56 protein-coding genes and 1 pseudogene (2 of these 57 only partly in view) are annotated in these 57,671 nt (G+C 30.7%); 12 read left to right on the top strand and 45 right to left on the bottom strand.

Features of this window, described 5'->3' with window-relative positions; translation table 11 throughout:
- A protein-coding gene (locus EDC18_RS04090) for an L-lactate MFS transporter (RefSeq protein ID WP_207669163.1) crosses the window boundary here: on the bottom strand, positions 1-731 show its 5' portion. Its footprint begins 463 nt before the window's first position; the window shows 731 of its 1,194 coding nt (coding positions 1-731); it begins with the start codon at positions 729-731; the stop codon falls past the left edge of the window.
- Positions 732-990: 259 nt separating this feature from the next.
- Positions 991-2,865 carry a DUF4914 family protein gene (locus EDC18_RS04085; RefSeq protein ID WP_132250563.1) on the bottom strand — a complete coding sequence of 625 codons (1,875 nt, stop codon included), beginning with the start codon at positions 2,863-2,865 and terminating at the stop codon, positions 991-993.
- 546 nt (positions 2,866-3,411) lie between these two features.
- Between EDC18_RS04085 and EDC18_RS04080 the strand changes: the two genes are divergently transcribed.
- Both EDC18_RS04080 and EDC18_RS04075 read left to right on the top strand, forming a co-directional pair.
- Positions 3,412-3,849, top strand: a complete 438-nt coding sequence (locus tag EDC18_RS04080; protein ID WP_132250561.1) for a YaiI/YqxD family protein — start codon at positions 3,412-3,414, stop codon at positions 3,847-3,849.
- 77 nt (positions 3,850-3,926) lie between these two features.
- Positions 3,927-5,483, top strand: coding sequence for an ABC-F family ATP-binding cassette domain-containing protein (locus EDC18_RS04075; RefSeq protein ID WP_132250559.1), 1,557 nt, complete (start codon positions 3,927-3,929; stop codon positions 5,481-5,483).
- 51 nt (positions 5,484-5,534) lie between these two features.
- Here the strand turns inward: EDC18_RS04075 and EDC18_RS04070 are convergent, their stop codons facing one another.
- On the bottom strand, positions 5,535-6,242 hold the full coding sequence (locus EDC18_RS04070; protein WP_243115052.1) for a lysophospholipid acyltransferase family protein: 708 nt from the start codon (positions 6,240-6,242) through the stop codon (positions 5,535-5,537).
- 208 nt (positions 6,243-6,450) lie between these two features.
- Here EDC18_RS04070 and EDC18_RS04065 point away from each other — a divergent pair, with 208 nt between their 5' ends.
- Positions 6,451-7,269, top strand: a complete 819-nt coding sequence (locus EDC18_RS04065; RefSeq protein ID WP_207669162.1) for a CAP domain-containing protein — start codon at positions 6,451-6,453, stop codon at positions 7,267-7,269.
- A gap of 391 nt (positions 7,270-7,660) precedes the next feature.
- On the opposite strand, the gene EDC18_RS04060 is transcribed toward EDC18_RS04065, so the two are convergent.
- Both EDC18_RS04060 and EDC18_RS14495 read right to left on the bottom strand, forming a co-directional pair.
- Positions 7,661-8,056 (bottom strand): CoA-binding protein, encoded by a 396-nt coding sequence (locus EDC18_RS04060; RefSeq protein WP_132250557.1) that lies wholly within the window; start codon positions 8,054-8,056, stop codon positions 7,661-7,663.
- Between the two features lie 106 nt (positions 8,057-8,162).
- Complete coding sequence (locus tag EDC18_RS14495; RefSeq protein ID WP_165878472.1) at positions 8,163-8,321, bottom strand: hypothetical protein; 159 nt, start codon at positions 8,319-8,321, stop codon at positions 8,163-8,165.
- 94 nt (positions 8,322-8,415) lie between these two features.
- On the opposite strand from EDC18_RS14495, the gene EDC18_RS04055 reads away from it, so the two are divergent.
- A complete protein-coding gene (locus tag EDC18_RS04055) occupies positions 8,416-9,171 on the top strand; it encodes a L,D-transpeptidase family protein (protein WP_132250555.1) in 756 nt (251 codons plus the stop codon).
- Between the two features lie 85 nt (positions 9,172-9,256).
- On the opposite strand, the gene EDC18_RS04050 is transcribed toward EDC18_RS04055, so the two are convergent.
- Positions 9,257-10,165 (bottom strand): hypothetical protein, encoded by a 909-nt coding sequence (locus tag EDC18_RS04050; RefSeq protein WP_132250553.1) that lies wholly within the window; start codon positions 10,163-10,165, stop codon positions 9,257-9,259.
- Between the two features lie 504 nt (positions 10,166-10,669).
- Between EDC18_RS04050 and mraY the strand changes: the two genes are divergently transcribed.
- From mraY to EDC18_RS04035, 3 genes are read left to right on the top strand one after another with little or no spacing between them, the layout of a single operon-like run.
- Positions 10,670-11,644: a phospho-N-acetylmuramoyl-pentapeptide-transferase gene (gene mraY / locus EDC18_RS04045; RefSeq protein WP_165878471.1), complete on the top strand. Its 975-nt coding sequence runs from the start codon at positions 10,670-10,672 to the stop codon at positions 11,642-11,644.
- Between the two features lie 26 nt (positions 11,645-11,670).
- Complete coding sequence (gene argC, locus EDC18_RS04040) at positions 11,671-12,708, top strand: N-acetyl-gamma-glutamyl-phosphate reductase (RefSeq protein ID WP_132250549.1); 1,038 nt, start codon at positions 11,671-11,673, stop codon at positions 12,706-12,708.
- Between the two features lie 47 nt (positions 12,709-12,755).
- A complete protein-coding gene (locus EDC18_RS04035; protein ID WP_132250547.1) occupies positions 12,756-13,757 on the top strand; it encodes a Mur ligase family protein in 1,002 nt (333 codons plus the stop codon).
- Between the two features lie 33 nt (positions 13,758-13,790).
- Here the strand turns inward: EDC18_RS04035 and EDC18_RS04030 are convergent, their stop codons facing one another.
- The 4 genes from EDC18_RS04030 to EDC18_RS04015 all read right to left on the bottom strand — a co-directional run bounded on the left by EDC18_RS04030 (position 13,791) and on the right by EDC18_RS04015 (position 19,052).
- Positions 13,791-15,278: a serine hydrolase domain-containing protein gene (locus tag EDC18_RS04030; RefSeq protein ID WP_132250545.1), complete on the bottom strand. Its 1,488-nt coding sequence runs from the start codon at positions 15,276-15,278 to the stop codon at positions 13,791-13,793.
- 213 nt (positions 15,279-15,491) lie between these two features.
- Positions 15,492-15,590, bottom strand: a complete 99-nt coding sequence (locus EDC18_RS04025; protein WP_132250543.1) for a MetS family NSS transporter small subunit — start codon at positions 15,588-15,590, stop codon at positions 15,492-15,494.
- The gene (locus EDC18_RS04020; protein WP_132250541.1) at positions 15,591-17,096 is read right to left on the bottom strand and encodes a sodium-dependent transporter; all 1,506 of its coding nucleotides are present in this window, start codon (positions 17,094-17,096) and stop codon (positions 15,591-15,593) included.
- A 798-nt stretch (positions 17,097-17,894) separates the two neighbouring features.
- Positions 17,895-19,052 carry an amidohydrolase family protein gene (locus EDC18_RS04015; RefSeq protein ID WP_132250539.1) on the bottom strand — a complete coding sequence of 386 codons (1,158 nt, stop codon included), beginning with the start codon at positions 19,050-19,052 and terminating at the stop codon, positions 17,895-17,897.
- Positions 19,053-19,204: 152 nt separating this feature from the next.
- Here EDC18_RS04015 and EDC18_RS04010 point away from each other — a divergent pair, with 152 nt between their 5' ends.
- Entirely contained in the window at positions 19,205-20,035 is an 831-nt protein-coding gene (locus EDC18_RS04010) for a helix-turn-helix domain-containing protein (protein ID WP_243115064.1), read from the top strand.
- On the opposite strand, the pseudogene EDC18_RS14745 reads toward EDC18_RS04010, so the two are convergent.
- Together EDC18_RS14745 and EDC18_RS14490 are read right to left on the bottom strand one after the other, a co-directional pair.
- A pseudogene (locus EDC18_RS14745) lies at positions 20,031-20,159 on the bottom strand (transposase); the annotation flags it as partial. The gene EDC18_RS04010 and the pseudogene EDC18_RS14745 overlap by 5 nt on opposite strands.
- A gap of 91 nt (positions 20,160-20,250) precedes the next feature.
- Positions 20,251-20,409 (bottom strand): hypothetical protein, encoded by a 159-nt coding sequence (locus tag EDC18_RS14490; protein WP_165878470.1) that lies wholly within the window; start codon positions 20,407-20,409, stop codon positions 20,251-20,253.
- Between the two features lie 167 nt (positions 20,410-20,576).
- Here EDC18_RS14490 and splB point away from each other — a divergent pair, with 167 nt between their 5' ends.
- A complete protein-coding gene (gene splB, locus EDC18_RS04005; RefSeq protein ID WP_132250535.1) occupies positions 20,577-21,587 on the top strand; it encodes a spore photoproduct lyase in 1,011 nt (336 codons plus the stop codon).
- A gap of 159 nt (positions 21,588-21,746) precedes the next feature.
- On the opposite strand, the gene EDC18_RS04000 is transcribed toward splB, so the two are convergent.
- From EDC18_RS04000 to EDC18_RS03990, 3 genes are all read right to left on the bottom strand, one after another.
- Complete coding sequence (locus EDC18_RS04000; RefSeq protein ID WP_132250533.1) at positions 21,747-23,738, bottom strand: ATP-dependent helicase; 1,992 nt, start codon at positions 23,736-23,738, stop codon at positions 21,747-21,749.
- Between the two features lie 87 nt (positions 23,739-23,825).
- On the bottom strand, positions 23,826-24,188 hold the full coding sequence (locus EDC18_RS03995; protein WP_207669161.1) for a M domain protein: 363 nt from the start codon (positions 24,186-24,188) through the stop codon (positions 23,826-23,828).
- Between the two features lie 164 nt (positions 24,189-24,352).
- Positions 24,353-24,820 carry a hypothetical protein gene (locus EDC18_RS03990; RefSeq protein WP_132250531.1) on the bottom strand — a complete coding sequence of 156 codons (468 nt, stop codon included), beginning with the start codon at positions 24,818-24,820 and terminating at the stop codon, positions 24,353-24,355.
- 146 nt (positions 24,821-24,966) lie between these two features.
- Between EDC18_RS03990 and EDC18_RS03985 the strand changes: the two genes are divergently transcribed.
- On the top strand, positions 24,967-25,587 hold the full coding sequence (locus tag EDC18_RS03985) for a manganese efflux pump (protein WP_132250529.1): 621 nt from the start codon (positions 24,967-24,969) through the stop codon (positions 25,585-25,587).
- A gap of 35 nt (positions 25,588-25,622) precedes the next feature.
- On the opposite strand, the gene thiM is transcribed toward EDC18_RS03985, so the two are convergent.
- From thiM to EDC18_RS03950, 7 genes are all read right to left on the bottom strand, one after another.
- Positions 25,623-26,444: a hydroxyethylthiazole kinase gene (thiM, locus tag EDC18_RS03980; RefSeq protein ID WP_207669160.1), complete on the bottom strand. Its 822-nt coding sequence runs from the start codon at positions 26,442-26,444 to the stop codon at positions 25,623-25,625.
- Positions 26,437-27,252 carry a bifunctional hydroxymethylpyrimidine kinase/phosphomethylpyrimidine kinase gene (gene thiD / locus EDC18_RS03975; protein ID WP_132250527.1) on the bottom strand — a complete coding sequence of 272 codons (816 nt, stop codon included), beginning with the start codon at positions 27,250-27,252 and terminating at the stop codon, positions 26,437-26,439. Before thiD ends, thiM begins: the two co-directional genes overlap by 8 nt.
- Complete coding sequence (thiW, locus tag EDC18_RS03970) at positions 27,249-27,734, bottom strand: energy coupling factor transporter S component ThiW (protein WP_132250525.1); 486 nt, start codon at positions 27,732-27,734, stop codon at positions 27,249-27,251. Before thiW ends, thiD begins: the two co-directional genes overlap by 4 nt.
- A 110-nt stretch (positions 27,735-27,844) precedes the next feature.
- On the bottom strand, positions 27,845-28,507 hold the full coding sequence (locus EDC18_RS03965) for a LiaF transmembrane domain-containing protein (RefSeq protein WP_243115063.1): 663 nt from the start codon (positions 28,505-28,507) through the stop codon (positions 27,845-27,847).
- Positions 28,508-28,950: 443 nt separating this feature from the next.
- Positions 28,951-31,392 (bottom strand): ABC transporter permease, encoded by a 2,442-nt coding sequence (locus EDC18_RS03960; protein WP_132250521.1) that lies wholly within the window; start codon positions 31,390-31,392, stop codon positions 28,951-28,953.
- Between the two features lie 5 nt (positions 31,393-31,397).
- On the bottom strand, positions 31,398-32,102 hold the full coding sequence (locus EDC18_RS03955) for an ABC transporter ATP-binding protein (protein ID WP_132250519.1): 705 nt from the start codon (positions 32,100-32,102) through the stop codon (positions 31,398-31,400).
- Between the two features lie 100 nt (positions 32,103-32,202).
- The gene (locus tag EDC18_RS03950; protein WP_132250517.1) at positions 32,203-33,027 is read right to left on the bottom strand and encodes a sugar phosphate isomerase/epimerase family protein; all 825 of its coding nucleotides are present in this window, start codon (positions 33,025-33,027) and stop codon (positions 32,203-32,205) included.
- A gap of 390 nt (positions 33,028-33,417) precedes the next feature.
- On the opposite strand from EDC18_RS03950, the gene EDC18_RS03945 reads away from it, so the two are divergent.
- Positions 33,418-33,753, top strand: a complete 336-nt coding sequence (locus EDC18_RS03945) for an aldo-keto reductase family protein (RefSeq protein WP_132250515.1) — start codon at positions 33,418-33,420, stop codon at positions 33,751-33,753.
- 83 nt (positions 33,754-33,836) lie between these two features.
- Here the strand turns inward: EDC18_RS03945 and EDC18_RS03940 are convergent, their stop codons facing one another.
- From EDC18_RS03940 to mutY, 16 genes are all read right to left on the bottom strand, one after another.
- Entirely contained in the window at positions 33,837-34,136 is a 300-nt protein-coding gene (locus EDC18_RS03940; protein WP_132250513.1) for an MTH1187 family thiamine-binding protein, read from the bottom strand.
- Positions 34,137-34,191: 55 nt separating this feature from the next.
- Positions 34,192-34,803 (bottom strand): ABC-2 transporter permease, encoded by a 612-nt coding sequence (locus tag EDC18_RS03935; RefSeq protein WP_132250511.1) that lies wholly within the window; start codon positions 34,801-34,803, stop codon positions 34,192-34,194.
- The gene (locus EDC18_RS03930; RefSeq protein WP_132250509.1) at positions 34,800-35,645 is read right to left on the bottom strand and encodes an ABC transporter ATP-binding protein; all 846 of its coding nucleotides are present in this window, start codon (positions 35,643-35,645) and stop codon (positions 34,800-34,802) included. Before EDC18_RS03930 ends, EDC18_RS03935 begins: the two co-directional genes overlap by 4 nt.
- Before the next feature lie 5 nt (positions 35,646-35,650).
- Positions 35,651-36,025, bottom strand: a complete 375-nt coding sequence (locus EDC18_RS03925; RefSeq protein WP_132250507.1) for a GntR family transcriptional regulator — start codon at positions 36,023-36,025, stop codon at positions 35,651-35,653.
- A 125-nt stretch (positions 36,026-36,150) separates the two neighbouring features.
- Complete coding sequence (locus EDC18_RS03920) at positions 36,151-36,642, bottom strand: M48 family metallopeptidase (protein ID WP_132250505.1); 492 nt, start codon at positions 36,640-36,642, stop codon at positions 36,151-36,153.
- Between the two features lie 51 nt (positions 36,643-36,693).
- Positions 36,694-38,175, bottom strand: a complete 1,482-nt coding sequence (locus EDC18_RS03915) for a methyl-accepting chemotaxis protein (RefSeq protein WP_132250503.1) — start codon at positions 38,173-38,175, stop codon at positions 36,694-36,696.
- A gap of 134 nt (positions 38,176-38,309) precedes the next feature.
- On the bottom strand, positions 38,310-38,642 hold the full coding sequence (locus EDC18_RS03910; protein WP_132250501.1) for a zinc-ribbon domain-containing protein: 333 nt from the start codon (positions 38,640-38,642) through the stop codon (positions 38,310-38,312).
- 257 nt (positions 38,643-38,899) lie between these two features.
- Positions 38,900-40,090 carry a response regulator gene (locus tag EDC18_RS03905; protein ID WP_132250499.1) on the bottom strand — a complete coding sequence of 397 codons (1,191 nt, stop codon included), beginning with the start codon at positions 40,088-40,090 and terminating at the stop codon, positions 38,900-38,902.
- Entirely contained in the window at positions 40,083-41,573 is a 1,491-nt protein-coding gene (locus tag EDC18_RS03900) for a sensor histidine kinase (protein ID WP_132250497.1), read from the bottom strand. The genes EDC18_RS03905 and EDC18_RS03900 overlap by 8 nt, the downstream gene beginning before the upstream one ends.
- On the bottom strand, positions 41,574-42,542 hold the full coding sequence (gene dctP / locus EDC18_RS03895; protein WP_165878469.1) for a TRAP transporter substrate-binding protein DctP: 969 nt from the start codon (positions 42,540-42,542) through the stop codon (positions 41,574-41,576).
- 151 nt (positions 42,543-42,693) lie between these two features.
- Positions 42,694-43,977 (bottom strand): TRAP transporter large permease, encoded by a 1,284-nt coding sequence (locus tag EDC18_RS03890; RefSeq protein WP_132250493.1) that lies wholly within the window; start codon positions 43,975-43,977, stop codon positions 42,694-42,696.
- Positions 43,978-44,008: 31 nt separating this feature from the next.
- Positions 44,009-44,443, bottom strand: a complete 435-nt coding sequence (locus EDC18_RS03885; RefSeq protein ID WP_279230901.1) for a TRAP transporter small permease — start codon at positions 44,441-44,443, stop codon at positions 44,009-44,011.
- Between the two features lie 168 nt (positions 44,444-44,611).
- Positions 44,612-45,643, bottom strand: a complete 1,032-nt coding sequence (locus EDC18_RS03880) for a TRAP transporter substrate-binding protein (RefSeq protein ID WP_132250489.1) — start codon at positions 45,641-45,643, stop codon at positions 44,612-44,614.
- Between the two features lie 252 nt (positions 45,644-45,895).
- Complete coding sequence (locus tag EDC18_RS03875; RefSeq protein ID WP_132250487.1) at positions 45,896-47,044, bottom strand: baeRF3 domain-containing protein; 1,149 nt, start codon at positions 47,042-47,044, stop codon at positions 45,896-45,898.
- 299 nt (positions 47,045-47,343) lie between these two features.
- Complete coding sequence (locus EDC18_RS03870) at positions 47,344-50,712, bottom strand: AAA family ATPase (RefSeq protein WP_341472705.1); 3,369 nt, start codon at positions 50,710-50,712, stop codon at positions 47,344-47,346.
- A gap of 164 nt (positions 50,713-50,876) precedes the next feature.
- On the bottom strand, positions 50,877-51,932 hold the full coding sequence (gene mutY / locus EDC18_RS03865) for an A/G-specific adenine glycosylase (protein ID WP_132250484.1): 1,056 nt from the start codon (positions 51,930-51,932) through the stop codon (positions 50,877-50,879).
- 225 nt (positions 51,933-52,157) lie between these two features.
- Between mutY and EDC18_RS03860 the strand changes: the two genes are divergently transcribed.
- Positions 52,158-52,901: a peptidylprolyl isomerase gene (locus EDC18_RS03860; protein WP_132250482.1), complete on the top strand. Its 744-nt coding sequence runs from the start codon at positions 52,158-52,160 to the stop codon at positions 52,899-52,901.
- 171 nt (positions 52,902-53,072) lie between these two features.
- Here the strand turns inward: EDC18_RS03860 and EDC18_RS03855 are convergent, their stop codons facing one another.
- From EDC18_RS03855 to EDC18_RS03825, 7 genes are all read right to left on the bottom strand, one after another.
- Complete coding sequence (locus EDC18_RS03855; protein ID WP_132250480.1) at positions 53,073-53,309, bottom strand: hypothetical protein; 237 nt, start codon at positions 53,307-53,309, stop codon at positions 53,073-53,075.
- A gap of 83 nt (positions 53,310-53,392) precedes the next feature.
- A complete protein-coding gene (locus EDC18_RS03850) occupies positions 53,393-54,049 on the bottom strand; it encodes a hypothetical protein (RefSeq protein WP_132250478.1) in 657 nt (218 codons plus the stop codon).
- 209 nt (positions 54,050-54,258) lie between these two features.
- A complete protein-coding gene (locus EDC18_RS03845; RefSeq protein WP_132250476.1) occupies positions 54,259-54,831 on the bottom strand; it encodes a DUF4334 domain-containing protein in 573 nt (190 codons plus the stop codon).
- 71 nt (positions 54,832-54,902) lie between these two features.
- Entirely contained in the window at positions 54,903-56,174 is a 1,272-nt protein-coding gene (locus EDC18_RS03840; protein ID WP_132250474.1) for a sensor histidine kinase, read from the bottom strand.
- On the bottom strand, positions 56,161-56,841 hold the full coding sequence (locus tag EDC18_RS03835; protein WP_132250472.1) for a response regulator transcription factor: 681 nt from the start codon (positions 56,839-56,841) through the stop codon (positions 56,161-56,163). The genes EDC18_RS03840 and EDC18_RS03835 overlap by 14 nt, the downstream gene beginning before the upstream one ends.
- Before the next feature lies 1 nt (position 56,842).
- Positions 56,843-57,604: an ABC transporter ATP-binding protein gene (locus EDC18_RS03830; RefSeq protein WP_132250470.1), complete on the bottom strand. Its 762-nt coding sequence runs from the start codon at positions 57,602-57,604 to the stop codon at positions 56,843-56,845.
- A 12-nt stretch (positions 57,605-57,616) separates the two neighbouring features.
- A protein-coding gene (locus EDC18_RS03825; protein ID WP_165878467.1) for an ABC transporter permease crosses the window boundary here: on the bottom strand, positions 57,617-57,671 show its 3' end. Its footprint extends 2,318 nt past the window's final position; the window shows 55 of its 2,373 coding nt (coding positions 2,319-2,373); its start codon lies off the right edge, out of view; the stop codon is at positions 57,617-57,619.

Genomic DNA, 57,671 nt, shown 5'->3' with positions numbered 1-57,671 from the left:
TCAGGAGATAAATTTATGATTTCCCTTCCAACTGGACTAGTAATCCCAATCATCATCAGCCCTACCAATGTTCCAAACATAAAACAAATACATAATCCTATAAAGTTTTTACTTTTAATTAATTCTATAAGAATTTCTCCTCTTTTGATAACTGTTGTCTTTGTCATCTCCGCCTTAGGAGGAAATTCTAAAAACAAACCAAGGAGAGGTACAATAATTAAAAATGCTAATCCTAATATTTTAAATGCATTCATAACGCCATAAACTTCTATAAGATGTAATGCTAATGGTGCCGTTATAAACGGAGATAAACCAAAACCGAGTAAAATAATACCTACAAGGAAGCCTTTTTTCTCAGGAAACCATTTGGTAACAACGCTCAAAGGAACCCCATAAACGATTCCTACACCACTACCTCCAAGAATACCATACGCTAAGGTAAATATGTATATATTGGTTGTAAAACCTGCAATTACCCAACCTAAACCTACAAACAAACCACCTACTAGAACGATTATTTTAGGTCCATACTTCTCTATAAACCCTCCTGTTATAGGCATTAATAGAGCATAAAATGCTAAGAAAAACATATAGGGTAACCCACTTTGTGTTGCATCAATATTAAATAATTGTTCTAATGGCGTTCTAAATACGCTCCAAGAGTACACTGTCCCTAAGCATAATAACATTACAACCCCTACTGGAACATATACTAATTTTCTTTTGTTCATACTTACCCTAACCTCTTTCATAAAAACTTTTTCTTATTTTATCTTTTTACTATATTATTGTCAACTAAATTCTACAAACTTATTCTTTTTTTCTTGATTAAAGTGACTTCGTCACATCTATAACCCATTACACCATCTTCAGTGAAGTGGATTTGTTCATAGGCATTAAGCTTTAATCAAATTTTTTTATATACTAGGAAACTGTCAGTTTCCTAGTATATAAAAAGCCGTAGCTCTTAGCTACGACTTTTTATTACTATTATTTCATTGGAATGAATTTTAAATAATCTTCAATTGTTCCATCATTTAAACAACATTCAATAATTTCTTTTCCTAATGGGTTAAGATCTGGTGATAAGTATTTTTTAAGTTCTTTTTTGAAGAAATCAACTAATATTTTTGCTCCTGCATCATAACCTTCTTCTCCAACTTCTAATTGAAGATTTGTTTGTAATAATCCTTTTGGAATATCTACACCGTCAACTTTTAATTTATTTAAAGCATATCCTAAGATAGTTGCTCTTGCAGGTGTTAATTGTTCTGGTTTGAATTTAGCACTTCCTCTTCTTGCTAAAAATTCTCTACCAATCCATTGTGGATTAAATCCAACTTTGTATGCTCCTATATGTTGATTTGGCATAAGAACAAATCTAGTATTAGGTGTATTTACAATTTGATCTAATAAAAGGTTTGCTTGATCAACCATTTTTCCAGTTGCAAAAGGCCAGTAAGATCCAACACCTTCACTAGTCATTCCTTCTGTATCAACAATACTTGGGTTTGCATGCCCTCTTGGAGCTACTAAACGCCATAACCAAGCAAGTGCTGGAGGAAGAACATGCATACTTCCTACAATACCATAAGTAGGATTTTCTTTTGTACAAACTGGTGCTCTAAATCCAAAACTTCTAACATCAACTTCAACTTCTTCTGCTACTACACCAGGAACAAAGCTTCTTGGCATAATAACACGTGGGTTAGGGCAAGGTTTTCCTGGCTCATCCATAATATGTTCCCATATTAAGCAAGTTGACCCTGGAGAAGCTTCCATATTCATAAAGATTAATGGCTCTGGTGGATGAATACATAATTTTTCATGGTGTGGTGAAGTACCATATTTTTTAATGTGGTCAAATCTTAAGAACCAACCAGCTTCCGCATCTTTAACTACTAATTTTTTATTGTCTTTTTGTAATTCTGGATGGCATAATCCCATATCATCTGTAACAGGGTTAAGTTCACAAGTGTCTTTTAATTCAACAAAAACACACTCTTCTGTCACTTGATTTGTACCAAATAAAATTCTACCATCTGATTGTCTATGAGCTTCTTCAATCATTTCACTTTTTCCGCCACCACTAGCGCCTTCGTGCATAATTGTTACAGTGTTATCATATGGTGTTGTTACTTTAACTGTAGAAGCATGTACTGTTGTCCATCCTTCTAATTCACCTAAGTTTAATAATACGCCATAGATACCTTTTTTAGCACTTGGTCCTGGATAAAGATTAAATGAGAATACTTCATGTACATCGTCTAATCTATTATGAACTACTACTTGTTTACCATCAAAATGTGTATGTCTATATGGTGGAGCCAAGTAAATAACTGATCTAGGCTTGAAACCTTCAGTAATATCACTTTCTTTAATAAATCCTTGTAAGTCTGCTAACCCAGCTGCAAAAAATCCTGCATTTGCTGGTGCAACTAAAATTGCTGGATATCCTAATTTTTCATCTCCAGCCATAAAAGGCATTAAGATTATTTCTTGTCCTTTAAACCATTCAATTGTATCTTGTCTAAGAGCATCGAAGCTTTCTCCAAATCTCTCTTCATATTTTTCTTTGTCAGTTTCTTTTGCATCTGCAACTAACATACAGTTAGGATCTCTTCTTCTCATATAAGTATCAATGTAATTAACAACTGCTCCATTTTTACATTTTGTAATTGTTACTTCTGGAACATACCCTTTATTAGGAACGTCATAACCTACTTCAAAAATCCCATCTTTCTCTCCAACTAATGCTAGATCTAAAAGATGTTGACGACTTTGAGGTATAATTACATTTGAACTGCTGTTTACTATAGTTGCTACATCATCACTTAAACTTAATTTTTTAAGAAATTCGCTCATCGTTAAACCCTCCATAAAATTATATTTGCTATTATATTTTGACTATGTTACTAATGAAGCAGTAAGTTTTGCTAATTAGCAAGGGATACTTTCAACTCCATGAGGCAAATTCGTAATTACGAATTCAATTCATATATTCACATATGTAATTACTAATTTGCTAAAAACAAAAAACCATAAGATGGTTAATTACTTACAAGTTAAATTTTTCACATTGCCTAATATGAAATTAACTTCTTCTTAACTCTTATTGACTTCTTACAAATAAGAATTACACCTTAATATTAGTAAACTTTCATTACCTATAAGATCTTCTAGACAATGTTGTTTACTGTGTATTTTTGTATACATAATATATATTACCATAATACCCCATAAAATGCAATCCCCTGTTTTGCAGTTTTATTTTCCTTTTAATTCTTTTTTTAGTTTTTTCAGATACAATTTTTTTATTTTTTTCTTTGCATTAATATTACTAACCTATTATACTATATCTCAAAGGTATAATCTTTATACTAATAAATATTGTTAAAGTGAGTTGGAATAATGAAGATATTAGTTGATGCCGATGCTTGTCCAGTAAAAGATATTATAATTAATATAGCAAAAAAGTATAATTTAGAAGTTATTATGTTTTTTGATACTTCTCATATATATAAAAATGATTATTGTAAAGTAGTGACTGTAGACAAAGGTAGAGATAGTGCTGATTTTGCTTTAATTGGTTCTATTAAAAGTGGGGATTTGGTTATCTCTCAAGACTACGGTGTTGCTTCTATCTCTCTTTCAAAAAAAGCAATTGTCCTTAATCAAGATGGTTTTATCTATACTGATGATAATATTGATTTGCTTTTATTTCAAAGACATCTTTCAAAAACCAACCGACGACATGGCAATCGACCAAAAGGTCCAAAAAAAAGAACATCTGCTCAAGATGATTCTTTTAGAATTAGTTTAATTAAAGTTATCGAAGCTAATTTATAAATTTTTCTACTATGAAAATGTTTCTATATATTATATAATTTCATTATTGTAATTTAACTAGATAAGGAGTATAAGCAATGAGTATTTTAAATGTAAAAAATCTAAGTCACGGTTTTGGTGACCGTGCTATCTTTAATAATGTCTCTTTTAGATTATTGAAAGGGGAACATATTGGACTAGTTGGTGCCAATGGTGAAGGTAAATCCACTTTTATGAACATTATCACAGGTAAACTTGAACCTGACGCAGGAACTGTTGAATGGTCAAAACGTGTACGTGTTGGTTATTTAGACCAACATACTTCTTTAGAAAAAGGAATGACCATTCGTGATGTATTAAAAACCGCATTTCAGTACCTATTTGATTTAGAAACTGAAATGAATGCCATATGTGATAAAATGGCAGATGCAGACCCTGATGAATTAGAAAACATGCTTGCTGACCTTGGCACAATTCAAGATATTCTTATGAGTAATGACTTTTACACCATTGATTCTAAAGTTGAAGAAATTGGTCGTGCTTTAGGATTAGAAGATATTGGTTTAGATAAAGACGTTACAGACTTAAGTGGTGGTCAAAGAACAAAAGTATTATTAGGTAAACTCTTATTAGAAAAACCAGATATTCTTCTATTAGATGAGCCTACCAACTATTTAGATGAACAACATATTGAATGGCTAAAAAGATATTTGCAAAACTATGAAAATGCTTTTGTGTTAATTTCTCATGATATCCCTTTTCTTAATAGCGTAATTAACTTAATCTACCATATGGAGAATCAAGAGCTAAACCGCTATGTGGGTGATTATGATGAATATATGAAAGTATACGAAGTAAAAAAACAACAGTTAGAATCAGCATATAAAAAACAACAACAAGAAATTTCTGAATTAAAAGACTTTGTTGCTAGAAATAAAGCCAGAGTTTCAACAAGAAATATGGCTATGTCACGCCAGAAGAAATTGGATAAAATGGATGTTATAGAACTTGCAAGAGACAAGCCAAAACCAGAGTTTAACTTCAAACAAGCAAGAGCTTCAGGAAAAGTATTATTTGAGGCAAATGATTTGGTCATTGGATACGATGAACCTCTTACTAAACCACTAAACCTTACTATGGAACGTGGTCAAAAAATTGCTTTAGTAGGCGCTAATGGCCTTGGTAAAACAACTTTATTAAAAAGTATTCTTGGACAGATTAAAAGTTTGTCTGGGTCCGTAACCCTTGGTGATTACTTACATATTGGCTACTTTGAACAAGAAACAGCAAAAGGCAATACAAATTCTTGTATCGATGAAGTATGGCAAGTTTTCCCATCTTATACACAATATGAAGTGCGTGCTGCCCTTGCAAAATGTGGTTTAACAACAAAACATATAGAAAGCAAAGTGATGGTTTTAAGTGGTGGTGAACAAGCAAAAGTACGTTTGTGCAAATTAATTAATCAAGAAACAAACTTCCTTGTTCTAGATGAGCCTACAAACCATCTTGATGTAGATGCAAAAGAAGAATTAAAAAGAGCATTGAAAGCATATAAAGGCAGTTTATTAATCATATGTCATGAACCTGAGTTCTATAATGATGTTGTAACTGAAGTATGGAATTGTGAGTCTTGGACAACTAAATTAGTATAATAAAAGATCCCTTATACCGTACTATGTATAAGGGATCTTTTGTATAGAATATTATTTATTTATAATGATATTTCTTATATACTCGTGTAGGTTCTTAGCTTCTTCTTTTTCTAATGCATTAATATCAATTGGTGGATGTATAATCAAATTCACATTCACTTTTTTAATTTTATTATGCTCTTCTAACATTTTATAACTACCATCAATGGTAATGGGTACAATTTTCACATTAGACTTTAAAGCCATTTTCATACTTCCTGCTTTAAACTCCCCTACTTCATCTCTTTTACTTCTTGTTCCCTCAGGGAATATAACCATGGAATGACCTTCTTTTAAATAGTTGATTCCTGTTATGATGGCTTGCAAAGAGTGTCTTGGATCCTTTCTGTCAATAAAAACACATTTCATTAATGCCATCCAAGTTCTAACCACTGGTACTTTTTGCAACTCAACTTTTGCAACAAACCCAACAGCCGTTGGTAGATAACCTAATAACAAAGGAATATCAAAATTACCTTGATGATTGCTAACAAACAATACATTTTCATCTTTTGGTACATTATCTAAGCCAATAACATTAATTTTAGACCCTGTGGATTTAACCATGTTTCTTGCCCATCTAGTTGTAACCTTATGTAAGTATTTTTTTGCACGTTCTTCTTTGCCTATTTTAATTAAAACCTTGTACTTAAATAGAAAAAATAAACTTAAAATTTGATATAGTACAAAATTAACAAACCATAAACTAGTTTTAATCATTTATGTATCTCCCTTTCTCCTATTACTTAACATATAAGGTAATCTAAACTGATACAACCTTACTTTTTTCCTATAAATTATAGTAAACTAAAATATTAAATTTTACAAGATTTCTTTGTTTTTTTTCAAAAAAAGTATAATAATTATCCTTTCTTAGAATACTACCATTAGAAATTTTTCTATTAGAATCCAAGGAGGAATACAATAAATGAAAAAAATTATTTTAGCATGTGCATTAATATCTACAATGTTTTTATTCGCTTGTGCCAGAGATCCTGTACCAGGTGTTGAATCATCATTGTCAGGAACTGGTCCAATATCTAGAGTAAAAGTTACAGCAGATACTGCCAACATTAGATCTGGTTGTTCAACAGATGCACCAGTACTTCAAGAAAATGCTCAAAATGACCAGTTAGAAGTAATAAACGAAGTAGAAAATTGGTATGCTGTAAGATTACCAGAAGAACAAATTGGATTTGTACCAAAAGAACAAGTTACACCAGTTGTACCTGATGAAACAGAACCAAAACCAGAACCAACTGGTACTGAAGATAATCCAATAGACCAAACTGGTCCGGCAAACACACCAGGGACAACAAGTCCTAATACAAACAACACTGGTGAAATGGCATCATCCCCTACACAAGCAGAACAACAAATGTTAAACCTAGTCAACGAAGCTAGAGCTGCAAACAATGTACCACCTTTAGAAATGGACATGGAAGTTGTTAATGTTTCAAGAATTAAATCACAAGATATGATAGACAACAACTACTTTAGCCATAACTCTCCAACTTACGGAAGTCCTTTTGATATGTTACAAAGCTTTAATGTAAGTTATGTACAAGCAGGTGAAAATATTGCAGGTAATAGAGATGTTGCTGCTGCCCATGAAGCACTAATGAACTCCCCAGGACATAGAAAAAATATCTTAAGTCCTGACTATACCCATGTTGGTATTGGGATCCAAGAAGGTGGACAATATGGTAATATGTTCACTCAAATATTTGTAAGCAAACCTAGATAATAAAATTTAAGGTGGTTTAAAACCACCTTTTTTTACGTTATAGAAAAGTACTACTTCCTATGAATAAAAGAAAATCCACCTAAATTTAACATCAAGGTGGTTTCTAATGAAATTCTAATCTTATTTACATCGCTTTTTAATCTTACCCTCTTATAATACTAGTATACACTTAATCATTTGGAGGGATATTATGCATTTAATAATAGGATTACTTGTGCTTTACATTATTTTAAAACTGGTTTTCTCTATATCATCAGTAGCATTAAAAATTATTTTTTCATTACTCGGATTTATATTATCACTTATCATAATTCCAATTATATTTGCCGCTATATTACCAGTTTTAATCCTTATATGTGTATTTGTGCTGATCATCAAGTTATTCAACTAATTATTTATTTTGATCTTTATAGCTCAATCCCACTAATACACAAGCTTGAACAGCTTCTATTTCCTTTTCACTAGCTAATTCTAATACTTCATCACTAACAGTGCCTGGTTGAAGCCAAATATATTTAACCCCTTCTGCTGCACAGTCTTCTACGACACTTATACCGATTTTAGGGTTAACTACAAAGTTTACTACATCTACTTTTTCTGGTAAGTCTTTTAAGCTTTTGTATACTTTATCTCCATCTAACTCTTGTATTCCTGGATTAATGCCAAAAACATTGTACCCATGAGCTTTCAACTTTTTATAAATCTTATATCCATATCTTTCTTTGTCTGCTGAAACACCTACAACAGCCCAATTTTTAAAGTCTTCTAATAATTTCTCTGGTGACATATTCATTCCTCCTTTATGTAATAAGGAAAGTCAGTTAGCCTTCCCTTACTCTAATTATAGTATAACCAATTAAATACTTCAAACTATTCTATCACAAAACATGGAATTATGTTCTATCTTTTTTCATGATTCTATTATTACTTTCTTGCTTTTGTTTGTGTCTCAATACGCCACTCATTGGATCGCCCTGATTTGCTTCATCTCTTTTGTACTTATCTTTTGCTGCATCTGGTGTCATACTACTAAATCCATTGCCTTTACTCATCTTAAAAACCTCCTTTATAAATATACTTATATTATGTCATTATCCAAGTTAAAAATTCATATGATTAAATATCGTATATAAAAAAGGTGATTTTATGAGATTAAGAAATATACTTACATCAAAACCATCTAAATCAAAAATCGCAAAACAAAACCTTCTACTTCTGAAAGTTTTATCTTTAATGCTTGCCTTGCTTTTTTTCAATTTTTTATCTATTAAGTATACTAGCAATGGTCTAGCACAAGTATTTAAAATGAATTATCAAGAATCCAATCCTTATTACATAATTGTTGATTTAGATGATTATACCGTTAATGTTTTTAAAGACAATGAACTCTACAAACAATACCTATGTTCAGGAGGAAAATACAGCACCCCCTCCCCCATTGGTACTTGGTCAATCATCTCCAAAGCAGATTGGGGAGAAGGTTTTGGTGGCACTTGGATGGGGTTTAATGTACCTTGGGGTAAATATGGCTTCCATGGCACAGATGAACCTTGGAGTATAGGTCATCCTGGTTCAGAAGGTTGTATTCGTATGTATAATGAAGATGCTGCTGATTTAAAAAGTTATATTCCTCACGGCACAAAAGTTAAAATCATAAAAGGACCTTACGGCCCTTTTGGAAGTGGTTTTAGAACCATACGCCCTGGTCATATCGGTTCTGATGTATATGCTGTTCAAATGAGATTAAAAGAACTTGGTTATTACCAAGGTTGGGTTGACGGTAAGTACGGTCAAGGCTTTCATAATGCTATAAATAAATTCCAAAAGGATCATAATTTGCCTGAGAGTCAGTATATCACTGGGCCTATGTATAAGGCTATGGGGTTTGAGTTGTTTGAGTAGGTGCAATCAAAAAGGGTAAAGCTTTCTGACATAGTCTGAAAACTTCACCCTTTTTGATTATTCTCTAAAATTTAGCTAGCGTCTTTCATTTACTCTTTGTAAAACATCCAAAAACTTTTTCAGTTATAGTTTTCTTATCTTTTTTATAATGATCTTTAAATTGCTTCATAAAAGGTGTCATATGTTCTATAAGGTACTTACGTTTTCCTATACGATTAACCTTATCCAGAGAATCCATATAATTTTTGATTATAACCTCATAAATCATATCTATACTTGTTTTAGTTGTTACTCTTGTAATATCCAATCCCTTTTTACTTGTTTTTAGCATAAGATCAATAGTCATTGCCCCATTCAGTTTCTTAAGAGACATTTTCTCTTTTTCACTTACTTCTTCCATCCTTTTATAAACCTTCTCTAACGCCTTATACATCTTTTGAGATGCATTTTTATCATGACTAAACTCCGTTACTAAAGACTTTTTAAACTCATTAAAATCTTTTGCTGATATAGGTGGCATGTCAATAGCATTAACACCAATATTAGAGAATCTATTAACACCTTCCAGTAAATCATAAATATTTTCATAATTCACTTCTTGTTCAATAAGCCCACATTTCTTCAAATCTTCCATTAATCGTTTAACATATACTTTGCTTCCTCCAGAAATATCACTTAAAATTGCTAACATCCAAACTGGTGAAAACCGAACACTAATTAACCCTATCCCTTCAATAATAGATCCTGCAGTTTTTCTAATCATATAATGATCTTTTAATTGGATATTTTTTTCTTTTTGTTCTACTTGTGCTACTTTCTCAATCAAAAACTGCTGTAACATACCAAAAGTGACTCGATAAGTAATAGAATCTTTTACTATACTTGGTAATAAGAGATTAGTTAGTAAAGAAGTCATCCCAGTACCTATTGATACAACTGATTTAATGGTTCTTTCAGGAACCGATAATATATAGGTTAGTTTATTTTTTTCCATAAGTTCACACCTCTCATCCAATAAGCCTCTGAAGACTTGGGGAAGACTTGGGCAAGACTTGGGGACGTTTCCATTGTCACCTAGTAGCTTTTTCTATTGCTGACTTGCCTAGTCCAAGAGCCCTCCCCAGTTGACGAATACTCAACCTAACTCTTAATACACTTCATTCTAATTTCTTATTTCTATATTTGCTTTATTTATCTTAGTAATAATACCTTCTTAATGATTTTTATTTTATTTAAAATGATATCACAATTTTATATATTTTAAAATAAATTCCTATAAAATATCTCTTAAGGAAATTAAGGTCTCTAACTCTTTACAAGGGCATGTATTTATTAAATTAACTATACTTTTAAATTTAAGTGTCGAAACTTTAATATATTCTTAATTGTTCACCTTTCTTTGCTATGATATAATTTATAATTAGAATAAACATTATATTCTGGAACAAAAATATAAAGAAATACGTTTAAATATACTATGATAATAGAGGTGGTTATTTTGCTTTTTTATTTTATAACAAGCCTTCTAATAACTATTATTGGAATGAAGCTATTTATAATCTTTTTAACCAATACGAGATTCTTAAAAAAGAAAAAATCAATTGACAGTAGTATTAAAAAAGATTGCATTAAAGAATTACATAAAAACAAGAAAAATACCCTTACTATGGGTGGCGTGGTAATGAATCTAGTGCTGTTCATTATGACTATTGGCTATTATATTATGACAAAGGAATTTCTATGGTTAAATATGATGATCATACTCTATGGCATAATGGGCTTTGTTGATGATTACATAAAAATTAAGAAGGTTCGAGATGGGGTTACTCCTAAAGAAAAATTATTAGGATTGACAGGTATTAGTTTTTTGGTAGTGCTACTATTGCATTTAACAAACACAATGAATACTACCATTAGAATTCCTTTTATAAATAGTGGACTTCAGTTGAATATCATTGTGTATTCTGCTTTAATTCTAGTTATATTAGTGGCAACCACTAACAGTTTTAATATCACCGATGGGTTAGACGGATTGGCTCTTGGTATCGCTATTATTGTGTTAGCCTTTCTTGGCATAGTCGCTTGGAAGGTTGAGAACTCAGCGATTTTATACACCATACTTACTTTAGCAGGCACTTGCATAGGAACATTATTCTATAATAAACACCCAGCAAAGATCTTTATAGGTGATACAGGCTCTTTATTCTTAGGAGGTGCTATTGCCATTATTATGATCAGTTTACAAATACCTTTATGGATATTATTGATTCTTATTATTTGTCTATGGGAAACAATAACCGTTATACTACAACTAACATCCTTAAGGTTTAGAAATAAAAAAGTTTTTAAAATTGCACCTTACCATCACCATCTGGAAAAATGTGGATGGCAGGAGACAAAGATTGTACATACATTTTGTTGGATTACTTTTATATGCTGCATTATAGGCTATTTGGGCTTAGGACATATATAAAACAATTATGAGACGAGGAATCTAAGATGTTAAATGTGGGTATTTTAGGAGCTACTGGATACACTGGTGAAGAATTAATACGCTTGCTTCACAATCATCCAAATGTAATGATCAAAAAAATACTATCTACTTCTTATAAGGATAAAAAATATAATTTTGTGTATAGAAATTTTGTTGGATTTAATGAAGATATCTGCCAAGAGTTAGACTGGGATACATTGGTAGATGGTATAGATTTATTATTCTCTGCCCTACCCTATGGCATATTAATGGCACATTTAACCGAGGATATGCTAAAGAAAGTAAAGATTGTTGATATTGGTGTCGACTATAGGTTTATGGATAAAGAGTCCTATAAAAAATACTATGGAAAAGAACATCAATCTCTTCATTTAACTGACGAATTTGTATATGGTTTAAGTGAATGGAATGAAGAAGCGATCAAAGAAGCAAAAAGCATTGCCAATCCAGGTTGTTATGCCACAGCCATGTTAATGGCTTTAATACCACTTATAAAGGAAGCTCTAATTGATAAAGATATTATTGCAGATGGTAAAAGCGGCCTATCAGGTGGCGGCAGGACTTTAACTATTGGTACACATTATGTGGAAGCAAATGAATCTATGAAAGCTTATAAATTAAACAATCATCCTCATGTCATTGAAGTCCAAAAAGGTATAGAGTTCTTTACTGGTGAAACAATAGAATTGACTTTTACACCTCATATCGTTCCTATGCAAAGAGGGTTAATGGTAACACTATATACTAAATTACAAAAGAAATTAGATTATGAAAGTGTAAAAGAAGTCTATAGTAAATATTATGGTTCAAAACCTTTTGTACAAATACTTGATAAAAGCATTTATGTTGAAACAAAATGGGTCAAATCTTCTAATATGTGTCATATAAACTTTGAGATCAATGAAGAAACCAATAGGTTAATTATTGTGGTAGCTATTGATAATCTTATAAAAGGGGCTGCTGGTCAAGCCATACAAAATATGAATCTAATGATGGATTTTCCTGAAAATATGGGATTAAACTATATCCCTGTTTGTATATAAAAAGTATATTATCAGTAAAGTTAGGAATAATTTAATGGAGTGATACAATGAATTTAGATATGGTTATGAGTGGTATTGAATTTACTCTAATACAAGGTCAATTGGATATAGAAATCAATGGTATTTATTATGATTCTAGAGAAGTATTAAAAGAAACTGCCTTTGTGGCAATATCAGGATTTACAGTAGACGGACATAATTATATACATAAAGCAACGGAAAATGGAGCAAATACCCTAATTGTAGAAAAAGATGTTCAAGTGGATGGCTCAATCACTGTTTTAAAAGTAAAAGACTGTCGTGAAGTTTTAGGAAAGATGGCTTCTAATTATTACAAGGAACCTAGTAAAAAAATTAATCTAATTGGCGTAACGGGAACCAAAGGAAAAACCAATACTACTAATCTTATAAAAGATATCTTTGACCAAGCAAAGAAACCAATAGGTTTAATTGGTACAAAAGGTACAATAATAGGTAATACCATTACACCCAACCAACACACCACACCAGAGTCCTTAAAACTTCATAAAACTTTCTCGGATATGCTTAAACAAAACATAGAATTTTGTGTTATGGAAGTGTCTTCCCATGCTCTAGAACTAAAAAGAGTTTTTAGTTGTTATTATAATACCGCTATCTTTACAAATCTTTATGAAGATCATCTAGATTTTCATTCCAATATGGAAGCATACTTTAACACAAAAGCACAGTTGTTTGAAATGACTACGGATTATAATATTATTAATATTGATGATGATTATGGGAAATTTTTGTCAAAAATCATTAAGAACAGGCAAGCAGCCTTAGTAACCTTCGGATGTCATAATGATGCAGTTGTTAGGATATTGGATATACAAACTATTGGACTTTTTACAAAGGTCATTTTAAATACACCTATAGGTTGTAAGACTTTTTATTTAGATTCTTCTACAGTAGTAAATATCTATAATAATATTGCAGCAATGGTGTGCGGTTTATGTTATGGTATTGCCTTTAAAGAGATTGAAAATACTTGTTCTATTTTTGCAAATAAAAAGTATGTCATGTGACATACTTTTTATGTTTATGAAAACACTAACTATCTACACTATTTTTCTTTTATTAACAAACATTTGTATTATTCCTATTATAATTCTTATATTTATAGCAATACCAAAAACACTTCCTATATTAGTATTTACAAAGCCTAGTATAGGCACTATTTGTTTGCCTATAAAATAAGCAAAATAAATCAATGCTACGCTTACTACAATTTTTACAATAAAGTGTATCTTATTTGTATAGACCTTTAAAAATACCAATTCACCTTTTTTATATCCTTTATATAGTTGAATTATTATTAATAAAGACCACAAAATTAAAGCAGAAGATATTGCATATACAACAGCACATACGTTATGAGTCAATTTATTAAAATCTCTCTTCTCCTCATAAACTTTAAAATACCAAGTATTTAAAGCTTCATTAATCAAGTATGTTCCATTGTCACCATTTGTTAAAATAACAATCCCAGCTCCAATATCTGGAACGAATGAAAAGTTGGTTCGCCATCCTTTGTTACCGCCATCATGAGCAACTAAAGGCCTATTATTGTTATCCATATTAATAAAATGTCCCAATGCTGTACTTTTATATATAAAACCCTCTAAACCTTTTACTGTTAGTACAGGTTCATACATCTCTTTTAATGTTCCTTTCTGTAAGAAATCATCCCCCCCTCCATAACTATTAATACTCGCAATAACGAACTGACTTATATCACCAATGGTTGAATAGAGCCCTGCTGCTGCTTTTTCTATAAACAAGTAATTTGGTAATTCCTCTAATTTTATGTTATATGCCTTTCCTATTCTACTCTCAGTGTAATCTTCCCACTGGAAACTACTATCCTTCATTTCCATAGGAATAAGTACTACTTCTTTCATATAACGATCAAAATCTTGTCCTGTTACTTCTTCAATTAATAATTGTAGTAAATTATATCCACCACCAGAGTAAAAATATCTTGTACCAGGTTCATATATTAATTCTACTGGCTGAGAACCTCCTCCAATACCACTTAAAGATTCCTCTAAAGAAGGCAACTCACTAAATGATTCGTATCCAGGATACCCTCCTCCTCTAGACAAGCCCGCAGTATGACTCAGTACTCTTCTTATGGTTACTTGACTTTTATCGTAGATTGACTCTGGAAGTTGCCACCTTGTTATATACGTCTCAATAGGATCATCAAGATTTATAATCCCTTCTTCAACAAGCTTCATTATTCCAAAGGCAGTAACTGATTTTGATATGGATGCCATTTGATACACAGTGTCCTTATTAATTTCTTGTTGATTTTCAATGTCCGCAAAGCCAAACGTTCCAATCCATCTTAATTCACCATCTTCTATTAAAGAAATAGAAGCTCCAGGAATATTGTAATGATCCAATAACACTGGCGTTTGTGTTTCGAAATTTTCAATTAAGCTACTAATATTATTATTTTCATTAAAACTATTATAACTAATAAAAAATGGTGTAATCATAACAATTAAAAACAATAGAAAAACCAAAATCTTTCTTCCCATCCTCTTATCCCCTCATATCTTCATATTTACATATATTATAGCCTCTGTCTTTACTGTCCACTTTGTCACTCTAATATTTTTTCCCATAACTATTTTAAATTATTATACCATAATGGATGAACTTCATTCCACAAATATCCTTTTAATCTTCTAAAGGGGCATATCAGATTTTCTCCTGATATACCCCTTTGTTTTTTACTTCTGATTTATTATTTACTTATTGTCTTTAATTGCATTTCTTATGGTTACGGCTAATCCACCCCATAAAACTATTGCTCCAAAAAGGAAGAATATAATAGATGTTACTGTCATCTATTCCACCTCCTTTGGTAATTCTAATGCTTTGTTTCTCCACGGTCTTTTGCTTAATATAATAGAAGTTATTATAATTAATGCAATGATGCCCCATCCAAATATTAGAAGGGCTTTCATTGAATACCCACCATATGGCTCTATTATTTCATTGATGATACTTTGTCCCAACATAAATATTAATACAGTTGGTGTAACAAACTTAACCATAATCTCCCACCATTTACCTACAGAGAATATGGAAACAGCGTTTGTATGTTCTCTAATGACATGGGCACCAATAAACCAACCAACAACAATAGATTGTAATAATCCTACAACAACGATACTGTATGAATTGATAAATGCATCTATAATGTCAAGGAAGTATAAACCTGCTCCTGTTGCATAGAAAACACTTATTGAATATCCTCCAAGTACTGCAAATGTAACAATTTTCTTTCTTGAAACGCCTGTTTTATCAATAACAGCTGCAGAGAAAGCTTCTGTTAAAGACACACAAGATGTTAATCCAGCAAATACCAAACATATAAAGAATAGTATTCCAAATACAGTTCCTAGCGGTCCCATTGCTGAGAATACTTGTGGGAATACAACAAATGCTAAACCGATACTTTCAGTAGCAACTTCTTCAAGAGGAATCCCTTGACTTGTCGCCATAAATCCAAGAATACCAAATACCCCAATTGCTGTTAAGAATTCAAATCCACAGTTTGCAAATGCAGTCATAAAAGTACTATTATTTATATCTGACTTTTTAGGTAGATAACTAGAGTATGTAACCATTATCCCCATAGCCAAACTAAGGGAAAAAAATACTTGTCCGTAGGCTCTTATCCAAACCATTGGATCCATTACTTTTGACCAGTCAGGTGTAAATAAAGTATTAAGACCAAGGGCTGCCCCTGGTAGTGTAATCCCTCTAATAACAATAATAACTATTATTCCAATAAGAGTTGGTAACAATATTTTGTTTAATTTTTCTATACCGCCTTTTATACCTTTATAACAAACAAACCAATTAATAAACCAAATGGCTGTTATCCCAAAGAAAACCGGCCAATTCATTCCACCTAACTCAAAAGGTCCATCTGATAATTTTAAGAAATCACCAAAAAAGAATGCATTTGCATCTGATCCCCAAGCTTGGTTAAATGATAGAAATATGTAGTTGATTGCCCAACTTAAAATCATTGTATAATATGTCATTATAATAAAAGATGTTATACTTGGCCACCATCCAAGCCATTCCCACTTCTTACCTGCTCTTGCAAAAGACAAAGGTGTTGATCCTCTAAACTTATGTCCCATTCCATATTCTAATAATAATAATGGAATCCCTGCAGTAAATATCGCAAAAAAATAGGGTATTAAAAATGCCCCTCCACCATTAGAATACAGTAGGTATGGATATCTCCATATGTTGCCTAATCCGACTGCAGACCCTACTGCAGCAAAAATAAATCCCATTTTAGAGCCCCATTGCTCTCTTTTTTGTTCTGGCACTGTTATCTCTCCTTATGTCGTAGTTTTAGATTTATATATTTGCTTAACAAGTTAGCTTTTCAAACTTAGAAAGTAATTCTAGGCAAAAAAAATACCCCAACTTCAAACATTTATGTATATCAGTGGAGATATTTAATTTATTAACTTGATAAACACCAAAAATTATTATACCCGCCACTGCTCTATATGTCAAATGCTTTCCCCATCAAATCTTACGTTGAAATCAGATGATTATATTCTATGAATTAAACTCATATGTACAAGTTGTTAAAAACTTATAATAAAATTTAAGATTTCTCTTTACTTTTTCTTGGTTATGTGCTATTATACAGATAAGGAAGTAAGGAACACTTCTTCCTACATACCCTATTCACTTATTACAGTTTTATCAGTCTTGGTATTCAGTAGTTTGTTTTGAAATTGGGTTTTTTTAATACCTGTTTTGTAAGTAAAGTTAATTAGAATTAAATTGTATTATGTAATAAGTAGTAAGTCTTTAGTATTTTATTATTTAGTATTTTATTATTTAGTATTTTATTATTTAGTATTTTATTATTTAGTATTTTATTATTCAGTATTAATTTTCAGTATTAACGTGAAGTTAGTTTTAATTTCCATCTCTTTAAAAAAATATTATTTTGTAAGTACGTTTAGTATTTTTATGTTTTTAAGCGTTATGTTACACTGAAAGGAATGAAACAATTATCAAATGTTTAAATTGAATAGGGTATGGTAAGTAGCCACTTAAATAGGATTAACCAAGTGGCTACTTATTTTTTGCTCACTTTTTTATTTGCTTTATTTTTTATTTACAATAATCTGCCCATTTCGCAACACCATTCTAACATCTAGCAGAAAATTCAATTCCTCAAGTGGATTACCCTTTACAATTAAAATATCCGCTATTTTTCCCACTTCAATTGTCCCAATTTCATCTTCAAGATTACATACATACGCTGCGTTTTTCGTTGCTGAAACAATAATATCCATAGGTGTCATTCCTGCTGCTTCCATTAGTCTAATCTCCATTATAGGCATTCCTAGTTCAAATGGTGTATGATACCCTCCAAAATCTGTGCCAAGTGCTACTTTCCCCCCTGCTTCATAAAACTTTTTAAGATTTTTTTTTGCTATATCAATATAAAAGCTACTACGAGGATAGTCTTCGCTTACACCTTTCCAAAGCTCTAGTGTTGGTACCCAGTAAATTTCTTCCTCAACAATTCTATATATCAATTCATCTGATAATAAATCTATAACCATATGAGCCAAATCATCTACTTTAGCATCAATTACATCTTCCAGTTGACCCCTATGACTAACATGGACTGATACTCTGAGATTGTTTTCATGTGCTAAGGATACAATCGCTTGTAATGTTTCTTTAGGTAATTTATTCCACCTTTGACCTTGTAAGTTATCCTCATATGATACTTTAATAAGATCCGTGTTGTTATCAATTAATAATTGAACTGTTTCCACTGCATCTTCTAATGAATTAACCTCCAAATCTCCATATCCCTGCGTAGTCGTTATAAAAGGTCCTGCTGCAACTAACCGCGCATTTTTATTAGACTTTAGAAGTTTGCCTCTCACTTCATATGGATTTTTTATTCTACATCCAAGATCTCTAACCGTTGTTATTCCGGATTTTGCCCACGTAGATAGATTTTTACTACTATAGGCGTTATGTACATGGGCATTTATAAATCCTGGTAGTAATGTAGCCCCTTGCAAATCATAAGTAACTGCTTTTTCAGGTTTTTCAAAGTCATAAACCTTACCAACAAAAGTGATTACTTCACCTTCAACTACTACAACTGCATCTTCTAATGGTTCTCCTCCATTGCCATCAATTACAGTTACATTTTCTAGTATGATTGTTCTCCCTTTATTAGTGTTACATCCTGTTGCAATTATCATTATTAATATTAATAACAATAGTCTTTTCATCATTTCTATGCCCCTCCTTATCTTTACAATTTATAAATATATAATATAATAAAATTAAATAAATAATTGAACAGTTCTTGCTGTTTTTAGAAAAGGTGAATTATTTGATTGTAGATTATAAAGAGACCTTAAGATTTGTTATTGATTATATAGAAATGCATATAAAAGAAGATATTAATTTAGACCACTTAGCTCATATTACATATTTATCAAAATTTCACTTACATAGAGTTTTTAAAAGCATTACCTCTGAATCTCTTATAAAATATGTTAGAGGCAGAAAATTATCTTATAGTGCCTATGATTTATTAAATACAGATCTAAGCATACTAAAAATTGCCCTTGATTATAATTACAATCAAGAACAATCTTTTAATCGTGCTTTTAAACAAGAATTTCAAATAAGTCCTGCGAAATATAGAAAAGAAAAGTGCGAATTATTTATAACCCATAAGTTAGACATTAATAATTTCTATTCTTTTGATAATGGATTATTAATTAGCCCCGTCTTCTTCTTAAAACCTGAGTTTTCTATTGTTGGTTTACAACATCAGATAAGTTTTGAAGATGATAGGCGTAATGGCGCAGTGTCAAAAGCCTCTGTTGATTTTTGTAACAACTATCTCCATATAATTCCTAATGTAAAAGACACTAAAGTGTTCATTGGTTTTGATAAATATAATAAAAAAAGGGACTACTTAGATTACACCACTGCAACAGAAGTCACAACCATTGACAATATCCCTAAAGATATGGTTGGTTATGTTATTCCAACAACACAGTTTGTCTGCTTTAAATACATAGGGTTTCACCCTCCTGAAGAAATCAATGCACGAAAACTAATTTCCCTTTTTAATTTTATTTTTACACAGTGGTTTCCAAATTCTATTTTTAAACAATCTAAACCATTTCATTTTCAAAGATTAGATTTGAAAAAATGTACAGATTCCTATTGTGAGATGGAGATGTTTTTTCCTATCCATTAATCCATTTATGTATTTGAGTTTTACTAGAAAACCCATATTTTTTGGCCAGATAACCCATTCCACCCCGGCCTTCTAAATATTCTTATACAATCTTTTTCTTGAATTCAAAAGTATATTTTGCCATAAAAAACTGACCTCCCAATAGTTAGATTTTTAAGGTCTAACTTTTAGGGGTCAGTTCAGACATATTGTTCTCTTTATATTATAACTAATTATTATTTATCAAAAAATCCACCTTTTCGCTTACTCTTAATTGCTTTGTGAGAACTTCCAATTTTTTGACTTGGTTTTTCATTACTACTACTTTGATCTTTGTTCTTCATTTTCTTTTCTTCTATTAACTTTTTCATTTGTTCAATGTTTTTATTTGACATAGTTTACACTCCATAATAAATTTCATTGTTATACTTCTTATCTCCTGTATTATAATTTATATACGATGAAATAACAAGCACTCTTACTATTATCCTAAATTAATCCTTCAAATTATACCTGTATTGATTGCTTTTTTTTTTGAAATACTAATCAAGAGGTGAACAAAATGAAAACATTTATTCCTGATTTAGCATATATAGATCCTAAAATTTTAAAAACTCAAAAAGGCATCGAAGTTCGTGATAAACTTGAGTCTTTAGGTGTTCCTTTAATTGAATCTCGCTCTGTAAAAATTGATGAAGGAACCATTCAGCAAAAATACATTCAATCTAAAAAAGTAATCTATGTCACAGCCAATAACCAAAAAAAATTGCAACAGTGTCAACCCTCTGCAGATTATATGTTTCATTTATCAAGCTCTTGCCCTGCTCATTGTGAATACTGTTATCTTCAAACCACTCAAGGTGAAAAACCCTTTTTAAAATTATTTGTTAATGTTGAAGATATCATTCATGTGCTCGAGGACTATATGAAATTAAAAGCACCTGATATTACATCTTTTGAATGTGGTAGTATCACTGATCCCATCGCCCTTGAGCATTTAACAGGTAATCTTAAGGAAGTCATAGAATTCTTTGGAAAGTCAGACCTAGGTCGATTACGTGTGATTTCAAAATATGATAATGTCGATTCTTTTTTAGACATCAAACATAATGACCATACCAAGTTCAGATTCAGTATTAATGCTAGATATGTAATTAGCTCCTTTGAACATGGGACTGCCAACTTTGATGAGAGAATTATAGCTGCATCTAAAATCGCTGATGCTGGTTATCCCTTAGGCTTTATTATTGCCCCTATTATGGTATTTGAAGGATGGAAAGAACAATACGATTTTTTACTTCAGCAATTAAGTTATAAACTTCGCAACTATAAAAAAGAGATTTCTTTTGAGTTAATCCAACACCGTTATACTCAAACAGCAAAAGATCTTATACTAGAAAGATTCCCGAATACTAAGTTGGATATGACCGATGAAAACCGTCAGTTAAAATGGGGACCTTATGGCAAGTTTAAATATGTCTATCCTAAAGACACTAGTGGTGAAATGAAAGATCATATTATAGGTTCTATTAATAAATACTTTAATAATGCCCATATAGAATATTTTACTTAAAAACAAAGTGACTTCGTCACGCTTAAAAACATTTGCTAACTTCTTATCTAAACACCTTTGTTCTTGTGCATCAAGCTTTTTACTTCAATAGGAAATAGAACTTTCCTGTAAAGTAAAAAAGCCTCCCATAAAAAAAGGAGGCTTTAATTTATTATTGAATTATACACTTATAAGATTGTTTTTCAAACAATGTGATATGCTTAGTTTTACAAGCTTTTTAGACATATAAAAGAATATAAAAATCATATCTTTTTCTACCTTTTCTATACGCCCTATACCAAATTGTTGGTGCTTAATTTCCTTGCCAACTTGAAGATTGGTTATTGGCATAACCATTTCTTGGATATATCTTGATGGTTCTAATTTTTTATTAAATCTTTCTTTAAAAGAAGATATATACAATTCTTCTTTTGCTCGTGTAACACCTACATAGAACAGTCTTCTTTCTTCTTCACTTAATTCATCGTTAGACTTTTCGTGAGGTAAGATGCCTTCATTACAGCCACATAAATAAACGGAATGAAATTCTAAACCTTTTGCACTATGTATTGTGGTAAGGGTTAATGCATTTTTATTGTGCTTTTTATTTTGATAATTCTCTTTTAATTCAACAGTATAATGTTCTATATAATTTAACCATTCATCTAATGATTTATAGTTTTTTGCACTTTCTTGTAATTCTACTGCAATTTCTATAAGATTTTTATCGTTTACTTTTCTAAATTCTGCGTAGTCGCAGATATAGGCATCATAGCCAATATTTTTTCTAAGGTACTCTATCCCGTCATAAGGGGGTAATCTTTTTAAAGTTTGCAGATGGTATTGTAATTCTTCTAATCGATCCACCATCCAACTTTGATGATTGTACTTATTGTACAACCCTTCCCATATGTTATCCGAGAATTTTTTCGCATAAATTAAATTATCTTTGTTAATATAACGATTAGGCTTATTAATAATTCTTGTTAAAGCATCTATGTCTTTAATGTTTTGAGTTAGAGTAAAATAAGCAATAAAATCTTTAGCAATCCAGTGTTCATATATATTAGACATTTGATCCCTAACTATAAAGGGTATATTGGAATCCATTAATCTTTCAATAAAGAACCTTCCTTGCATATTGGTTCTATATATAATGGCCATCTCTGATAAGGCTATCTTACTAGATTTTTTCTTAATGCTCTCTATAATATAATCCGCTTCATCTTCAATGGTGTTATGGGTCAATACAACAGGCTTTTCACCCTGTTTATTAGGTGTATCTAGTTCCTTAGAGTACCTTCTTTCATTATGATCAATAACATCTAGGCTGGCTTTTAATATCTCTTTTGTAGAACGGTAATTGGTACTCAAAACCACTTTCTTAGTATTCTCAAAATCCTTTGGAAAGTTCAAAAGAAAATCAGGCTTAGCACCTCTAAACTCATATATTGCCTGATCATCATCTCCAACTACAAATAGGTTATTATTTGGCCTTGATAGAAGTTTGATGCATTCGTATTGAATCCTATTAATATCTTGAAACTCATCAATTAAAATGTATTGGAATTTTTTTTGCCAGTATTCTAAGGTCCTTTTATCATTTTTTAATAATTGATAGCATTTTTCTAACATATCGTCAAAATCTATTAGGTTTCTCTCTTCTTTAAATCTTTCATATATGTTAAACACTTCTCTAAATACATCATTGGAACAGCTTATTGAATGATAGTGCTCTATCTCAATTAATTCACTTTTAATATAACTGATCTCTTGTAAAATACTATGTATCAATTCATTTTCATCTTCATAATCTACATTTAGACTTTTAATAATCTTTAAAAGTATTGGGTACTTTTTATCTTCTGATAACACATTGTCAACTTTATACATTCGGGTTTGTCTTATAATTCTAAAAAAAACCGAGTGAAAAGTACCAAAGGTCACACTGTCATCACCACAAATATTTAAAAATCTTTCTTTCATTTCCTCTGCAGAAGCCTTAGAAAATGTAATAACCAATATATTTCTTGGTGTTACTTTGTATTCTTCTATGAGTTTTTTCGTTCTATATGTTATCACTGTGGTTTTTCCTGAACCAGGTCCAGCTAAAACCATCATTGGCCCTTTATTATGATCAATTGCTTCTTGTTGTGTTTGGTTGTTAAACATGAGTTCATCCCCCTATAAAAGGATATTATAGCATATTCTTTATCCACAAAAAAATAAGACTCATAAGCTTTTATCCACCTTAAAGTCTTAAATTGCTTTTCTATTTTCTATTATGTCACTAATTTCATTAAATGTACCTTCTACATTGGCAATTTTATAATTCATACTGTCTATTTCTGCTTTTCTAACATAATTACTATGTTCAATAGCTTTGACCACACCAAACATTTCTTTTTGTGTGGTTTCAATAAGGTCCACTCTGTCTTCTAATTTTTCCATTCTATGTTCTAGACTATCTAATCTCTGTTCTACTTTATCTAGTCTTTGCTCTACTTTATCTAATCTTTGTTCTACTTTATCTAGCCTTTGCTCTATTTGATCTAATCGTGTGTCTATTTTATCAAGTTTATTAAGAACCAGATTAAACATTTGTTTCATTTCATTATCCAATAGTATCCCCCTTTGAAACTTTCTAATCTTAGTTTATCATAAACCATCTTATTCATCAATATTTTTAATAGGGGTTTTGCTAATGGTAGCACCTGCATATTTTCAGCAAAATTCCCCAGAAAAATTTATTGAACCCTTGATTATACATACTATTTCTCTCTCCTCTAACTTAACTCTTTCATTTGCCTTCTATATTCCTTTTGTGTATCCGTTGTTCTAGATTTTATTTTATCTTCTATCTTTAAAACACAAGATAACAATAATCCTATAGTAAACCCTACAGACAGATAATACCCAATTTTTAATATTTGTATTGATGCTAAAAACATATCAAAACTTTCAAAACTTACCAACGATATTAAATTAAAAATAGTAAAAATACTTACTAAAGCAGCCATAGTTTTTGTAGAGTATCCTGATAACTCAACTACTATAATTATCACCAAAAACATTGGAATCAAATAAAATAAAAATGAATAATACTGAGACTGTTCTAAATGTGATGTCTGGCTTAGTCCTAATCTATTTAATTTAGCAAGATTAAAACCTGATAATGTAATCACTACAAAATCAATCCAAGGCATAAAAAAAGAAACAAGCAATCCAATGGCTGATACAATTCTTAGTTTCATAAATATCCCCTTTCTATTTTCTCTCTCTTACTTATTTTAATAAATATTCTGACATAAATCAAACATTATATTTTTGTTAGGGAAAGGACACAAGCTTCACTTTATGAACCCCTTTCATATTATAGAAGTAGGGAAGGAGGAGTTCTATGCTTATATTATTTGCTTTGAGTGTTAGTTTGGATAGTCTTGCTGTTGGCATTAGTTATGGTATTAAAAAAATAAAAATATCTTTATATTCATTAATCGTAATACTATTATTATCAAGTTTATCATTATCATTATCTTGGTTTGTTGGAGGCGTCATTCTTTCAGTAATATCAATAAATACTGTGAAAATCTTTAGTTCTCTTTTACTTATTGTTTTAGGTCTAATTTATTTAATCCAAGCCATTGTTGACCTAAATTTTCCTTCGAATCAAGAGAGGGTACCCATTAAACAATTTAGAATTAAATTTTTAAACTTGGTTATTGACGTTATAAGAGAATCTGCAGCAAGTGATATCGATAATTCAGGTACCATTGAAATAAAAGAAGCTTTTTATATAGGGACTGCTCTAGCCATTGACTCCCTAGCGATTGGTTTTGCTTTAGCCACAGTAGAAGTAAACTTTTTAATCTTTCTCCTTTTTGCTAACATAATAAATTTTTCACTACTAAAAATAGGTCAATGGTTTGGAAAAGTAACTAGCTTTTTTATTTCTGAAGAAAAACTTAAAATAGTGTCCAGTAGTATTATTATTTTACTTGGGATCATTAGATTATTTTAACAGCAGACTCAACTGAAAGATAAAATAGCGGAGAGCTATTTCTCCGCTATTACATAATTTCCATTGTCTATATAAGTTTGTTCATTAAATTCAGCAATACAATCCATTAATTTTACTCTAAAACTACCAACATTTTCATCCTTCAAAAGCATTTTATAAGCTAGCTCCCCAGCTATTCCCATTAGCATGACCCCTGCTATACCACCTATAGTAAAGTCATCTGCAACACTAGCAAAAGCACCAATTAATGAAGTTGTCATACAACCCGTTCCAGTAACTTTAGTGAGTAATTCAGGACCATTATGGATTACAACAACCTCCTTGCCCCTGGAAACAATATCATCTTTCCCAGTTATAACTATTGTTGTATTTAATTCATTTGCAAGGTTTCTAGCAATTAACTCTTTTCCTATATCATCCGTATTGGAATCGACGCCTTTACTAGTAACATTAACGCCCGCTAAGGTTTTAATTTCAGACATATTCCCTTTAATTATAGCAAACTGTACTGAATCTAATAATTTCCTAACAGTTTGTCTTCTAAAATTAGTAGCACCAACACCTACTGGATCTAAAATTACTGGTATACCAATTTCATTAGCCTTTTTCCCTGCTATAACCATAGAATGAACATTGTTTTCATTTAAAGTACCCATATTGATAACCAAAGCTGAAGAACAAGAGACAATTTCTTCAACTTCATTTTTATCCATTGCCATAATAGGCGACCCACCTATTGCTAGGACCACATTGGCACAATCATTCATGGTTACATAATTGGTAATATGATGTATAAGTGGTTGCTTCTCTCTAACTTTTATTAACAAATCACCACATTGTTCAAGAATATTATTCACTTAATAATCCCGCTTTCTTATAAAGTTCATAAAAATGATGGGTAGGTCCAACACCTTTTCCAATTGAAAATGAATTTTCTATTGCTATTGTTATATAAGATTTTGCTAGTTCAACTGATCTTTCAATATTATTACCTAATGCTAAATTTGAGGCAATGGCCGATGAAAGGGTACATCCTGTACCGTGGGTGTTTTTTGTTTCAATAATAGGTGACTTATAGTATCTAAAATCTTGCCCATTATATAACACATCTATGGCTTCTTTACTTTCTAAAGACAAATGCCCCCCTTTGACAAGGACATTCTCAACACCTAAATCATATATTTTTTTAGCTGCTTCTTCCATGTCTTGAATAGACTCTATCTTTATTCCTGTAATAACTTCTGCTTCTGGTGCATTAGGGGTAATAATGGTTGCCAAAGGGATTAACTCGCTGATTAATGCTTCCTTTGCTTCTGGCTTTAATAAATCATAACCACTTTTTGAAATCATTACTGGATCTAATACAATATTTTTAGTACTGTACTTTTTTAAAGTACTAGCAATAGTTTTAATGGTATCTGTTTGAGAAACCATTCCAATCTTAACTGCATCTACATCAATATCATCAAAAATAGCATCTATTTGCTTTTCAATTATGTCAACTGTTACATCTAATACGCCAAAAACCCCTTGAGTATTTTGTGCGGTTACTGCTGTAATAACACTCATTCCATATACACCATGGGCTGAAAATGTTTTTAAATCTGCTTGTATACCTGCACCGCCACAAGTATCTGAACCTGCTATGGTTAATGCCTTTTTCATCTGATATACCTCCTAATGTATTGCTTAGTAGATAATAAAATAAAGTATGCAATTAAGCTACCACCAATGGTACTTACTAAAAATGGAATGACAAAAGCAAAGGCAAGGACTTCTCTTCCCATAATAAACTTTGCAATAGGAAATGCCAAAAGCCCGCCTATAATACCTGTCCCTATGATTTCACCTATAACAGCTATCAATGTCTTTCTATATTTATAATATAATACTCCTGCTAATAAAGCTCCAACCATACTTCCTGGAAAAGCCAATAAAGTACCTCTACCAAGGATATTTCGTAGCAAAGAAATAATAAATGCATTTAGAACTGCATAAAAAGGTCCTAACACAACAGCAGAAATAACATTAATCGTATGCTGTATTGGAAAACATTTTGCTACACCTACTGGAATATAAATAACACTTCCAAGTAAAGTCCCTATAGCTATTAATAAAGCTGATAAAGTTAATTTTTGTGTTTTCATATTATGATACTCCTTCTATGTATACTATAACAAAGTAAAAAGCATAAACCCATTAAAGATTTATGCTTATATATATACCATTTTTTCCTCTTAAAAACAATAGATATCAATTAATTAGAGATTTCAATACCACCAAAAGCAGCAAAACATTTAATATTAATGGTCTTAATATCCAATTCGTTCCCTTCTATTTTAGTAGAATTCTCCCAACCACCAAAAATAGGAACACCAGTAGCAACAACTCTCCAATCCCTTGGCACTCTAATCGCAATACCACCAAAAGCAGCAGTCAATTCAAGGGTCGCACCTTCAGAAGATAACGCAGCACCTCTTAAATCAATCTCAGCACCACCAAAAATTGCTGTAACACTACCACCTTTAAACTGATGAGAACAATTCTTCGTCTCCACACCAGCAAAAATAGCCATATTATTAAGCTTATCTTCTTCATCTGCTTCAACCATATTATTCCCAATTTTAGAAAACAAGAACCACACACCCGCTAAAATAAGAACAACAGGCCAAATATACCCGGACAAATCATTAGGAAGAATATCCAGCTTATTAGCTTGCAATAATCCCCCTACCAAAATCATAATAATACCACCAATGTAAGAAACTTGGTTTCTCAGTAATTGAACTACACCAACTACTATTAATACCAGTGGCCAATAATTAGAAGCCAATTGACCAAACTCAATAATATCTGCTTGTTGAAGAAAAAAGCCAAGACCTAAAAAAACCAAAATAATACCTGTAACTTTCTTACCCATCACAAAAATCCCTCCCTAAAATAATGATACTAACATTATACCATAAAATCCCATAATTGAAATATCTAATTCAATTAACAGAATCTTATTACATAAATAAAGAAACCAGAAATGGCAAGCAAAGCGAGCCGAAGTTATTACAAAAATAAGAAACCAGAAATGGCGAGTAACACGAGCCTCAGTTTATTTATTATCAGAATCAAAGGAAGCCACGACAGAGTCAATGGATTATGTAATTTATCCCCTTACTTTCCCAATTAAATTCGTAAATACTCTTGCTATATAAAAAGAAATAGCTCTGTAAAAAAGCAAGAATGTCTGAGCAAAGCGAGTTTTCCTGCTTTAAGAGATATATCTTTTTATATAGCTTAGAGTATAGAATTTATTTGGTGTAAGGGGATAAATTACATAACCCATTGACGACCCCTAAGCAACTCCCCCAATCATTCAATAGACTTAAGCGACTCAATCATCCCAATCCCCCTCAATCTAAAATACATAACAAAATTAACAAAACAAGAAAACCCCAAAGTCAAAACAAAAGCATTAAAATAACTCATAACCCCAATATCCCGACCAAACATCACATAATCCACCTCAGAAGTCAAAACAGTAAACCGATGCAAATAAAACCCAATTACTAACCCTAAAACACCCCCGATAATGGTCAAAACCAAATTCTCCCTATACACATAAGCTGACACTTCATTATTATAAAACCCCAAAACCTTAATGGTCGCAATCTCCCTCTGTCTCTCACTAATATTAATATTAGTCAAATTATAAAGGACAACAAAAGCCAGTGCACCAGCCGAAACAATTAAAACCAAAACAACATAATTCAAACTACCAATAATATCATTAAAGTTACCCTTAAGCTCAGAAGTAAAAATAACATTAGACACTTCAGTTTCCTTAATCAACTGACTAGACAATCTATTCTCAAAAGCCTCATCACCCGCTACTGTCTGAACTAATAGTTCATTATACAAAGGCGCCTCATCAAATAACGTTTCATACAAAACAGGTGACATATACGCATAATGAAACACATAATTCTCTACAATCCCATCAACCACTACAGAAGTTCTATTATTCAAAGAATCAAGAAAATAAATCTCACCCCCAGGTGTCACCCCTAAATCCTTTGCTAATTTTTCTGTTAAAATAACCCCATTATCACTAAGGGACACTCTTTCCTTAGAAATTCTATTTTGTAACAGAATAAATTCTTCTAACTTGTTATTATCTTCTGGTACTAATAATGCTATATTTTTTTCAGTATCCTTATAACCTACATTAACATTACCTTCTTTTACAGGTAGGTAATTTAAAATCTCATTATCAACTTCTCCTAAAAAACCAACGCCTTCAACAGTATCTAATTCTTCTCTTAAACTAATGATTAAATTATACCTAGCTATTTCTTCATATTGTTTTCTAACAATATCAGAGATAGAGTCTTTTAATCCAAAACCTGTAAGTAATAATGCACTACATCCACCAATTCCAAAAACAGTCATCAGAAATCTTTTTTTATACCTAAAAATATTTCTAGCCGTTATTTTATGAATAAAATTAAATCGTTTCCAAATAAAAGTAATTCTCTCTAATAATATTGTTTTACCAACTTTAGGTGATTTGGGTCTAATGAGCAATGCGGCTGTTGCTGTAAGTTCTTTATAACATGCCAATAAAGTTGCAATAGTTGTTGTAAGAACACTCCCCAAAACAGCCATTAAAGCATAATTATAATCAAATACTGTTATAACAGGAGGCAATGTGTACATAATTGCATAAGCATTAAAAATGACCGTTGGAAAAAGCTTAAATCCAATTATTACCCCTAATAAACTACCACTTAAACTGGCAATTAAGGCATACAAGAAATACTTGGAAGCAATATACATATTACTAAAACCAAGCGCCTTAAATACACCAATATAAGTTCTTTGCTCATCTACTAACCGCGTCATTGTGGTTAAAGATACCAACGCTGCTACTAAAAAAAAGATTACAGGAAAAACTTGAGCCAATGCATCCATTTTGTCTGCTGCTTGCCCATAATCAACAAACCCTGGATTCGTATCTCTGTCTAAAACAATCCAAGGAAAACCCCTTTCACTACTGACCTCTAAGATTTCTTCTTTTATAGAATCTATGATTTCTTTATATTCCTCATTAAAACTTAAAACATCTCTTGCACCACTTACAGTTATAAAAATATCTGTATATACAGGCAATGAAAAATTTTCTTCTGGTATCATAATAAAGGTATCGACTTTACCTTTACCAATTGTACTTGGTCCACGTTCAAAAGAGATAAAATAGGGTGTATCCACTATGCCAACAATGGTAAATTCATTATTTTTAAGAGTTCCTTTTATATCTTCATCCTCTTCTAAGGATAAATGAATTACTGATCCTATCTCCAATCCACTACCGTGAATCTTATGTCTTTCAACTACCCCTTCATTAGGATTTTCTGGGTATCTACCTTCAACTATTTTTGTTCGATTAATATAAGACTCATCTTCAATATTTCTTTCTAAGGGCAATGAAAATACTTTCACAACAAGTTCTTTATCCTCTATACTCACCAGTGTATCTGTGATATGAGTAGGCATTATACCCTCAATACCATTCATTTCTTCTAATATATCAACATCATCATCAGTAAATCCTAATGTAGAAACAAGTCTTATATCCATTAATTTATAATCATTAAAATACTTATTTGCGGTAATTTTCATATCTAATCCAGTAACTTTTATTCCTGCAAAAAAAGATGCACCAAGTGCAACGATTGCAAAAATAGAAAGAAATCTGCTTAAATTACCCTTAATCTCTCTATAAGTGTCTTTTAATAATGTTTTATTTTTCATATATTCTACCACTCTATTTCTTCAATTGGCGTTGGATTACTATTGATTAAAATATCATCCACACTTCCATTTTTTATTTTTATAATTTTATCTGCCATAGGTGTAATTGCAAGGTTATGTGTAATGACAACAACTGTCATGCCCATTCTTTTGCAAGTATCATATAACAATTTCAAAATAGATTTTCCGGTTTCATAATCCAACGCACCAGTAGGTTCATCACATAATAAAAGTTTAGGATTTTTAGCTAAGGCTCTTGCAATGGCAACCCTTTGTTGTTCTCCTCCTGATAATCCTGCGGGAAAGTTATTTTTCCTATCCCTAAGTCCTACTTTATCTAAAACCTCATCTACATCTAGAGGGTTTTTACATATCTGTAAAGCCAATTCAACATTTTCTTTAGCTGTAAGATTAGGTATTAAATTATAAAATTGGAATACAAAACCGATATCTAACCTTCTATATTGGGTTAATTTTTTAGAACTGTATTGGCTTATAACATTGCCTTCAACTATAATTTCTCCACTACTCAAATAATCCATGCCACCTAGAATATTTAATACAGTACTTTTTCCTGCACCACTAGGCCCTACCACTATAACAAACTCACCTTTACCTATTGAAAAGGAGATATTATCAATAGCCTTTATATCTATTTGACCCATTTTATACACTTTGTTTACATTCTTAAGTTCTATATATTTGTTCACAGTTTTGCTCCCTCTTATCATATTTCTACCGTTATTATATGTATGTATTTTCCAAATTATAAAAAAAGATGACTACTCTAATTGAGTAATCATCTTCTCCTTAAACTGACATTGACTTCAATGACTGAATAAAGTCTTTTGATTCATTTATAACGCTATCTATTAATGGTTGGTTTAGACATTCAAAGGACATGTACTGGTTATAACCAACCTTTACAAGTTTTTTATAAATCTTTTCAAAATCAATATGTCCATGCCCTGGGAACATTCTATTAGAATCTGCAAGATGAACATGCTTCAATTTTTCTCCCATTATATCAATTGCACTTTCAAAACTAACATCCTCTATATTTGCATGAAATACATCCCATAGAATTCCTATGCAATTGGGATTGCCTAAATCATTTTTTATGTAATTTACTGTATCCTGAGCCGAATTTAACATTACTGTCTCGTATCTGTTAATTGGCTCTAATATAATCGTTACTTTCTTTTCTTCTGCGTGAGCAATAATTGGCTCTAAGCTCTTTGCTAATATGATTTTTTGCTCATCTACCAGGGAACTATCTCCAAGTCCTCTTAATAATCCAAGGGTTACTTTACTTCCTAAGATGCTTGCTGCATCAATATGCTCTTTCATTCTTTCCTGAGCTTTTTTTCTAGCATTTATATCTTCGTGAATTAGAGAAATATTCTCTAATGTACGGGATTGACCCGTTGAAATTGTTGAACAATCCAATCCTCTTTTATCTAAATCCCTTTTAATTTTATTAGGATCTATATTCTCATAATTAGAAATACATATTTCAGCAGCATCAAAACCACTTGTTTGTAACCAGTCTAAAGATTTGTCATAATCCTTTGCCAAAAATGGAGAAAATCCTGTATCATATTGAGCTGTTATTGTAGCACTAAAACGAATCATAATATTACCTCCAATAAATTGTATTTTCTATAGCAATGTTGTTATTTCACTCTTATTCATTTATACTCTTGAGTAACTAAATGGTTATAAGTTAATTTTAATATACCTAAAACTTTAATTCAACGCTTATTACTGCAATTATTGTGCATATTTTGCTTTTATTGGCCCCTTTTAGTTTTTTTTTGTACTGTTTTTAAGTTAATTGCATTGTAAAACATGTTGAATAATTAGGTCCAACATTTACAAAGAGGGGTACCACAAAAAGATGTCTTTCACGTAGAAGGCAATCCAAAAAGAATATCTAAATTTCCTGAAGTTGTTGAAGAGAGGGAAGATGTTTTTAGCCAATTAAAAAAAGAAGGCAAAGTTGGGTATTTATCCTCTTTTCCTATGACACCTGGTTTTGCAGATGTTGCCATCAATAGTGGCAAATATGATGCTATTGTTGCATATTATAATCTGATTGAAACAGAAATGTCTCAATTTTTCTCCACTATGGAAGTTCAAGAACTTATACTTGATATGGATATGAATTGGGAAACTTTTGGTATTAAATTCTGTTTGGCACACCCTATGGTTTCTACTGTTGTTTTAGGGCTAAACAATCCTGCTCAAGTAGCTGCCGCTGTACAAGCTGCTGATGGTAATTATCCTCATATGGCATTGGTTCATAAAATAATGGAAACCATTTCTTCAAATAGACCTAATAGGAATACTTGGATTTAAAAGAGTTCACTCCTTCTATAATTGTAAAAATAATCTCCATATAAAAAGCCACTGACACAAATTTTTATCAGTGGCTTTTTACTTTATAACTTTTCTTTTACAGATCGTATCTTTTGATCCATAGACCCTTTTTTATCTCTTCTATCATCAATCCTCATAGATGTTACGACTCTTTGTGCTCCTTCTGAAAAAGGCACTTCATGCAACTTTTTAAGAACATTAAATAAAACATCAAGTTCCCCTTCTATTACTGTTCCCATTGGTGTAAGTTGATATTGTATTTCTTTTTCTAGTTCAAGAACCTTTTGACACTTTGCTACGTATTGACTTACACTGGTACTGCCAGTTCCAACAGGTATAACTGTAACTTCTACTATTGCCATAAAATCTCTCCTTTTATTTAGTCACTGGTATAAAATATCGACTCTAATTAAGGCTTTACAACTCTTTTTTACTGTATATACTATAAGAAAGGCCTATAGAGCAAAAAAATATAATAATACTTAATAAGGGTATAAAAGCCATCATTGTATCTATCGTTTCTTTCGGCGGCATCACAAAACCAAGTTTATTTAAGAGTATCCCTATCCCCAATGGAATAAACATGACCAACATCAAAAAAAACCTGCCTTTTTCTACCCCAAATTTGAATAATAAAGGCAATACAAAACATAGGTAAATGACACCTATTCCTACTACACCTAATGACATTTCTACAATATCCATTAATCCTTGTGAAGTTGTAAAAAGATTAAATATTACATTTACAACAAACCCGAGAATAAAAAAGCATATACCAAGAAGATACTTACTCATAACAACTTCAAATCTAGATATAGGCATGGACAATGCATACTTATCCCATTTTGCTTTTTCATCAAACCCCATAACTGTAATAGGCAGCATGGCGCATAAAATTGCAATCATCATTCCGAACATTAAATTATTGCCACTACCTACTGCAATAAAAGAATAAAATACGAGTAAAACAATAATCATTTTTCCTTGATCTTTTAAAGTTATTAAATCTTTTAAAAGCAATCCTATCATTGAACCCTCTCCTTTATATGATATAACATAATATCTTCGATATTTGCTGGATCAATCACATATTTCCCAGATATTTTTCTCTTAAGTACTAATGCTTCTACTCCAAACTGATTCTTTCTAACCCCTTTTACATTTTCTTTATTGATCTTTTCAAATTCTGAGTGTGAACATTTTAGGATACCGTACTTTTCAAGCAAATTATCTTTTTCTTCTGTGAAAACAATTTTTCCTTTATGGATTAATGTAATGTAATCACAAACCTTTTCTAAATCACTTATAATATGTGAAGAAATGAAAATTGAATGTTGTTCATCTCTTATAAACTCTAAAAAAACATCAAGTATTTCATCTCTAACCATAGGGTCCAAGCCACTGGTTGCTTCATCTAGGATAAGTAGTTTAGGATCATGCGAAAGGGCTATGCTTATTGCCAGTTTCATTTTCATACCACGAGAGTAGTCTTTGATTGTTTTATTATTTGGTAGATTAAAACGATCAATGTAAGATTTAAAGACCTCCTTATCCCATTTTTTGTAGACATTCTTCATTATTAAATTAACTTCTTTAAGATTAAGGGTTTCTGGTAGATAACTTTCATCCATAACAACACCTATATCTTCTTTTACAAGCTTTAGTTCTTTACTGTCTTTGCCTAGTATTTTAACAGTACCGCTATCTTTATGAATCAAATCTAAGATGACTTTAATGGTTGTGCTTTTTCCTGCCCCATTCTCTCCAATAAAGCCCATAATATAGCCACTAGGTAATGTAATGTTGATATTGTCTAACTTAAACCCTTCGTACTCTTTTGAGATGTCTTTTAATTCTAGAATATTACCCACTTTTTCTACTCTCCCTTATAAATTAATGTTAACATTTCTATTAATTCCTTAAGTTCAATACCACAAACATTGGCTGATTCAACACTTTTATGCATATACTCTTCAATGTTACGAAGCTTTTCTTCTTTTATAAACGCCATGTTTTTATTCGCTACAAAACTTCCTTTCCCAGTAAATGATTCAATAAATCCCTCACGTTCTAATTCTTCATAGGCACGTTTGGTGGTTATAACACTAATTCTTAATTCAGTAGCAAGAACTCTCATAGAAGGAAGAGCATCCCCTGCTTTTAGCTCTCCTATAATAATCATATTTTTGATTTGAGAAGCTATTTGTTCATATATTGGCTTTCCACTTGAATTGCTAATAATTATATTCACTTAACCTCTCCTTTTATAATGTATATATATAATATATACATTATAACCATTTTTGTCAATATTTATTATCAAAAAAACTCTACTGTGATTAGTAGAGTTTTTTTAATTTCTTTTTTATTTGTATATTACATATCTCTTGTTTTTTCCGTCCCGAGTATAGCCATAGCTTCTTTATAATTAGGACAAACCTTACCTACCAACCTCCAAAAAGATCGATCATGATTCAAATGAATCAAATGACAGAGTTCATGGATAACAACATAATCTATTGCCTCTATGGGAAACATTATTAACTTCCAATTAAAGGTTAAATGCCTTTTTGAACTACAGCTTCCCCATTTGGATGAATCGTTTTCTATGGAATAAGATTTATATTTTACTTTAAATTGAGACTGATATAATTTTAATCGTTCTTCTATTAATTTTCGACTTGTTTTTATATAAAAACTTTGAAGGGCAATAGATAGGTCTATTTCTCCCTCCTGTGGGCTTGTACATAAAAATTTTTTTCCATCAAATTCTATGATTACCTTCCTTGTGGATGGATCTATTTTTACATCTAATGGGTATGTTTTCCCTAAATAATAGCATTTCATCTTTGTCTGTTGCGTTTCCATACATTATTCCTCCTGACATATATGAGATTGCTTATCAATTATGGAAAACCCTTATCTTATACTAATTTTGCTTTTCATTTGTTCACTCATTTTTTTAATACTAATAATAATATTAACCATTTCTCCTATATTATTATTTTGTTCATCCATTGTCACTGTTATTTCTTCTGTAGTTGCAGCATGTTCTTCCATTATAGCAGCATTGCTTTCAAGGTGGCTCTCCATATCATTAAATAACCTTGTCATTTCCTCTATTGAATTAAATTGTTCTTGAAGAAACTTCTCCATCCCTGAAAAAGATCTGGTCATACTTTCAATGCTTTCATTTAATCTATTTACCCCTATACTTCCTTCTGTTATTGCTTTATGTCCTTTTTGAGTAGTCTCTATAGCAGCATTTGCTTTTTGATGCAAAATATTAATTATATTACCTATTTCATTTGCAGTTTTATTACTTTCTTCTGATAACTTTCGAATTTCATCAGCAACTACAGCAAATCCTTTACCTGCCTCCCCTGCTCGTGCAGCTTCTATCGCTGCATTTAACGCTAATAAATTTGTTTGTTCTGCAATATTGGTTATAGAGGAAAGAAACTTTGTAATAAGCACTAAGTTTTCTCCTAACTCACTAACTGTTTGTAATCCGCTTTCAACAGCAGAACTAATAGTCTTCATCCCATTGTTAAGAGCTTTAATCTCTATCTCATTCTCTAATACTATTTTACCTACATCTTGCGATACATTTTCTACTGATTTTGATTGTATAAGGGTATGTTCCAACTTATTATAAGATTTTTGCATCATTGTATGTATTGTAGACATTGAATGTGTTTGTTCTTCTGTCCCTTTTGCAATTTCAAACGTTCCTTTTGTTATGGAATCACTTATTTGGGATACTTTTTCTATATTGTCTAGGAAGCTACCAATATTATTGTTTAAAGTGACAGCTGTTTCTTCAATAACATCAAATGTGCTTTGTAATTCTTCTAGTAGATTTATAGCCTCTTTTTCGTTTTTAGATGCTATCTCTAAATATTCATTGCCCCATTTTGCTAGAAAATAAAGAACAGTAATTCCCACATGCATCATTCCAAACTGGATCAATGCTTCTGTACTAGAAATATACTCTCCCATTAATGGTTTATTCAATACAAAATAAGACAAGATAAAAACACCATCAAGGGCAATTGTATATATTAAAAGAGATTTCTTATTAAAATACAACCCAGCCATACAAGACCCAACTAAATATACTACAAAGATCCTTAAGGATCCTCCATCTTGAATCGCTAGAACAGTACCTGCTATAGCAGGGCAAAGGGGTATTATAATTGCTGCTATTTTATCTTTCAATTTTAGCACCAAAACAGTTGTGGCAACAATTGATGCAGCTAAAGTGGTTACAAGTACAGCAACACCTCTATCCATTCCTGTAATAAAAAAGGCTTGAACTGTTAGCACCACAGAAAAAATCCATGTTAATGATACATTAAACTTATTTATCCTTTGAATATTATACTTTAATTGATTCATATGACATCTCCTTCTAGTTATCTTATAAAGGTTCAAAATTATATTTTTATATTATAACACAATGATTTAAAAACTGAAATCATATAACTTATACAAAAAAAAGCAGGCTCTAAGTCCTACTTTTCAATACTATTTTACCATAATTCAGAATAAAACTCAGGCTCAGTAATCAATAATACTAATGCAGCAATAATACCAAGTATACCTATTACAAGACCTGCTATGGCAAAACCCTTGCCTTCATCTTTTTTTAATAAGCCTACAGTTGACAACCCTACCCCTGCTATACTTGTAAGCAAATCTAAAAATATAATAGGTATAAAAAATCCTATACCTGCTAATACAAACCCCCATATGCCAAAGGTATTTTTTTTCTTAGGCTCTGGTAATTCTTTAACTCTTACACCACATTGAGTACATATTTCTGCTTCATCATCTATTTCATTTCCACATTTATAACAAAACATTAATTTCCTCCTTAAAACATATTTAGTAGCAAATTAAAAGGTAATTATAAATATAAGAATTCTTACTGTTTAGTTTTGTGTTTTAACTTTTCTTTTATTCATGTAATCTATGGCATAGAAGTTTTTTTTAATTACATCCCATTTCTCCAAGCTTTAGGAACCATTAATGCAATAGGGGTAAAATTTTCCAATCGTCCCAATAAACCAGAATAAAGCATATTGTAACATAGTGTCGAATTAAAACACAATCTGTTACTCTATTTATAACGATACTTTACAGGAGATACCCCTTCTATTTTTTTAAACGTCCATGTAAAATAATTAGGATCTGAATAACCCACCATTGAACTAATTTGCTTTATGCTATAATTGCCTTCTTTTAATAATTCTCTCGCTTTATTAATCCTCTTCTGTGTTAAATAATCAATAATTGTTGTTCCCATATGTTGTTTAAATATTCTGCTTATATGATATTTACTAAAACCAGCGGCATTAGCAATATCATCTAAATTAATCTTAGAGTTATAGTTTTCTTCAATAAATTCACATATTTCTTTAACTCCAGTTGGTCCATCATACTCTTGTTCTTTTTCAATTTCTTGAACAGGTAAATCACCTATTGTACTTCTAGCATAATTATAACTTTCTTCTATTTGACTAATTTCTTCAAATGGCAACCCAATTCCTATAGAATAAACTAAGTTATGTTTTTTAAGCACTGTAAATAATAATTTTTTCATTACAGTATCTATAAGGTCATTTGATATATCTTTTTGATTAAACATAAGTATTGTTAATGTATTATTTTTCCAGTTTAATAAAGTCTTACATCCAATATTTTCAAATTCTTTTTTTAAAGTTATTACAACTCTTTTCTGTTCACTAACTCGAAACTCTTCTTCAAGTCGAATAAAAAAGCAGTTTCCACTACTATCCAATCCTATATTCATAGCTTCAAGGTAAAACAATACATCTTCAGTGATATTGCCACATATCAATTCACGAACAATTTTTTTCCCCATATATTCAATCATTTCATTTATTTTTAGATTCTGTGATTTTTTTTCTTTTTCACCATCAAGTTGATCAATTGCTTTATTCAATATAGTAATAACTTGTTCCTGTTTTACAGGTTTAACCATAAAATCCATTGCACCCAATTGCAATGCCTTAATTGCATATTCAAAATAATTATATGCTGTAGAAAAAATAACTTTTGTTTTATCATTTGCTACTTGAATTCTTTCAAGAGCCTCTAATCCATTTAGCCCTGGCATATTTATATCTAACAATATAATGTCTGGCTTTTCTAACAAAACTTTCTTAACGGTTTCTGTACCTGTAGCACTTTCAATAATTGAACTAATTTCTAATTCAGATTGGGTTACAAAGTATTTCAACGCCTCTCTTTCAAGAGCTTCATCATCTGCAATTAATAATTTATACATCGTTTTCCTCCGTTAACAATAAAGATATCTTAACAATTGTTCCCATCTTCTCTTTACTTTTAATTTGAAAGGATTGCTCACACCCAGTAAATATCTGAATTCTTTGTTGTGTGTTTTTAAGGCCAATACTTTTAGTAGGTCCTTCTATTGTATTATTCTTTATTTTTTCTAGTTTGCTTTTTGATATACCTAACCCGTTATCAATAATTTTAATGATGCCATGGTGACCTTCTCTTTTAACAATGATTCTGATTTTCCCACCTTCTTCTTTAGGTTCTAGTCCATGAATAATTGCATTTTCTACTAAAGGTTGTAGGGTAAATCTTGGTATCATTAATGTTTTCTCTATATCATCTTCACATAAAATTTCAGCTTGTATTCGATCAGAAAATCTAAACTTTTGTATATTCAAATATTCTTTTGTTATATTAATTTCTTCTTCTAAAGTTACCGATACTTCTGCATCTTCTAAATTATATCTTAATAATGTTGCCAATGAATCAATCATTTTTATTGCTTGATCATTTTTACCAAAAGTTATTGTTCTACTAATGCTATTAAGCGTATTAAATAAAAAATGGGGATTGGTTTGTGTTTGCAATGCTAAAAAAGTTGCTTGATTTAACAATTCTTTGTATTCCACATTTTTCCTTTGTTCCTCTAACAGTTGCTTTTCTACTTTTATATTTTCTTGAATGCTTTCCATCATCTCTTTAATATTTTTTACCATTCCATTAAAAGCTTTAGATAAAATACCAATTGTATTTTGTGAATTCTTCACTTCTACTTTAACATTAAAATTCCCTCTAGAAATTTCTTTAGCTTGATTTGAAAGTGCATTTAATGGCTTGGTAACATTCACATTAATATACGTGATACAACTTAAGAAAAAGAATACCAATGATACAATAACAACGCCATTCCAAAAACTTAAAACCTTTTGCATATTGGTTAATTTTGTGTTAGCTATGACACTTTCCTCCAAAACCAATTCAAGCAATTCATCAGAATATCTCAATAAGTACTTATTTATTTTATGCGCATAAAACATTTTATCATAATACTCATAATTATTTCTATTGTACAAAAATGACGCATTAGAGCTTTCACTATAATAGGATTTAAATGAATTATCAATACTCTGTAATAAGTAGATTTGTTCATCACTTTCCATTTTATAAGATAGTTCTACTAATATTATTCTTACATTATTTGATAGGTTGTTAAATTCTGCAAGATTGGTCCGATTACCACTTCTAAAATATTCATTAATAGCTATATCACTATTATTAAATGTATGCTTTAATTCTAATATAGAATTATATAGATTTACTCTTTTTTCGTGTTCTGTACTGAATCTATCTAATAAAGCATTGTTGTAAATAGAGAAAACAATGAAAAGACAAACAATAATACCCATTATAAAATTTAATTTGGCACTTAATGAAAATTTTAAGACTTCAATCCATCTTTTTAATATCATTTACTCACCACCTGAACTTGAGCTAAAAAGGTGATTCATCTCTTCTTTAAAACTTTTATTTTCTATAAATAAATCTTTTTCAAATCTTAGTGTATTAATCCATTGTACTTGAAAATCTTTTAATACCTCTTTATGATACTTATAAGTTTCTTCTGCACATTCTTGTATCAAATCTCTGTCTTGTTTGTCTAACATCGCAAAAGTCCCTGTGTTTATAATCAAAACATCAGGCACTAAAATGTATTCACTTAATGTTATATGTTTAATATAATGGTAGTGGTTACTTAGAACAAACTCAGATAAGGTTGCTTCTCCCCCATCAATATACCCTGTACTTAAAGATTTATAGGTATCTGCCATTATTGAATCAACAGCTTGGGCACCTAAGGTTTTCATAGCATTTTTCATTATAGAAGAAGGTGCTGTCTGTATTTTTTTATTTTGGAATTTTAACACATTCCTAAAAGATATTTTATCACTATAAAAACATCTTAAATCTGGATAATACCATACCAAAGGTGTTATCCTTTCCATCTGCGTCCTATCAATGATATTATCTTGATTATATTCTATCCAACCCATTAAATCATCTGCATTATTATATATTTGTGGTTTTAAAAAATATTCCAAATCTGTTACCATTTCAACTAGCTCAAGGCCATTTACCCTAGCCATAGCAATTCCACCAAATTGGATTTGCTCTAATATTTCTTTGGGATTCCCTAATTTTCCATCATAATAAACCTTTATATTAATTTTCCCCTCTGATTTTTCATTTACTAAGTTGGCAAAGTATTGAGATGCTTGAGCAGAAGGATGATCTTTAGGCATGGTTTCTGCTAATCTAAAAACAATAGGATTTGTATTTTCTTCCATTTTTTGATCTTTTTTACTATTGGTCATTTCGATATTATACAAACCATATACCAATAATAAAATAATGCTCATTATGATGCTTTTTTTAATCATATCCTTCACCATCTCACCCATAGATTCTTTTAATTAATTCTAATCTAAGGATTTATAATTGTCAAAAATTTTTTATCATCATATTTCCTAGGATATAAAACAAAAGGACTATCGTTTAACGATAGCCTTTTATTGAAGGAAAGTTTTTATGTTAATAAGAAATTAGACTTGGAAGCCATGTTGTTAATTGTGGGAATAAACTAATTAAAAATAAAACAATTACATTACAAATTATAAATGGTAATGCCCCTTTAAAAATATCTATTATAGGCATTCTATTTATTTTATTACAAGCATTTAGACACATCCCAACAGGTGGTGTTACCAATCCAATGGCAAGGCCTGTTATTAACATTGCTCCAAATTGTAATTCACTAATACCAACACCTCTCATTACTGGTAATAAAATAGGTGATAGCAATAATATAGCTGGCGTTACATCTATAAAAGTTCCTAATGACAGTATTAAAATGTTAAAAATTATGACATATCCCCAAACTGGCATGTTTAAAGATAAGAAAAAGTTTGCAATTGTAGTTGGTATATTGGCCATAGTTAATAACCAAGTAAATATAGTCGTAAAACCTATGATCAACATAATTGAACTTGATGCAATAAGGGTTTTTCTTAATGCTTTAATAATATTTTTTATAGTTAGTTCTCGATATATAAAGAAGCCTACTAACAATGCATAGAGCACAGCAATTCCTGCTGATTCACTTGCTGTACATATTCCAAATGATACAAATGCTACTATAATAATAGGCATTGCTAATGCAGGCAATCCACTTATCATTGTTTGAATAAAATCTTTTTTATCAAAAGCTCTTTTTATTGGATGATAACCATTTTTTCTAGATATGTAAAATACTAAAAATGTTTGACTGATGCCAATCAAAAGCCCTGGAATAAGCCCAGCTATAAATAATTTACCTACTGATGCGCCTGACACCATGGCATAAACGATCATTGGTACACTAGGTGGAATAATCATTCCCATTGTAGAAGATGCTACAGTTACCCCAGCGGCAAACTTTGATGGATATCCTTGTTCTTCCATAGCTGGAATCATTATAGAACCTACAGCAGATGTGTCTGCAACAGATGATCCTGATATCCCTCCAAAAAGCATACTTGCTACTATATTAACTTCTCCCAATCCTCCACGAATTGGTCTAACCAAATACATACAAAATTTTACAATCCTTTTTGTAATGCCTCCAGTATTCATTAATTCACCTGCTAATATAAACAAAGGCATTGCAATCATAACAAAACTAAATACGCCACCCCAAACTCTTTGTGGCATCATTTGTACAAACTGTGGTGCCATAATTTGCATATATGTGAGGCTAGAAGCCCCTATAGCAAAAGCTAAAGGAACACCAATAATGGCCAATAAAATAAGTACCACAAGCAGAAATAACATTGCCATATTCTAATCACTCCTTTTCTCAAATATGCAATTAATTGAATCTATCCGTATTTTTTTCAAAATGGCTAATGGGTGATTTAATCAAAATAACTAATTTGATAGCAATACAAACAAATGCAATAATGGTCCCTAATGGGATGATTCCATACATCCAAATCATTGGAACTCTCATACCAAATGATATTTGTTTTCCATATCTTAGTGCATAATCTAATCCGAATTTTACCATTATTAAATCAACAATTAAAACAATTATGTAGTTAATGATTGATATAATTTTTTTCAATCTCGCTGGAAACATATTATAAAAGCTATCAATAGTTACATGTTCATTTTCTACAATACAAATCCCAATACCCCAAAATGTAGTAAATGCAAAAAGAGTTGTCATAAATTCCTCTAGAAAAGTGTGGGAGATGCTAAAAAAATACCTCATTATTACTGCATATATAACACAAGTTGCCATTAGACCCACAGAGAATATCCCTATACCCATGTATACTTTATAAATTTGATTCCCAATTTTTTTTAAAGTTTCTATATTAATCACTCCCATCTATGTATATTAAATTTATGTCGTTTTTAGATTGTTATGGGAACATAGATCTAACTCATATGTTCCCATAAACCTCTATTATTTAGTGCCTGCTACAATAGCTCTCATTGTATCTAATTCTTCTTGAGTAATTAATTTATCTCTTAAGTAACCATCATAAACTGCTTCAGCTGCATCTTTAAAAGCTTGACGCTCTTGTTCAGTTAATTTATATACTTCTGCATTAGCTTTAATAATTTGTAATGCTGCATCTTGGTTGTCTGCTATTGCTTGGTTATTTATTACCATCATTTCATTTGTAGTCTCTTGTAATATCTTTTTGTAATCTTCAGGTAAAGCATTGTACCAATCTAAATTGACATAGAAAGGATCTGGATGAAATTGGTAATTAATTTCTGTGAAATATTTTTGAACTTCATAAAATTTCATTGTTGATACATTTACCCAAGGGTTCTCTTGACCGTCAGCAATACCTGTTCTAAGTCCCATGTAAAGATCATTATAAGGTACAGAAACTGTACTTGCTCCTAATGCTCTAAATGTACGATCAATTGTATCCATGCCATTTGTTCTCATTTTTAATCCTGATAAATCTTCAGGTTTTTTTATTGGTCTAACATTATTTGAAAATTGTCTAAAACCACCTGCATCACCAAGACCTAAAATAATTACACCATCTTTTTGTGAATCTGCAGTAACTTCTTTTGCAAAATCAGAATTTAATAATCTAGTAACCTCTTCTGATGTTTCACACAAGAATGGTAATGTAAATATTAATAACTTAGGTAAAAAGTCAAATTGTCCTCCACGAAAACCTTGAATGATGCCAGAGCTTGCTTGCTCTAACATTTCTTTTTCAGTTCCTAATTGTCCTGCTGGGAATATTTCTACTGTAATCCCACCATTCGTTCTTTTTTCAACCATTTCTTTAAAAGCTTCTAAAGAAATATGACGTGGATTATCTGTTGGCTGAGCATGGGCAATTCTCATAGTATATACTTTATCAACATTCCCCCCACCTGTTTTCTCATCCCCTTTACTTGAACACGCCGTCATTATACTTACTAATAAGCAAAGAATTAATAAAAGACTTATTCCTTTTCTTTTCATTATGTATCTCCTCCTATAATTTACTTGATATGCCTATTATAATACCTTTAGGATAGTTGCACACTATAATAAGTTGCTGCTTATCTATAAAAAATTGGCAAAAAAAAATATGCCTATAATATATTGCTATTTATATAAGCAATATATTATAGACATAATTAAAATACTTCTTTATTTCAAATAGATTACTTATACAGATAATATAACTTTCCCAATATATAAAAATATAGGCATCTATTATTATATTTATTCTTAGTATCTATATATAGCAGCAGCACCTGTTTCGCTTGGCATTCTCTCTTTTGGAAGAACCACTACTTCTCCTTTTTTCTTAATGACAAATTCAACCAAATCATCTAGGACATCACCGTATCTAGGATCCTCAAGACTTCCAAAGTGTATCTCACCTGTATCTTCATCTACTTTACCAGGTATTATTTTTTCAGATTCAATAAGAATGGTTTCCACTCTGTTTTCATAGGTAGCTTTTGCGATTTCTTCTATATTATCAGAGCCTAACAAACTTGCTTTTGCATTCATATAACTGGTGACTAATTTTTTTGTTTTATTAAGATAAATAGGTTCGATTAACTCCCAAGCCTTCTCTTTTAACTTGTCTATATCAAAAGAATCATAAGAGCCTTTTATGCCTTCTTCTACCAAGTATGGATTGTTACTTATATTCATAAATGTATTGTGGTACTCTTTCAATGAAACTAATATTAAAGGTAAGTTTGAAGAAGTAGAGTAATTCTCAAGTACAAATCGATCCACATATCTAAAAAACTTTTCTACATCTTTATCCATCTCATCACTTTTGCCACCATGTCCGTGATAAATAGTGGAACCTGCTCCACTTCCATAAACACCGTGGGCCAAATATGAATCGGTGTATTGCTCCCCTAAAACTTCTTCGATCGTTCTCGGCATACTAGGATCTATTTTAACTTCCTCAATACCATATCTATTGCCTTCATATAATGTAAATTTATCACCACTTAACCCTAATAGTTGATATTTGTTAGATGATTGAAATGTTCTTATAAGAGGTTTAATATGAAAACTTTCAGCTACTATGGCCAAAGGGTCCACTGTTCGGTGTAATTTATATACCTTACAATTATTTGTTGTAGCAAATATTGCTAATCCATCTAAAGTATGATTCCAAAAGTCCAAATCTTTCTCAATTTGATAAAAAGGGCTCATTATAGGATATATCTCTTTCTTCGAATACTTTTGTGCTAGTGAACCTTCAATTTCCTTTATTAAATTTTTAAAAAGTATAGGGTCTTGTTTATTTTCTGTATAAAATCTGTGGGTAGGTTGATAAAGGGATATTAAAGGTCCCTCTTGCTGGAAAAATAAATCATTTGGAAATTCATTAACTATTTCATATAACATATTAATTCGCCATCCTTTCCGCCTTATTTACTTTTAGTTTTTTATTTACATAAGATAAATAAAAAACAAGGCTTGTCTATTGCAGCGCTAATTATTATGAAACAACCTTCATTTCATAAAGCTTGCAAAAAATCAACTACCTAATTAAATTGTACTATAGATGTTAATCATTGTCAAATAATTGAATTCTAGAGTATGAATTGATGTTATAAATCCTTTGTTTTTAATTTATGTACTGATTATTTTTTAAAAAAAGAAATATATGCATTTATAAGCATATATTTCCCTTCATAATTTTGTTATTGCCTGTTCTTTTTTAAAAACTCTTCTTTACTGTTATCAATATCCTTTATCGTTATAACATTGATCTGTTTTTGACTGAGTTTTTCATCCCAAACCCGTACACTTTGTTCTCTAATGAGATAATCTAAATACTGTTCAACTAAAAGACCATTTTTTAAATGTACTTCTGCACTTTCTTCTAATTCTCCAATTGTCTTATTAAGGGATTGCACTGTCTCTTTATCCAGTACATACCCTTTATCTATTAAAAGGTTTATACCTATATCAAACAGTTGTTTTTTATTATAGTTTTCAAAATCAACCCAGATAGGAAACCTATAATTCAATGCTGCGTTAGAGAATACTAATTTCTTCATATTATTTTTATCCCCAGAAAGAATAATACAAATCCTATTTTTATTTTTATCAATAAACTTAATTAACTCAGATGCTATTTTATCTCCATCATCCGGTGGTAGCAAATCCCAATGATCAATAAATACCAACTTTCCTAAGCATTTATTTAGAACTTCTTCTAAAACACCCTTTTGGTTAGCAAAAGATATTAAATCTCTTTTATCTACTTCAACTATTTTTTTAGCTTTTATACTGCCCATAGTATAGAGCATTTCTGATAATATGTTTAATACAGTTTTTTTACCTGTCCCTTTTTCTCCTGTAAAAATCATATGGTTGTATTTATTCAAATCACTGCCTATACCTAGTTTTTTTCTTTTTTCTTTTACTTTTAATAATTTATACTGATTTCTTAAAAATGCCTTTGCCTCATTACCAACTAAAGTTTCTATTTTCTTTTCTATGTCAAAATTACTGTCGTATTCAGCGATATTCACTTTCTCTATGTCTTTAATAGTAATTAAGTTCATCTCATAAACTGATATATTTTCTTCTGCAATTCGCATGCTTTGTACTCTAATAAGGTTTTCAACGTAATTCCTTACCATTCTACCATTTCCTGACTCTGCATCAGCATTCTCATATATATCCACAAAGCTATTTTTTAGAGCCGCATGGGCATTTTTAGAGAGTTTAAAACCACTAGATTCTATTATCTTTATAGCTATGTCTAAAAGTTCATTTGGCTTATAATCTTCAAAGTTTGTCCATAATGGGAATCTTGATCTAAGGCCTACATTGATATCAAAAAAATCTTCCATTTCTTGCTCATAGCCAGCTAGTATTACAATAACTTCTTTAGAGTAGTCCTCAATAAGCTTAAGCAATGTTTCTACTGCCTCTCTTCCTAATGTATCATTAGCAAGGGTATAAGCTTCATCTATAAATAAAATGCCTCCAATGGCTTCTTTAAACTTTGACTCTGTTTTTTTTGCCGTTTCACCTGGTAACTCCGATACAAACTGAGAGCGATCTGTTTCAATTAATTGGCCACCTTTTAGTAAGCCCATACTGTTTAACATATCTGCTACTAACCTTGCAATACTTGTTTTGCCAGTTCCAGGGTTACCAGCAAAGACCATATTTAAATTCTGTTCAAGTTTTGTTTTTACCCCAACAGATTTTCTTTTTTCTTGGGCAACAATTAATTGATATTGACTTCTCAGTAGTTTTTTTACATCCTCTAGACCTATAATGGAATCTAATTTTTCTTCTAAATCAAACTTGGCTTTTACTTTAAAATTAAAATTATCACTCTCTAGTAAATCTATTTGTTTTTCACTATTCGTCAAGTATTTCTTAGACGCATCCATTATGGCATTTTCTACGATGTTTCTAACAAATCTAGCATTACCTAAATCTGTTTTACCTGTGAACTGATTTTTAGCAAATAAATCTATAAGCTCAGATTTTACATTGTTTGCAATTTTATACCCCTTTGATTTTGCAATATTCACAGCAATCTCATACATTTCTACTGGATTGTAGTCCTCAAAAGGAATAATATTAGGAAACCTTGACTTTAATCCTTGATTAAATTTTAAAAAGTTCTCCATATCTTTTTCATATCCTGCTAAGATAACGATTAGATTTTCTCTATTGTCTTCTATTTCTTTTAACAAGGCATTAACAATTTCTTTTCCTATTTTGTCATCATTGCTTTCACACAAAGAATAAGCTTCATCAATAAATAATACCCCTCCTAAAGCTGAACTTACAACTTGGTGAGTTCTTTTTGCTGTATCATTGATATTCTCTGTTACAAAGTCTGCTTTACTAACTTCCTTGAAAATACTTTTTGACAATATGCCTAAAGCATTTAAGTATTCATAAGTTATTCTAGCTGCATTGGTTTTTCCTGTGCCTGCATTACCAGTAAATATCATATTAAGAGACATATAGGATGTTGGCAGACCTAATCTCTCTCTTATATTTTGTACTTTATAATTGTTTTCAACATTAATGATAAAATCCTTAAGGTCTCTCATCCCTATAACAGAGTCTAATTTGTACTTTGCTTCTTCTAATGTTGGTATTAGATAATCGCTAAGGCTGTATCTTTCACTGTTATACTTACAGTAGATTTCATTTTCCTCTACATAGATGAGGAGTTTTTCTTTCTCTTTAATAGTCTCTTTTGTTATAAGGTTTACAATAGGTTTGTAGAGTTTATAAGAAATGTACTCTCTTACATCAAAATAAGTACTTTCTCTAAAATTCTCACGTAAAAATACAAAAAGGTCAAAGTCAACATCATTTTGCCCGTCTTCTCTTCCCCACAAAACATTCATACCTAGTCCTTCATGTATCTTATCCAAGGCTTTAAATACTTCTTTTTTCATTAGAATGTATTTTTCTTGGTCAGTTAAACTTTTTGTATATAGGGTCTTATCTTTATTGGTAAATTTATCTTCTATAGATGAATGATTTTCTGTATTATTGTACGTGAAGATAAAAAATTTATTATGGCAAACTATTTGATTGATTTTGTTTTGGCTTTGGTGGTTTTCATCTGCCTCAATTAAGAACTTGTTTTTAAATATATAGTCATTATTTAACATTAAGCATGTATTAGGATAGAGTTTTGATATTAGAGATAGAATTTCTTCACTTGCTTGTTCGGTATTTTTAAATAACACAGCAATAGAACTACTATTCAGCTTATCATATAGATCCGTTAAAAAGGCATCATAACCTAGATTAAAATTATAAGACGTTAAATCAATTTCATCTAATCCATTATTATGGATTAAATCTTCCTCTTTAAGTTGTTTAAAAAGCAATCTTACACTTTGTTTTTTAAAGGTTCCACCATCTCCAACTAAAAGCAATGCCCCTTTTTCATTTTCGGAAATTTTGAATTTAAAATAATCAGTAAGTTCTTTAACAAAACCTTCTTGACCAACTAATTCATCATTTAACTTGTTTTGTATATTTATAAATTTATCTTCTCTTAATTCTCTTTTCATATAATTCATCTATCCTTTCTGTTTATGCTCTTCTAGAGTCACAAATCAGGTTATATCTTTTAAAGTATAATATATTTTAAACCACTTTACTATAGAAATCAAACAAACCACAAAAATCCATTTAATTATCTGGAATTTGTGGTTTATTTACGATTAAACTGTATTTAAATTAGAGGGAATAACTTCCTAAAAGCTGTTGGAAATGCATATTCATTAAATGCTTCTTTTCCTACCCAGAGATTTTCAGGATATTCTATGATCTTACTGCCTTTATTAGAGGCTTTTATAACACATCGATACAACGTCATATCCCAAATCAAATGAGTAAAAATATGTCTAGCACCCTCCTCTATTTTTAGCACATCAATCTCTAAGCCATAGGCCTCATGTATATAATCCTCTATTTCTCTTTCCGGTGTGCTACTCGTAGTTTCAACAACTGGAAATCCCCATAAATTAGCCATTAAGCCTGAATTAGGTCTTTTGACAATCATCATTTTATCTTGTTCCTCTAAAATGATAGCTGCCATATTCATTGTTTTTTTCTTTATCTTTTTTAATTTAACAGGGTATTGATCCACTGTATTACTTTTAAATGCCTGACACCCTTCATTTACAGGGCATTGTTCGCATTTTGATTGTTTTGGCGTACATACTGTTGCCCCTAATTCCATAATACCTTGGTTAAAATCCCTTGGAGAGCCTCCAATAAGAGACATCACTTCTTTTTCAAAAACAACTCTGCTCTTAGTATCAGAAATATTCACATCTAAACCACGGTACCTAGAAATTACTCGCATAACATTGCCGTCAACAGCTGGTATTGATTGATTATAAGCAATGCTTAAAATGGCTCCTGCTGTATAAGGTCCAATGCCTGGAAGTTTTAATAATGTCTTATAATCATTAGGAAACTGTCCCTCATATTCTTCTACTACAATTTTTGCACATCGAATCAGGTTCCTTGCCCTAGAATAATATCCAAGTCCTTCCCAAAGTTTAAAAACATCATCTTCATTGGCCTGTGAAAGAGCTTCAACAGTTGGATATGCCTTTACAAATCGATTAAAATAATCTATCACTGTTATAACCTGGGTTTGTTGCAACATAATCTCAGAAAGCCAAACGGTGTAAGGTTCAAAGCTTTCACGCCATGGTAATTGACGCTGCACTTTTATGTACCACCCAATTAAATTTTTATAGAAGTATTGATTATTCATATATAACTCCAGTCTACACTTTAAGTATATTTTAATATATTAGAACTAATTGCTATTATATCAGTTCTAAATTTGAATATAAAGGAATTTCAGGTTATATCTATTAGCATATATTGGGTTATATGATCTGAATACGACTATAGATTAGTCAGTTATGGTTTTACAACATGGTAAATTAATGTTACACTCTTATAGAGAATAAATATTTTTAAAGGAGATTTTTAAATGGAAAATAAGTTATTGGCCACTGTTGATGGTCGACCAATTACTCAAGCAGATATTCAATCCCTTATGCAAAACTTAGGACAAAATGCAGCTCAATTTAGTAGCCCTCAAGGACAAAGACAATTACTTGATGAAGTCATTGCTCAAGAGTTACTTTATTCTGATGCTGTTGAGAACAACTTAGAAAAAGAAGATGACTTTTTAAAAGTATTAGATCAAATGAAAAAATCCTTACTTATTCAGTATGCAGCTAATAAATTAATGACTTCTGTTTCTGTAAATGAAAAAGAAGTTAAAGCATATTATGATGCAAACCAAGCTATGTTTGCTCAACCAAAAAAAATTGCTGCTAGTCACATTTTAGTTGATAGTGAAGAAGAAGCAAATGAAATATTAGAAGAAATCAATAATGGATTAGACTTTGCTGAAGCAGCTAGTAAATATTCAAACTGCCCTTCTAACGAAAGTGGTGGTAGTCTTGGTGAATTCGGCCAAGGTCAAATGGTACCTGAATTCGAAAATGCTGCTTTTTCTATGAGCGCTGGCGAGATTAGCAAGCCTGTTAAAACTCAATTTGGGTATCACTTAATTAAAGTAGATTCTGTAAATGAACCACAGGTAAGCTCATTTGAACAAGTAAAAGCACAAGTTGAAAAGCAATGCTTATCTGAAAAACAAAGAGAAGTCTATTCTACAAAGCAAGAAGCTCTAAAAGGAAAATACCCAGTATCTATTGAAGAATAATTTTTATTTTATATTTATAAATGTCAAAGAAGTTAGGTACATTTTTTATGTATCTAACTTTTTTATTATCCTAAGCTCTTTATAAAAATAACGCCAATCATTTTCTGTTATAAAGATTGACGTTTAACACTTTGACTATTTCATATTAACAATATCAGCACTGCTTATCCCTTATGTATTGCTATGGGTTGTAAGCTGTTCAAACCACTCTTGCTCTTTATACATTATCAACACAGAGTAGGACCATAAAATAGATTCTGGTTCAACTTCATAATTATATTTATTAGGTATGCCTTTAACCATAGATTCTGAGGTCTTAATATCAATAACATTTTTATCTTTAATAAAGTCATTGATTACTTCTTGAATTACTTCAATATCGTCGCCACTGATTATTTTTACTTTCATATCTCCACCCCCACTAATTAATATATAATTAATAGAAGGGGTTTAGAATTAAAAAAATAGGCGTTTTCCATTCAATACTTATCTTAGTAATAACTTTTTACTCTCTCAACTTTTTTTACTTCTTTTACAATAAATGTTTGTGACATTGCCTCGCCTAATTCTGAGCTATTCTTATTATCAAGAGGATAAATAGTAATGGTAAATTCTTTCAGCTTCTCAATATCAATATCTACATTAGTATGAGATTTAACTTCAAAATTTTCAAAAACACCTTCATAGGGAAAAGGTGAACTAGAAGTGTAATAAGTATTTCCTTTATCATCACTAAATTCTGAGGCAAAATAATTAAAATGATTGTGAATATTTTTATATGTTTTATTTGAATATCTAATGTTAAAGGTAAACGCATTCCATTTGTCACCAAGTTGATTATATTTGAAGTCTAAAATTTCAATATCCTTAAGTTTTGAATCATTTGACATAACTTCTATGTGATATTCCTGCAATTCAATATTCCCTAGCCAATTATACAGTTCTAAAGGAATAAAATAGGTTTCTTTATATTCTCTCTTATACTGAATATCATCCCATTTTACAACTAACACCGTTGAAATTATCAGTACACTAGGAACAATAAAATATAAGGCCTTTATCAATTTAGGTAGTGCCTTCTCCCAAAAAGCAATCATCACAATTAGAATAAGTATTCCTATAGGTGCTAATAACCATAAATTAAACATAATACGCCTCCCTTACTACCTCATTTTAATACAATATAGTTTAATTGTCTATTTTTTTAATTTATTTATCCAATATTATTTCTATACTGATATTTAATTTTTAATTCATCTTCGCCTAAATTGCTTCAACTATCTCTAATATAAGAAAAACCCACATTTTTTTATAATTGTGGGTTTAGTAATTTCGTTAGCTTTAGATTTAAGATTTTTTATCCTTCTCTTTTTAAGATAAAGAAATATCCTAAATCATTAAAATTTCCTTTCATATCCATAACCCCTAAAAGAGTATAATCATCTATTTTTCTAAAAACATCAATAATGGGTAAACTATCATAAACCATTGCCGCACTTACTTTTCCTCTATATTCCACTTGACGAAGGCGAGCTTTTGACCTTTTTGTTTTAAACCTTTTTAAAATACAGTCGTATTGGTGTCTATTCACTGTTTTTTTGCTATTTAATATCTTTTTAAGCATCTTGGATTTAAGAACTATGTCATAGTATTTGAATATTCGATCTGGATTTATGAAAAACAAGTTACCCTTTCTTTCTTTAAATACAAGGGGATGTACAGTCTCCTCATCAATAAATTCTTTCCCATACCAGGGGCATATAGTGAGTATCCCATCCATTGGATGTCCTGACGAGACTTCCTTTCCTCTCCATCTCCCTAACATTTCTTTGTTACTCACTGGCTCTAATTTATCATAAAATTTAAATGCCTCTTGTTGGGACATTCCTTTTTTTAGTAATAGTTTTAGTTCTAGTTTTAATTCGTTCATTGCTATAACCTCCTTATCCTAATCACATTATTAATATTAGACCTCATAAATATTTATTCTAACCATCATATTTATCTAAATACTAATGTAAAACTCATTCCTTCCTCTTCATACATAGCAAAAATTTCTCCATCCATCTTCTCCATTATGTATTTACATATATAAAGACCTAGCCCATTGCCTTCCTTGTCTTTGCCATTACTGGCTCTATAAAAACTATCAAAAATATGATTAAATTCATTTTGACTTACTGTTTCACCGCTATTAAATATTTTAATAAGTTGGCAGTAATCTTCTTCAAAAAAAGATATTCTAATTGTCTTACCGTCACCATACTTAAAAGCATTTTCTATAATATTCTCTATCACTTCAAGAGTTCTGTCTAAATCACCTTTTATTATTTTATTATGATAATCTTCAACGATAAAGTCTATCATCTTCAACTGGCTTTTTTCTCTATAAGTTGTTATCACTTTATCCATTAAATCCTTTAAATAAAACTCCCCTTTTTTAACTTCTATATTAAGGAGATCTTCACTTGATGCTTTTATTATTTCTTTTACAAAGTTATCTATTTCTAATGACTTTTCTTGTATTTGTTTTGCTGCTAATATTTTCTTTTCCTTTGTTTCATAAACCTCTTTTTCTATGGCTTTGGCATATAACTTTATTGTATTGAGAGGTGTTTTTATATCATGTGAGATTGAAAGGAGTAAGAGTTTCTTTTCTTTTTCCAGCTTTAATTCCTTTACCTTATGATGATTCAAATTTTCTCTTAATACATTAATCCCCCATATAAATTTGCCAAAATATCTATTTTTACTTTCCTTAAGGTCTTCTTTTAGATTACCTTTTGATAACTCATAAGGCATATCACTTAACCTATTAAAAGGTTTAAGAATAGTATTTCTGATATACAATAATAATGCTACTATTATAATTATAAAAATAAATAATGCTACCTCGACTTTTAATAAAATACTATTCCAATCATCTATGCTCACATAATTGAACCTTAAATACCCTAACAACTGGTCTCCATCATACCATGGTCTAATTTCATATTCTAACCCATTTAGACTTTTATAGAAATCATTAATATCATTCTTCCTTGTGTATGGTTCTTCTGGCAAAAACTGTACGGAGTCTATATATCTATATGCTGCTAAATCAGGCTTAGCAAAGGTTTTACCCTCTACTAAGCCTGCATATATCCTGTTTATTTCTACTTTGTATTCACTGTTTGGTATATTGTTTCTTCCCTCTATTAAGACAAGAAGACCAAGTGCAATTACTAAATAACCACCTATAATAACAGCTATTATTTTATCAAAATTCTTCATACTTGTAGCCTACCCCCCAAACAGTTACAATTCGTGTTGGTTTTTTAGGATTATCTTCTATCTTATCCCTGAGCATCTTTATGTGAACAGTAAGTGTTTGATCTTCACTAAAACTGTCTGCCCCCCAAATTTTATTAAAAATATAGTCTTTACGCAATGTCTTACCGGGATTTTCTACTAGTAGAAGCAATAATTCAAACTCCTTAGATGTCATGGTTAATCGTTTTCCCTTAAGATACACTTCATTTGCCTCTTTATTTATAGAAATGCCTCCTGAATTTATAATAGTACGTTTTGCTTTAAGCTCATAGTTTCTTTTCATTAATGCTAAAATTTTTGCACTTAAAATATCAACATCAACTGGCTTTTCTATATAATCGTCAGCACCAAGTGTAAATCCATTGATTTTGTTCTCTTTATCAACCTTTGCACTTATTATAATGATTGGTATATTATGTTCTTTTCTAATATTAGAACATACTGTAAAACCATCTATGCCAGGAAGCATTATATCTAAAAGAACGATCTTTGCAATATCCTTTTCTAGAAATTCCAGTGCTTTTTCTCCACTATCCACATTTACAATAGAGAAACCATCTTTTTGCAAAAAAGAACATATTAACTCTCCAAGTTCTACATTATCCTCTACTAGAAGCAAATCAACCATTTTACCATCCCATTTCCATTAGCCAATTATTGACCATTCTTTCTCTTTCCTTTAAACTATTTTCAAACTCAAACTTTCCTAAATGGATCTCACCCTTAATTGAGCCATCTTGGATATACATAATCCTATCGCATTTAGCAGCTACTTTCATATCATGGGTAACAAGCATAATTGTAGTACCTTCTTGATTAATCTTGTTCAACTCTTTCATAACTTCATAAGAATTTTGAAGATTAAGGGCACCTGTAGGCTCGTCGGCAAAAATCATCTTTGGTGAGTTAATTAAACTTCTACAAATACAAGCCCTTTGAAGCTCACCACCAGAAACTTCATTTGTAGCATTGTCTGCTACTTCATTGATTCCAAGCTTATGCATTAATACTCTAGCTCTTTCATTGATTGCTTTTCTATCTTTACCTTTTTTTGAATGATATGCTGGTAATATTATATTATCATATATTGAAAGATTTTTTAACATATGCATTTGTTGAAAAATAAATCCCATTTCATCAAGTCTTAAATCACTCATTTCATTTGGTGTTAAGGTGCTAATTTCCTTACCAAAATAATCCACTTTTCCTGCCGTTAAATGGTCCATTCCACTAACGGTATAAAGTAACGTTGATTTACCTGAGCCACTAGGTCCCATAATAGCAACCATTTCACCTTCATTTATTTCGAAGTTTAAGTTTCTTAAAACATTATTTTGCATTTTATTTATAATGTAAGTTTTACATAAATCTTTAACTTTTAAAGAATTCATATTTATTGCCCCCTATTCCATATTATTTATTTCTTTTAAATCAACTTTTTTAACAGCTCCAGCACTT

The sequence above is a fragment of the Natranaerovirga pectinivora genome, from assembly GCF_004342165.1.
GTDB classification, from domain to species: Bacteria; Bacillota; Clostridia; order Lachnospirales; family DSM-24629; genus Natranaerovirga; species Natranaerovirga pectinivora.
The sequence above is the reverse complement of the archived record's forward strand: the minus strand, read 5'-3'. Positions and strand labels throughout refer to the sequence as shown.

What these genes read in the sequence shown, in the direction of transcription:
- EDC18_RS04085 (WP_132250563.1), bottom strand. Translation starts at nt 2,865, where the DNA reads ATGAGCGAATTTCTTAAAAAATTAAGTTTAAGTGATGATGTAGCAACT.
- EDC18_RS04080 (WP_132250561.1), top strand. Translation starts at nt 3,412, where the DNA reads ATGAAGATATTAGTTGATGCCGATGCTTGTCCAGTAAAAGATATTATA.
- EDC18_RS04075 (WP_132250559.1), top strand. Translation starts at nt 3,927, where the DNA reads ATGAGTATTTTAAATGTAAAAAATCTAAGTCACGGTTTTGGTGACCGT.
- EDC18_RS04070 (WP_243115052.1), bottom strand. Translation starts at nt 6,242, where the DNA reads ATGATTAAAACTAGTTTATGGTTTGTTAATTTTGTACTATATCAAATT.
- EDC18_RS04065 (WP_207669162.1), top strand. Translation starts at nt 6,451, where the DNA reads ATGAAAAAAATTATTTTAGCATGTGCATTAATATCTACAATGTTTTTA.
- EDC18_RS04060 (WP_132250557.1), bottom strand. Translation starts at nt 8,056, where the DNA reads ATGTCACCAGAGAAATTATTAGAAGACTTTAAAAATTGGGCTGTTGTA.
- EDC18_RS14495 (WP_165878472.1), bottom strand. Translation starts at nt 8,321, where the DNA reads ATGAGTAAAGGCAATGGATTTAGTAGTATGACACCAGATGCAGCAAAA.
- EDC18_RS04055 (WP_132250555.1), top strand. Translation starts at nt 8,416, where the DNA reads ATGAGATTAAGAAATATACTTACATCAAAACCATCTAAATCAAAAATC.
- EDC18_RS04050 (WP_132250553.1), bottom strand. Translation starts at nt 10,165, where the DNA reads ATGGAAAAAAATAAACTAACCTATATATTATCGGTTCCTGAAAGAACC.
- argC (WP_132250549.1), top strand. Translation starts at nt 11,671, where the DNA reads ATGTTAAATGTGGGTATTTTAGGAGCTACTGGATACACTGGTGAAGAA.
- EDC18_RS04035 (WP_132250547.1), top strand. Translation starts at nt 12,756, where the DNA reads ATGAATTTAGATATGGTTATGAGTGGTATTGAATTTACTCTAATACAA.
- EDC18_RS04030 (WP_132250545.1), bottom strand. Translation starts at nt 15,278, where the DNA reads ATGGGAAGAAAGATTTTGGTTTTTCTATTGTTTTTAATTGTTATGATT.
- EDC18_RS04025 (WP_132250543.1), bottom strand. Translation starts at nt 15,590, where the DNA reads ATGACAGTAACATCTATTATATTCTTCCTTTTTGGAGCAATAGTTTTA.
- EDC18_RS04015 (WP_132250539.1), bottom strand. Translation starts at nt 19,052, where the DNA reads ATGATGAAAAGACTATTGTTATTAATATTAATAATGATAATTGCAACA.
- EDC18_RS04010 (WP_243115064.1), top strand. Translation starts at nt 19,205, where the DNA reads ATGCATATAAAAGAAGATATTAATTTAGACCACTTAGCTCATATTACA.
- EDC18_RS14490 (WP_165878470.1), bottom strand. Translation starts at nt 20,409, where the DNA reads ATGTCAAATAAAAACATTGAACAAATGAAAAAGTTAATAGAAGAAAAG.
- splB (WP_132250535.1), top strand. Translation starts at nt 20,577, where the DNA reads ATGAAAACATTTATTCCTGATTTAGCATATATAGATCCTAAAATTTTA.
- EDC18_RS04000 (WP_132250533.1), bottom strand. Translation starts at nt 23,738, where the DNA reads ATGTTTAACAACCAAACACAACAAGAAGCAATTGATCATAATAAAGGG.
- EDC18_RS03990 (WP_132250531.1), bottom strand. Translation starts at nt 24,820, where the DNA reads ATGAAACTAAGAATTGTATCAGCCATTGGATTGCTTGTTTCTTTTTTT.
- EDC18_RS03985 (WP_132250529.1), top strand. Translation starts at nt 24,967, where the DNA reads ATGCTTATATTATTTGCTTTGAGTGTTAGTTTGGATAGTCTTGCTGTT.
- thiD (WP_132250527.1), bottom strand. Translation starts at nt 27,252, where the DNA reads ATGAAAAAGGCATTAACCATAGCAGGTTCAGATACTTGTGGCGGTGCA.
- thiW (WP_132250525.1), bottom strand. Translation starts at nt 27,734, where the DNA reads ATGAAAACACAAAAATTAACTTTATCAGCTTTATTAATAGCTATAGGG.
- EDC18_RS03965 (WP_243115063.1), bottom strand. Translation starts at nt 28,507, where the DNA reads ATGGGTAAGAAAGTTACAGGTATTATTTTGGTTTTTTTAGGTCTTGGC.
- EDC18_RS03960 (WP_132250521.1), bottom strand. Translation starts at nt 31,392, where the DNA reads ATGAAAAATAAAACATTATTAAAAGACACTTATAGAGAGATTAAGGGT.
- EDC18_RS03950 (WP_132250517.1), bottom strand. Translation starts at nt 33,027, where the DNA reads ATGATTCGTTTTAGTGCTACAATAACAGCTCAATATGATACAGGATTT.
- EDC18_RS03945 (WP_132250515.1), top strand. Translation starts at nt 33,418, where the DNA reads ATGACACCTGGTTTTGCAGATGTTGCCATCAATAGTGGCAAATATGAT.
- EDC18_RS03940 (WP_132250513.1), bottom strand. Translation starts at nt 34,136, where the DNA reads ATGGCAATAGTAGAAGTTACAGTTATACCTGTTGGAACTGGCAGTACC.
- EDC18_RS03935 (WP_132250511.1), bottom strand. Translation starts at nt 34,803, where the DNA reads ATGATAGGATTGCTTTTAAAAGATTTAATAACTTTAAAAGATCAAGGA.
- EDC18_RS03920 (WP_132250505.1), bottom strand. Translation starts at nt 36,642, where the DNA reads ATGGAAACGCAACAGACAAAGATGAAATGCTATTATTTAGGGAAAACA.
- EDC18_RS03915 (WP_132250503.1), bottom strand. Translation starts at nt 38,175, where the DNA reads ATGAATCAATTAAAGTATAATATTCAAAGGATAAATAAGTTTAATGTA.
- EDC18_RS03910 (WP_132250501.1), bottom strand. Translation starts at nt 38,642, where the DNA reads ATGTTTTGTTATAAATGTGGAAATGAAATAGATGATGAAGCAGAAATA.
- EDC18_RS03905 (WP_132250499.1), bottom strand. Translation starts at nt 40,090, where the DNA reads ATGTATAAATTATTAATTGCAGATGATGAAGCTCTTGAAAGAGAGGCG.
- EDC18_RS03900 (WP_132250497.1), bottom strand. Translation starts at nt 41,573, where the DNA reads ATGATATTAAAAAGATGGATTGAAGTCTTAAAATTTTCATTAAGTGCC.
- dctP (WP_165878469.1), bottom strand. Translation starts at nt 42,542, where the DNA reads ATGATTAAAAAAAGCATCATAATGAGCATTATTTTATTATTGGTATAT.
- EDC18_RS03890 (WP_132250493.1), bottom strand. Translation starts at nt 43,977, where the DNA reads ATGGCAATGTTATTTCTGCTTGTGGTACTTATTTTATTGGCCATTATT.
- EDC18_RS03885 (WP_279230901.1), bottom strand. Translation starts at nt 44,443, where the DNA reads ATGGCAACTTGTGTTATATATGCAGTAATAATGAGGTATTTTTTTAGC.
- EDC18_RS03880 (WP_132250489.1), bottom strand. Translation starts at nt 45,643, where the DNA reads ATGAAAAGAAAAGGAATAAGTCTTTTATTAATTCTTTGCTTATTAGTA.
- EDC18_RS03875 (WP_132250487.1), bottom strand. Translation starts at nt 47,044, where the DNA reads ATGTTATATGAAATAGTTAATGAATTTCCAAATGATTTATTTTTCCAG.
- EDC18_RS03870 (WP_341472705.1), bottom strand. Translation starts at nt 50,712, where the DNA reads ATGAAAAGAGAATTAAGAGAAGATAAATTTATAAATATACAAAACAAG.
- mutY (WP_132250484.1), bottom strand. Translation starts at nt 51,932, where the DNA reads ATGAATAATCAATACTTCTATAAAAATTTAATTGGGTGGTACATAAAA.
- EDC18_RS03860 (WP_132250482.1), top strand. Translation starts at nt 52,158, where the DNA reads ATGGAAAATAAGTTATTGGCCACTGTTGATGGTCGACCAATTACTCAA.
- EDC18_RS03855 (WP_132250480.1), bottom strand. Translation starts at nt 53,309, where the DNA reads ATGAAAGTAAAAATAATCAGTGGCGACGATATTGAAGTAATTCAAGAA.
- EDC18_RS03850 (WP_132250478.1), bottom strand. Translation starts at nt 54,049, where the DNA reads ATGTTTAATTTATGGTTATTAGCACCTATAGGAATACTTATTCTAATT.
- EDC18_RS03845 (WP_132250476.1), bottom strand. Translation starts at nt 54,831, where the DNA reads ATGAACGAATTAAAACTAGAACTAAAACTATTACTAAAAAAAGGAATG.
- EDC18_RS03840 (WP_132250474.1), bottom strand. Translation starts at nt 56,174, where the DNA reads ATGAAGAATTTTGATAAAATAATAGCTGTTATTATAGGTGGTTATTTA.
- EDC18_RS03835 (WP_132250472.1), bottom strand. Translation starts at nt 56,841, where the DNA reads ATGGTTGATTTGCTTCTAGTAGAGGATAATGTAGAACTTGGAGAGTTA.
- EDC18_RS03830 (WP_132250470.1), bottom strand. Translation starts at nt 57,604, where the DNA reads ATGAATTCTTTAAAAGTTAAAGATTTATGTAAAACTTACATTATAAAT.